The sequence below is a fragment of the Microbacterium testaceum StLB037 genome (assembly GCF_008763945.1).
GTDB classification, from domain to species: domain Bacteria; phylum Actinomycetota; class Actinomycetes; order Actinomycetales; family Microbacteriaceae; genus Microbacterium; species Microbacterium testaceum_G.
Window position 1 is genome coordinate 209441 of record NZ_VTQH01000001.1, and the last position, 55919, is coordinate 265359.

Genomic DNA, 55919 nt, shown 5'->3' on the forward strand with positions numbered 1-55919 from the left:
GACGGCCACACCGACGGCAAAACCGACGGACACACCGACGGCCACACCGACGGCAAAACCGACGGACACACCGACGGCCACACCGACGGCAAAACCGACGGACACACCGACGGCCACACGACGACCGACACGCCCCAGCCTGCTGTCGTCTCCGTGACGACCGCAACGGCACCGGCCGCACCGGCCGCGCCGGAGATGGGCTCGCAGCTCGCCGTGACGGGTTCCGACTCCGGTGCCAGCGCGGCTTCGTTCTCGCTGATCGCGGGTGCCCTCCTGCTCGCCGGGCTCGCGCTGATGTCGTTCCGACGTCGAGGCACCACCACCCCGGTGACCGAGACGGCCGCCGTATCGCCCGCCGATGCGCTCCCGATGACGCGTCGCGAGCGCGCTCAGGCCGCGGCCTTCGCCGGCTATGACTCGGCGCACGTTCGACGGGCGTTCGCGCCCGGCCGCAACACCGGACCCGACACGGGCTCCGAGCTGCGCAGATGACCGCACAGAAGAAAGGGGCCGGCCGCCGCACGCGGCCGGCCCCCGCGGTGCGTCCGACGCCGCGCGCCGGGCTCGCCCCGACCATCGCCGCGGTCGCCGCCGTCGCGGTGATCGGAGGCTACGTCTTCGTCAGCGCGACCTTCACCGGGCCTCCTTCTCCCGCCCGCGCTGCGGTGAGCGACGCCTTCGCACCGTACTTCTCGCAACGGTGGGACGTGTTCGCTCCTGACATCCTCCGCGTCAACCGGTCCCTGCAGATACAGGCCCAGTGGCGAGACGACAGCGAAGACCTCGTCAAAAGCGAATGGGTCGACGTGACCGGGACCGAACTCGATGCGGTCAGCGGCTCGCCCGCCCCGTCGCGGATCTCGAAGAACAGCCAGAACGCGCTCGGCGACTACCTCGACCGGTACTGGGATCTCACCGACGCCCAGCAGGAACGCGCTCGCGACACGTTCATCGAGCAGACCGACGACGGCTTCGCCGCGATTTCGGATGCCGACCTCCTCGCCGACTTCGACGGGCTCGGGGACGACTCCGACGCCGTGGTCCGCTTCGTGCGCTACGACTACATGCTGACGCGCTTCTCGACGGTCTACGCCGATGCGTTCTTCGGCGAACCGATCGAGCGCGTCCGCTGGCGGGTTCAGACGGATCGCCCGAACGATTTCGACCACCGTCTCGACGAGGCCCGTCAGTACGAGACGACGGAACTCACCTTCGGCTGGCGCCAGGCGGAACAGCCCGACGACGACAGCGTCCGCGGCATCTTCGCCGACGTGCAATCCCGCTACGACGCCCAGGAGTTGCCGTGACCGCTCCCGCCGCGCGACGCGCAGGATGGCCGGCGCGCGTCTCCCCCACCCGTTCGTGGATCTCCTTCCAGCAGTGGCTGACCTCCGCCGAGCACGCGACGATCGGCTTCTCGATGCTGCGCATCATCTTCGCCGTCGCGATGCTGCTCATTCTGCTGCCGAGCTACGCCGACCGTCACTACCTCTGGGGAGCAGGGTCCTGGTGGGTGGAGCCCGAGGCGCGTCGGGCAGGGTGGTGGGAGCCGTTCCGCCTGATCTTCTCGAAGACCGACCCTGTCCTCTTCGACGTGGCGTACTTCACTCTCATCGCCCTCGTCGTCCTCTTCCTCGTCGGCTACCGCACGCGTCTGGTCACGCCCGTCCTGCTGCTGTTCTGGGTGGGCCTGTCGACCAACAGCACGCTGCTGACCAACGGCGGCGATACGCTCATGCGCATCATCCTCGTCTTCGCGCTCTTCGCCGATCTCAGCCGCCACTTCTCGGTGGACGCCTGGCGCCGACGGCGTCGAGGTGATCGCGTCGGTCGGCTCGACGGCATCCGTCGCCGTATGCCCTCCTGGCTCTCGCCTCTCTTGCACAACACCGCGCTGATCCTCTGCTGCTACCAGATCCTGCTCGTGTATCTCGTGGCGTCGCTGCTGAAGCTCCAGGGCGAGGAGTGGTTGTCGGGCACCGCGCTCTACTACGCGCTCTCGCTGCGGGAGTTCCAGGTCCTGCCCGCGCTCAGCGAGGCGGCGTGGCAGTTCGCACCGTTCATCATGGCCGGCACGTGGTTCGCCGTGGTCGTGCAGCTCACCTTCCCCCTCGCGCTGCTGTGGAAGCCGTCCCGCTATGTCGCCGTCGCGGGGCTCGCCCTCACGCACGTCGGCATCGGGCTGCTCCTCGGGCTGTGGCCCTTCTCGCTCGCGATGATCGCGCTCGATCTGCTGCTCGTACGCGACGCCTCCTGGGCGCGGGTGGAGGCGTTCGCGCGCTCCGCCGTGGCGCGGGCCCGGGCTCGCGCCTCCGTCGTCCGGGCGCGCTTCGCCAAGCCCGCGGTGAAAACGCCGGAGCGCCGCGCGGCGTGAGCCGGGCGGCGCTCCAGGTCGTTCGCGAGGGTCAGTCGCGGATAGCCGCTCCGAATCGCTCGGCGGCCACGGCGACGCCGGCGAGCTTCGCCTCCGTCGCCTCGGCGGCCGTCAGCGTGCGGTCACCGGCGCGGAAGCGCAGCGCGAAGGTGAGGCTCTTCGTGCCCTCGGCCAGTCCCGGCCCCCGATAGTCGTCGACGAGACGCGCGCCCTCGAGCAGAGGAGCACCACCCTCGAGCAGCGCGGCGCGCACGGCGCCGGCGGCGACGCCGGCCGGGACCGTCAACGACACGTCCTGCGTCGCGGCGGGGAAGCCGGAGAGGGATGCCGCGACCACGCGCGCCTGCGCCAGCTCGATCATCGCGTCGAGGTCGAGCTCTGCGACGAGCACGCGCCCGGGCAGATCTGCGGCCGCGGCGACCGCGGGCAACAGCTCGCCGACGTAGCCGACGTCGGTCCCCGCGGCGAGCACGCGAGCGGTGCGGCCCGGGTGCAGAGCCGCCCGCTGCGCCTGGACGAGCTCGATGTCGAGACCCGCGGCGGCTGTGAGCACCCGCACGGCGTCGACGGCGTCGGCGAGGTCCGCGGCGATCGCGGGCTGGCCGGGCTGCTTCGCGACCGTGTTCCCGGTCAGGAGCACCGCGACGTGACGACGCTGCGGCGGGATCGACGCGTCGAGGGCCGTGAGGGTGGCGGCATCCGGACGCACGGCGAGCGGCGGCACCGACGGGGTGCCGTACTGCACGCCGGGCTTGGGAAGGAACACCGTGCCGGCCTCGAACAGGGCGAGATCGGTGATTCCGCGCGAGACGTTGCGGTGCGCCACCTGCAGCAGCGCCGGTACGAGCGAGCGGCGCAGGAACGGCGCAAGGCCGTCGAGCGGGTTCGCGAGCTTGACGCTCGGCAGCGGGTCGCCGGAGGGCGAACCGTGCAGGGCGTTCTGCTCTTCGGTGGTGAAGGGGAACGAAGGCGTTTCGACGAAGCCCGCCGAGGCGAGAGCGTTCGCGACGCGGCGGCGTCCCTGCTGAGCAGCGGTGAGGCCGCGACCCGAAGGAGGCGTCGGCAGGATCGACGGGATGCGGTCGTACCCGCCGATGCGGGCCACCTCTTCGGCGAGCGTCCACTTGTCGGTGAGGTCGGGGCGCCACGACGGAGGGATGACCACGCGGGCCTCTCCCTGCGTCTCGACACGGCATCCGATCGTCTCGAGCGAAGCCACGATCTCGTCGTCGGAGTAGTCGACACCGATCAGCCCGGGGATGAATCCGTCGGGCAGCTCGATCCCGTCGACGCCGTAGCCCGTCAGAAGCGCTCCGCCGACGGCGGTGTCGAGCTGGCCACCCGCGTACTCGACCATGAGGTCGGCGACGCGACGAGCCGCGACGAAGGGAATCGCCGGGTCGACCCCGCGCTCGAAGCGCCGTGAGGCTTCGGAGGGCAGCTTGTGACGACGGGCGGTGCGGGCGATCGACACGGTGTCGAAGATCGCCGCTTCGATGAGCACGTTGCGCGTGGCCCCGGTCATCTCGGTGGTGCCGCCGCCCATGACGCCGGCCAGACCGATCGGACCCGAGTCATCGGTGATGAGCAGGTCTTCGGGGTCGAGGGTGCGCACCTTGCCGTCGAGCGTCTCGAGCGTCTCCCCCGACCGCGCGCGGCGGACGGTGATCCCGCCCTGCAGGCGATCGAGGTCGTACCCGTGGATCGGCTCACCGAGCTCGAGCATCACGTAGTTGGTGATGTCGATGAGCACGCCGAGCGAACGGATGCCGGCGAGCGTGAGCCGCGCGATCATCCACGCCGGCGTGGGCTTGGTCGGATCGACGCCGCGCACGATGCGCGCGACGAACTCCGTCGCACCGACGCGTCCGCGGATGGGTGCCTGATCGTCGACGGCGACGGGGAACCCCTGCCCCGGCTCGACCTCGTCCCAGGCCCGCTCCGCGGGATCACGGAACGCCGCTCCGGTGGCGTGCGAGTACTCGCGCGCCACGCCGCGCATCGACAGCGCGTACCCGCGGTCGGGCGTGACGTTGATCTCGACGGCGACGTCGTCGAGGCCGAGCAGGGCGATCGCGTCGGTTCCCACCGGCGCGTCGAGCCCGAGTTCGACCAGGCGCAGGATGCCGTTGTGCTCGTCGCCGAGGCCCAGCTCCTGCGCCGAGGCGATCATGCCGTCCGACACGTGACCGTAGGTCTTGCGAGCCGCGATGGGGAAGGGGCCGGGCAACACCGCACCGGGGAGGGTCACCACGACCTTGTCGCCCTCGAAGAAGTTGCCCGCACCGCAGACGATGCCGCGCACTCCCCCGTTCTCGGCCCCGACGTCGACCTGGCACCACCGGATGGTCTTGCCGTTGGACTGGGGCTCGGGGGTGAACTCCTTCACCTCGCCGACCACGATGGGGCCGGACAGCTGGAAGCCGTGCACGTCCTCTTCTTCGAAGCCGACCGACACCAGCGCGGCGAGGACGTCTTCGGGCGTGGCCTCGGCGGGCACGTCGACGTACTCGCGCAACCAGGAGAGCGGGACGCGCATCAGACCACCATTCCGAACTGCTCGCTGAAGCGGACATCGCCCTCGGCCATGTCGCGCATGTCTTGCACGTCGCTGCGGAACATGAGCGTGCGCTCGATGCCCATGCCGAAGGCGAAGCCCGAGTACTCCTCGGGGTCGATGCCCGCGGCCCGCAGCACGTTGGGGTTCACCATTCCGCAGCCGCCCCACTCGATCCAGCGCGCCCCGCCCTTGAACGTGGGATGCCACAGGTCGAGCTCGGCGCTCGGCTCGGTGAAGGGGAAGAAGTTGGCGCGGAAGCGCGTCTTGGCCTCGGGCCCGAAGAGCACGCGCGCGGCGTGGTCGAGGGTGCCCTTGAGGTGGGCCATCGTGATGTTCTTGTCGATCACGAGACCTTCGAACTGCGTGAACACCGGCAGGTGCGTCGCATCGAACTCGTCGGTGCGGTAGACCCGGCCGGGGCAGAGCACGTAGATCGGCAGATCGCGCTCGAGCATCGACCGCACCTGAACCGGGCTGGTGTGCGTGCGCAGGACGAGGTGTCGGGCGACCGGGTCGACGAAGAAGGTGTCCTGCATCTGGCGCGCGGGGTGGTCGACGTCGAAGTTGAGCGCGTCGAAGTTGAACCACTCGTGCTCGAGCTCGGGGCCCTCCGCGATCTCCCAGCCCATGCCGACGAAGATGTCCGACACCTGCTCCTGGAGAAGGGAGATGGGATGCCGTGCCCCGATGCGCGCGCGCTGCGGCAGCGCCGTGACGTCGATGCGCTCGGCCTCGAGCTGCGCGGCGGTCTCGGCCTCGGCCAGCTCGCGCTCGCGGGCCGCGAGCGCCTGGTTCACCTGACCGCGGGCCTGCCCGACGAGCTTGCCGAAGGAGGCTTTGTGCTCGGGGGCGACGTGGCGCATCTGGGCGTTCAGCTGGGCGAGGGAGGACTGCTCCCCCGTGTGCGCGGAACGGGCGGACTTCAACTCGGCCGTGGTCGCGGCGGCGGCGATGGCGGCAAGAGCCTCATCGACCGCGGAGGCGACGGCCTCGGGGGTGATCTCGGGTGCGTCGGACACGAGATGAGAGTCTACCGACGGGCGGGGACACTGCCCCGCCCGTCGGTCGCTCACAGGCCGTGCGAGTCGTGCTTGCCGAGACCGCGCTGGGCGACGATGAGCTCGGTGTCGGTGCCCGTCTGGCCCGCGGGCTCCGCGGGAGCGACGGCTCCCGCCTTGGGCGACCTGCGCAGGCCCACCTCGACGCGATGAGCGGCGAACGACAGGGCGAGGCACATCGCGACGTAGATCACGCTGGCGATGAGCGCGGCGGGGACGAGCGGCGAGCCGTACTCGCCGTTCGATCCGAGCAGACGAGCGAAGTACAGCAGTTCGGGGTAGGTGATGATGAAGCCGAGCGCGGTGTCCTTCAGGGTCACCACGAGCTGGGCGATGATCACGGGGAGCATCGCGCGGATGGCCTGCGGGAGCAGGATCAGACGCATGACGCCCGACTTGCGCAGACCCACGGCGTAGCCCGCCTCGCTTTGACCGCGAGGAAGCGCCTCCACACCGGCGCGGATGACCTCGGACAGCACGGAGCCGTTGTAGAGCACGAGCGCGATCACGACGGCCCAGTACGACGACATCTTGATGTCGATGACCGGCAGGCCGTAGTACAGCAGCAGCATGAAGACGAGCACGGGAACGGCGCGGAGGATTTCGACGATCCATCCGACCGGGAGTCGCACCCACCGGTGATCCGACAGACGGCCGATCGCGAGCACGAACCCCAGCACGAGGGCGCCGACCGCGGCGACGGCGAAGGCCGCGAGCGTCGCGAGGGTCGCCTGACCGAAGCGCTCCCAGATGGCGGTGTAGGTGAAGACGTTCCACTTGGCGGCGGAGAACTGCCCGGTGTCGATGAAGCGCCAGATCACGAAGCCGATCACGGCGGCGACGAGCAGCAGGGTCGCGACGCCGATGATGCGGTTGCGCAGTTGCGCGCGCGGGCCCGGAACGTCGTACAGGACGGAGGAGCTCATCGGGCGACCTTCCACTTCTTCTCGGCGGCGTTCTGCAGGGCGGCCAGCAGCAGCACGAGGATGACGAACACGACCATCACGAGCAGGATCGTGACGAGCTGGTTCTCGCCGTTCTCGCTCATGGTCGCGCGGATGTTGCCGAGGTTGACCACCGAGAATCCAGCGGCCACCGTGGTGTTCTTGAGCAGGGCGATGAACACGCTCATCATCGGCGGGATGACCGAGCGGGTGGCCTGAGGCAGCACGATGAGCGACATCACCTGCCCGAAACCGAGTCCGAGCGCGCGAGCGGCTTCGGCCTGCCCGACCGGGACCGTGTTGATACCGGCGCGGATGGTCTCGGCAACGTAGGTCGCCGTGTAGACGCCGAGGCCGCACACGGCCAGAGCGAGGAAGCTGCCGCGCGGCACGTCGACCAGCAGCGGGACGCAGAACGCGAAGAAGAACAGCACCAGCGTGAGCGGGGTGTTGCGGATCCAGTTCACGTACACCGCGCCGACGCCTCGGGCGATGGGCACCGGCGACACGCGCATGGCCGCGACGATGAAGCCGAGCACGAGCGCGATCAGGCCGCCGCCCACGAAGAGCACGACCGTCCCCCAGAGGGCCTGCGCCCACAGATCGGGGTAGTCGAAGATCTGGTTCACCGTACGCTGTCCGTTCTTTCTCGTCGTACTCGTCGGGTGGGGCGGGCGGCGCGTGCGGCGCCACCCGCCCCGAGGGGTCAGCTGACGGGGTCGACCGCCGGCTGCTCGCCCTTGACGCCCGAGGCGCCGAGGTTCTTCTCGAAGATGGCCTCCCACGTGGAGCCGCCGTCGGTGAACATCGTGTTCACGAACTCCTGGAAGACGGTGTCGCCCTTGGCGATGCCGACGCCGTAGCGCTCCTCGCTGAAGGGCTCACCCGCGATCTTGAGGTTGTCGGGGTCCTGTGCGGCGTAACCGAGGAGGATGGCCTCGTCGGTCGTAACCGCGTCGACCTCGCCGTTCTTGAGCTTCTCGACGCACTGCGAGTAAGTGTCGAACTCCACGACCTGCGCGGGAGTCTGCTCGCGGATGCGCTGGATCGGGGTCGAGCCGGTCACCGAGCACACGGTGGTCTCGGCCGTGAGCGAGTCCTTGCCGGTGATGGTGTCGTTGTCGGCCGCGACGAGCAGGCCCTGACCGGTCAGGAAGTAGGGTCCGGCGAAGGAGATCTGGTCCTTGCGCTTGTCGGTGATCGAGTAGGTGCCGACGTAGTAGTCGATGTCACCGTTGATGAGGGCCTGCTCGCGGTTGGCCGACGCGATGGCCTTGTACTCGACCTTCGCGGTGTCGGCCGGGTCGTAGCCCAGCGACGCGGCGATCCAGCGCGCGACGTCGACATCGAAGCCCTTGCGCTCGCCCGTCACGGGGTCGAGGTAGCCGAGGCCGGGCTGGTCTTCCTTGACACCGACGACGATCTTGCCGGCCGAGGTGATCTTGTCGAAGGTGGGGCTGCCCTCGAGGGTGACGTCGGTCGCGACCGCGCCGTAGACGGGCTCGTCGCTCGCCGCGCCGCCGGCGCCGGGTTCGGTCGAACCGGGGGTGCCGCTGTTGCAGGCCGTCAGGGCGAGCAGGCCGGCGGCGAGGATGCTCGCGCCGGCGAGAAAACGAGGTTTACGCATGTGATGTCTCCTTGGTTACGTGTGCTGTGCGGGTAGGGGTCGGTGGTGACGGCGCGCGCGAGCGTCGCCGGGGGAAGGGCGATGCTGTCGTCTCGGCAAGGAACCTCCTCGTTCGTCGCCGTCAGGGTCGTGCGTCAGTGCGTGATGAGCTTCGAGAGGAAGTCCTTGGCGCGGTCGGATTCGGGCTGCGTGAAGAACTGCTCGGGCGTCGCCTGCTCGACGATCTGCCCGTCGGCCATGAAGACCACGCGGTTCGCGGCCTTGCGCGCGAAGCCCATCTCGTGGGTGACCACGATCATCGTCATGCCGTCCTTGGCGAGACCGACCATGACGTCGAGGACCTCGTTGATCATCTCGGGGTCGAGCGCCGAGGTCGGCTCGTCGAACAGCATGACCTTGGGCTTCATGGCGAGGGCGCGGGCGATGGCCACACGCTGCTGCTGCCCACCCGAGAGCTGTGCCGGGAGCTTGTCGGCCTGGTGCCCGACGCCCACGCGATCGAGGAGCGCGCGCGCCTCTTTCTCGGCATCCGCCTTCTTCATCTTCCGGACCTTGATGGGCCCGAGCGTGACGTTCTCGAGGATCGTCAGGTGCGCGAAGAGGTTGAACGACTGGAACACCATGCCGACGTCGGCACGCAGTTCGGCCAGGCCCTTCCCCTCTTTGGGAAGCTCCTTGCCGTCGATGGTGATGGACCCGCTCGTGATGGTCTCGAGACGGTTGATGGTGCGGCACAGCGTCGACTTGCCGGAACCCGACGGACCGATGACCACGACGACCTCGCCACGGTCGACGGTGAGGTCGATGTCTTTCAGAGCCTGGAACTGTCCATAGTGCTTCTGGACGTCGCTGACGACGACCAGGGGCTCGGTCTTCGGGGGAACGGATGCCATGTCCTCAACCCTATGAGGATGCTGGGCGCCCGACCACATTCCGGCGCACGCCTTAACCGATCTGTAACAGCCGGTGTCAGCGCGCGCGCTGGGCGAAAGCGGTTTCGTACAGGCAGACGCTCGCCGCCGTCGCGAGGTTGAGGGACTCCGCCCGACCGTAGATCGGCAGGCGCAACGCGAGATCGGCCTGACCGAGCGCGGCCTCGTCCAGCCCGCGGGCCTCGTTGCCGAACAGCCACGCCGTGGGCTCGGAGAGAAGATCGCGGGATGCCAGGAAGTCGGTGCCCTCGACATCGGCCGCAACGATGCGCAGCCCCGCCTCGTGCGCCCGGGCGACCACGTCGGGCAGCTCGAGATCGACGGCGACGGGGAGGTGGAACAGCGAACCGGTCGTGGAGCGGACGACCTTGGGATTGTAGGGGTCGACGGTGCGGCCGGTGAGGATCACCGCGTCGGCTCCCGCGGCATCCGCCGCTCGGATGATGGTGCCGAGGTTGCCGGGGTCGCGCACCTCCTCGCAGATCGCGATGAGGCGCGGCTCCCCCGCCAGGATGTCTTTGAGCGCCGTGGGTGCCTGTCGCGCGACCGCGACGATCCCCTGGGGCGTGACCGTGTCGGCCATGGCATCCAGAACCGCTTCGGTGGTGACCTGCAGATCGACGCCCGCGCGCTCCGCGGCGTCGCGCACGTCGGTGTGCTTCTCGAGCGCGGCCGCCGTCGCGTAGACCTCGAGAACGGTCTCCGGCGCCCACGCGAGCGCCTCTCGAGCGGCCTGCGGGCCCTCGAGCAGGAACAGGCCGGTCTCCTGGCGGGCAGCGCGCTTGCTGAGCTTCGCCACGGCGCGCACCCGCGGCGATCGGGGGTTCTCGAGCACGTCCTCAGTGTATGACGCGCAGGGAATGCTCCCCGGACGCCGCGCGACGACCCGCGGGAACAGTCCGCGGGAACGACGAAACGGGCGCCCTCCGGAGAGGACGCCCGTTTCGGGAAAGACGTGTCTTACGCGGTCTTCGCGGCGTTGACGTCGGTCGGCAGCGCAGCCTTCGCGGTCGCGACGAGCGACGCGAACACGGCGGGCTCGTTCACGGCGAGCTCGGCGAGCATGCGACGGTCGACCTGCACACCCGCGAGGCCGAGGCCCTGGATGAAGCGGTTGTAGGTCATGCCGTTCGCGCGCGACGCGGCGTTGATGCGCTGGATCCACAGACGACGGAAGTCGCCCTTGCGCTTGCGACGGTCACGGTACGCGTAGACCAGGGAGTGGGTGACCTGCTCCTTGGCCTTGCGGTACAGGCGCGAACGCTGACCGCGGTAACCGGAGGCGCGCTCCAGGATGACGCGACGCTTCTTGTGGGCGTTTACTGCCCGCTTGACTCTAGCCATTTCTCATTCTTCCTAACGTGCGTCGGCGCTCAGAGGCCGAGGAGCTTCTTGGCGACCTTGGAGTCACCCTTGGCCAGGACCTGCTCCTGGTTGAGGCGACGGGTGCGCTTGGAGGCCTTGCCCTCGAGGTTGTGGCGCATGCCGGCCTGCTGCTTCATGAGCTTGCCGCTACCGGTGAGCTTGAAGCGCTTCTTGGCGCCCGAGTGGGTCTTCTGCTTCGGCATCTGTCTTCCTTCGTTGGGGTTCCCGACGGAGCGGGAGTCGGGGAGCTTTACTCGGCGGGAGCCGAGGCAGCTTCGTCTTTGGGTGCCGAGTCGCCTCGAGCGGCACTGCGGGCGGCCTCGCGGTTCGCCGTGCGCTGCGCGTTCTGCTCGGTCTTGACCTCGGACTTGTTCTTGTGAGGGGCGACCACCATCACCATGTTGCGACCGTCGATCGTGGGGTTCGACTCGACGGTGCCGAACTCGGCGACGTCCTCGGCGAACTTGCGGAGCAGACGCACGCCCTGCTCGGGACGCGACTGCTCGCGACCGCGGAACAGGATCATGGCCTTCACCTTGTCGCCGGCCTGGAGGAAGCCCTCGGCGCGCTTGAGCTTGGTGATGTAATCGTGCGCCTCGATCTTCAGACGGAACCGGACCTCTTTGAGGACGGTGTTCGCCTGGTTACGACGCGTCTCTTTGGCCTTCTGCGCGGCCTCGTACTTGAACTTGCCGTAATCCATGATCTTGACCACGGGCGGCTTCGAGCTCGGCGCAACCTCGACCAGGTCGAGGTCCGCTTCCTGGGCCAGGCGCAGCGCAGCTTCGATTCGGACGATGCCGACCTGCTCGCCGTTGGGTCCGACGAGACGGACCTCCGGGACTCGGATGCGCTCGTTGGTGCGGGGATCGCTGATGCGGAACTCCTCTTTCGTACGGGTGGTGGCCGCCGCGATCCATCGGAATCGCGGGCGAAGAGGAGAGACACGCCACCCGGCACAGTGCTTTCGGCACCGGCTTCTGCACCCTGGCTACCCCGTGCGAAACGGAGCGGAGTGCGGGAACCCGGTAGCCTGGAGCGGCAAGCGCGGGTGGGATGTGATCCTCTTTCGTACGGAGCGAAACACTCCGAAGCCCGCCATAGTCTAGCAGAGAGATTCACGTGGACACGATCCCCTCCGACCAGCCCGCCGACGACCAGGCCGCGCACCGCCACGGAGCAGAAGACGAGCGTCTCGCGCGCTGGGAGGAACAGGAGCGCGCCGCGTCCTCCGCCACCCGCGACATCGCCGACGTGCCCGCCGTCGAGGTCATCACCACGGCCGCCGTGCACCTCATGAGCGCGGCCGCCGTCAAGACCGGACTCGCCGACGACCCGGGCCAGCAGCTCGACCTCGACGAAGCGCGCAAGCTCATCAACGCCCTCGCCGGTCTCATCACCGCCGGAGCCCCCGAGATCAGCGACATGCACGCGCGGTCGCTGCGCGACGGCCTGCGCTCGCTCCAGCTCGCGTTCCGGGAGGCGTCGACCATCCAGGATCCGATTGGGAAGGGGCCTGGGGAGAAGTGGACGGGTCCCGTCACGTAAGTCGGCGTGGCTGGGGTACCGGACTACGGGGTGCCCCTTTCCGAGTCGAGAGCGGGGCCCCTACCCCGATCGACTCGGAAAGGGGCACCCCTTCGTCCTGTGCCGCAGGCCGCCTCTTCGGTGACACCCGCGGGGTATGGAGCGGGGCCCCTACCCGTCTTGAGAACAGGGGACGGCACGAGAACAGGCCTCGGGCGGGCGGAATGGCCTGTTCTCGACGCGCCGTCCTGTTCTGGTGACGGCGACGGGGTCAGGCCTCGGAGCTGCGGTGGAGCTTGACCGTCAGCGAGTCGACGAGGACGGCGATGCGGTCGTCCGCCGACCAGCGGCGGGCCAGGCGCGCCAGCGTGGCATCCAGCTCCTCCTGCTCGAGGCCCGACATGAGCTGCAGGTGCACCACGAGCTCGGGGCCGCGCAGACGCCCGGTGGGATCGCCCGACTCGACGGCGAGGTCCAGCACGGCGAGTTCACCCGAGATGCTCTCCTGCAGGCCGGTGAAGATCGCGGGAGACGTGTGCGCGGGCTCCCACGGCTCGCCCTGGGCGATCGCCCACACGGCCGGCCGGCGCAGCACGAACTCCGTCTCGGAGGCGGGGTCGATGACGATGAGCTCGGTGTCCTCCGACGCCGCCGCCAGCGCCGTGCGGCGCCCGTCGGCGGGGACCGGGCGGGCCGTGGCATCCCACGTCTGAAGGGCCGTCACCGAGGTGAAGACCGGCAGCACCTTGCGGCCGTCGGGAGCGGCGACCGTCACGATCGAGAGCTCCTGGGTCTTGTCGACCTCGAGGCCGTGCGCTCCGACGCCGTGGTCACCCTTCTCGGCGACGAGCGGGATCAGCAGCCGGGCCTCGCGGTACGCGTCGACGACGGCGCGGGCATCGCCCTCGCCGGCACGGAACGCCAGGAGGGCGGCCAGCAGCGCGGGATCGGCCGAACCGTCGTCACCCGAGTGCGGGTTCGCCTGGAAGCTGCGGCCCTCCCACGGAACGCCCGCGGAATCCGCGTGCGCCCCGTGAGCGTGGTCGTGAGATCCGTCAGTGTCCGGCGACATCCAGTGCCTCGGCCAGGGTGAACTGGCCCGCGTAGAGCGCCTTGCCGACGATGGCTCCCTCGACGCCGAGGGGCACGAGGTCGCGCAGAGCCGCGATGTCGTCGAGGCTCGACACGCCGCCCGAGGCGACGATCGGCTTGGGGGTGCGCTGCGTCATCTCGCGCAGCAGCTCGATGTTGGGGCCGCGGAGCGTGCCGTCCTTGGTGACGTCGGTGACGACGTAGCGGCTGCAGCCGGCGTCCTCGAGGCGCTCGAGGACGGTCCAGAGGTCACCGCCGTCGCGCGTCCACCCACGGGCGGCGAGGGTCGTTCCGCGCACGTCGAGACCGACCGCGATCGCCTCGCCGTAGCGGTTGATGACGTCGGCGGCCCACTCGGGGTTCTCGAGCGCCGCGGTGCCGAGGTTGATGCGGCTCGCGCCGCTCTCGAGGGCCGCCTCGAGCGAGCGGTCGTCGCGGATGCCGCCCGACAGCTCGACCTGCACACCCTTGACCTGCTTGATGACCTTGCGCATCACGTTCGCGTTGCTACCGCGCCCGAAGGCGGCGTCGAGGTCCACGAGGTGGATCCACTGCGCGCCCTGACGGGCGAAGTCCGCCGCGGCGTCGACCGGGTCGCCGTAGCTGGTCTCGGTACCGGCCTCACCCTGGGTCAGACGGACGGCCTTGCCGTCGGCGACGTCGACCGCGGGAAGCAGCACAAGTTCGGGCGTGGACGCGAAATCGTTCATGGCTCCTCGCACCCTTCGGCGCATCTCGCCGAGCCGGGGCACGAGGTCACACAGTAGTCGTGCGCAGCCCGTCGATCCAATTGGACAGCAAGCGGATGCCGGCTTCGCCCGACTTCTCGGGGTGGAACTGGGTGGCCGCGAGGGGCCCGTTCTCGACCGCGGCGATGAAGGGCGCCCCGTAGGTGCACCACGTCACGGACGGCTGCGGGAACGGAGGCGTGACCTCGAGCGACCAGTCCTGTGCCCCGTAGGAGTGGACGAAGTAGAACCGCTCGTTCTCGATGCCGTCGAAGAGGCGGGAGTTCTCCCCCACCGTGACGGTGTTCCAGCCCATGTGCGGGAGCACCGGTGCCTGGAGCTCGGCGACGGTTCCGGGCCACTCCCCCAGACCCGGGGTGTCGGCACCGCGCTCGATGCCGCGCTCGAACATGACCTGCATGCCCACGCAGATGCCCAGCACCGGTCGACCGCCCGCCAGACGACGGTCGATGATCTCGCCGCCGCGGCTGTCGTTCAGAGAGCCCATCACCGCACCGAACGCCCCCACGCCGGGGACGAGCAGGCCGTCGGCCTCGAGCAGAAGCGAACGGTCCGCCGTGAGCCGCGCATCGGCACCCGCCTCGATCAGCGCCTTGACGGCCGAGTGGACGTTGCCGGAGCCGTAGTCGAAGACGGCGACGACGGGTTTGTTCGTCACAGCGCGCCCTTGGTGCTCGGGATGCCGTCCACGAGGGGATCGAGAGCCTTCGCCTGGCGGAAGGCGCGCGCCAGAGCCTTGTACTCGGCCTCGGCGATGTGGTGCGGGTCGCGCCCGCCCAGGACGCGGACGTGCACCGTCAGCCCGGCGTGGATCGAGATCGCCTCGAACGAGTGACGCACGAGAGAGCCGGTGAAGTGTCCGCCGATGAGGTGGTGCTCGAAGCCGACCGGCTCGCCGGTGTGCACGAGGTACGGGCGGCCGCTGATGTCGATCACGGCCTGGGCGAGCGCCTCGTCGAGCGGCACCAGGGCGTCGCCGTAGCGGGCGATGCCGGACTTGTCGCCGAGCGCCTGGCGGATGGCCTGGCCGAGGACGATCGAGGTGTCCTCGACCGTGTGGTGGGCGTCGATGTGGGTGTCGCCCGTGGAGCGCACACGCAGGTCGGTCAGCGAGTGCTTGGCGAACGCGGTGAGCATGTGGTCGAAGAACGGCACGCTCGTGGAGATGTCGCTGGCACCGCGACCGTCGAGGTCGAGTTCGAGCTCGACGCGGGACTCGCTCGTCTCGCGCGTGATCGAAGCGGTGCGGGGCGAGGCGGGGCCGGTCATGATCGCGATCCTACCGAGGCGAGGGCGTCGAGGAAGGCGGTGGTCTCGTCGGCCGTCCCCGCCGTCACGCGGAGGTGGTGGGCGATGCCGACGTCGCGGATGAGCACGCCCCGGTCGTACAGCGCCTTCCAGGTGGCGGCCGGGTCGTCGACGCCCCCGAAGAGGACGAAGTTCGTCCACGACTCGTGGGCGGTGTAGCCGAGCGCCGACACGGTGGCGGAGATCCGGTCGCGCTGCGCGACGATCTCGTCGACCATCGAGAGCATGGTCTCGGCGTGGCCCAGAGCGGCCGTCGCGGCAGCCTGGGTGAGGGCGCTCAGGTGGTACGGCAGGCGCACCAGGCGGAGCGCGTCGACGAGCGCGGGGTCCGCGGCGAGGTAGCCGACGCGCGCTCCGGCGAAAGCGAAAGCCTTGCTCATGGTTCGCGAGACGACCAGACGCGGGCGGTCGGGCAGGAGCGAGACCGCGGACGGCTCGTCGCGCGGGGCGAATTCCTCGTACGCCTCGTCGACGATCACGATGCCGTCGGTCGCGTCGTAGACGGCTTCGACGACGTCGAGACGCAGCGGCGTCCCCGTCGGGTTGTTCGGCGCGCAGAGGAAGACGATGTCGGGGCGCTGCTCGCGCACCTGCGCGGCGGCGGACTCGGGGGTCAGGGTGAAGTCGTGCTCGCGCTCCCCCGCAATCCAGCGGGCGCCCGTGGCGCGCGTGAGGATCGGGTACATCGAATACGTGGGGGCGAAGCCCATCGCCGTGCGACCGGGCCCGCCGAACGCCTGGAGGATGTGCTGGAGCACCTCGTTCGAGCCGTTCGCCGCCCAGATCTGCTCCGGGTTCAGGCCGTGCCCGAGATACCCGGCGAAGGCCTCGCGCAGACCCGTGAACTCGCGGTCGGGGTAACGGTTGACATCGCGCAGCGCTCGGGCCACGGCATCCAGGATGTCGTCCGCCACCTCAGACGGCACGGGATGCGTGTTCTCGTTCACGTTGAGCGCCACGGGCAGGGCGGCCTGCGGGGCTCCGTACGGGGTCATACCCCGCAGATCGTCGCGAAGAGGAAGGTCGTCGAGGCGTACGGTCACCTCACCCATCGTAGGCGTCGAGGGACGGCGGGTCGCGCGCGCGACTCAGGCCGCGGGGGCGTACTCCGCCGGGATCGCGATGCGTTGCCCGGCCGACACGGAGCCACCCGGCAGGGAGTTCAGACGCGTGATCTCGGCGACCACGTCGCGCGGGTCGGCGGAGGGGGCCACGTCTTCGGCGATCGACCACAGGGTCTCGCCGCTCATGACGGTGATCTCGGTGAACGAACCGGCGGGTGCCCCGGCATCGCTGGAGGCGAGGGCGGACCCGCCGCCGACGATCGCGGCGGCGAGCACGGCGACGATCGGGAGGGAGACGAGGAACGCCACGACGCGACGACCGCGCGCGGTGATGCGCAGGCGGGTGGACGGGGCGGTGGGGGCGATGCTGCTCATGGTGTGCTCCTTGGTGGGGAGAGATTCGCACCCCGCCCTCGGCCGGGAGGACGGTGGTGCGAATCTGTATTCCGAATCTATCTTCGAACCTGTGGGGGTGTCAATACCCGATGTATCGGAGACGAATCGAACGCGACACGCGTGAGACTCCGTGTCATTCGGGTCGTCAACCGGATACGGTTTCGACACGGAGACCTCATCACCAACCTCCGACATTCGAATATCCGCCGTGGTTTCCGCGGCGCGAGGGGAGCACAGATGACCGACGCGACGACCGCCGCCGGCCGCGAGCGGCCGCAGACCCGGCGGCGGAAGAACCTCAGCGACAAGCAGCTGGCGATCCTCGAGGTGATCCAGCGGTCGATCGCGCGGCACGGGTATCCGCCGAGCATGCGCGAGATCGGCGACGCGGTCGGACTCAAGTCGCTCTCGAGCGTCACCCACCAGCTCAACCAGCTCGAGCTCAGCGGCTACCTGCGCCGCGACCCCGGCAAGACGCGCGCGATGGAGGTGCTCATCGACCTGCCCGGCGCCGCCGCCGAGAACCCCGCCGATGCCGCCCCCGCCCTGGGCGATGCCGCCCTCGTCCCCCTCGTCGGTCGCATCGCCGCGGGTGTGCCGATCACCGCCGATCAGCAGGTCGAGGAGATCTTCCCCCTCCCGCGTCAGCTGGTCGGCAAGGGCGAGCTGTTCATGCTCAAGGTCTCGGGCGACTCGATGATCGACGCGGCCATCTGCGACGGCGACTGGGTCGTCATCCGCTCTCAGGCCACGGCGGAGAACGGAGAGATCGTCGCCGCCATGCTCGACGGAGAGGCGACCGTCAAGACATTCCGTCGGCGCGACGGCCACACCTGGCTGCTCCCCCGCAACAGCGCGTTCGAACCGATCCTCGGCGACGAAGCCACGGTCCTCGGTCGTGTCGTCGCGGTGCTGCGCACCGTCTGATCCCGACCCCTCGAGGCCGGATGCCGCCGACGGGTGGCATCCGGCCTCTCCCCTGCCCGGGCGGATGTCGGAGGCCCTGCCTAGGCTGGTGTCATGGCTGACACCCTCCCCTACGGTTCCTGGCCCTCGCCCATCACACCCGAGTCCGTCGCGCAGGCGTCACCACGCGTCGACGGGGCTCGACTCGTGGGCGACGAGGTCTGGTGGGGCGAGTCCGTTCCGCACGAGGCGGGTCGCGTCGCCGTCAGGCGCCGTCTGATCGACGGATCGGTCGAAACGGTGCTCCCCGCTCCCGCCAACGCCCGCTCCTCCGTGCACGAATACGGCGGCGGCGCCTGGACGGCGTCCGACGACGGCGAGCTGTACTACGTCGAGAAGACCGACCAGCGCGTGTACGCCCTCCGCCCGGGCGGGACGGCGCGGCCCCTCACCCCCGCCGACGAGGCCGTCCGCCACGGTGGTCTGCGCTGGGAGCACGGCGTCCTCCTCGCCGTCCGCGAGACCCACGGCGCGTCTCGCGTCCCGCTGCGCGCGATCGTGAAGATCCCTCTCGAGGGCACCGTCGAGGTGCTGGCCGAGGGCAGCGACTTCCTCGCCCAGCCCGCCCTCTCCCCCGATGGCCGCAGCCTGGCCTGGGTCGCCTGGAACCACCCCGACATGCCGTGGGACGCCACCGTCCTGCGCGTGGCCGACCTCGAGACGGGGTCCGTCCGCGACATCGCCGGGGGCGAGCGCCGCGCACCGCTGCAGCCCGTCTGGATCGCCGACGACGAGCTGCTCTACGCCGACGACCCCGACGGTCGGTGGAACCTGTTCCGTCGCCTCCTCGACGCGGACGCCCAGGCCCTCGCCCCCGCCGACGCCGACACGGGCGGCGGTCTGTGGGTGCTCGGTACACGGTGGTTCGGGGCCGCCGACGACGGCCGCGTCATCGCGGTCCGCACGAACGGTGCCGACGAGATCGTCGAGATCGCGCCCAGCGGCGTGCGTCCGGTCGACGTCCCCGTGGTCGCGGGCGCCGCGATCGACGACGTTCGAGGCCCGCGCGTGCTCGTGTCCGGGTCCGACGCGGGCGGACGCTCGGGCCTGTGGCTCGTCGACCTCGATTCCGGCGCGGTCGAACTCGTCACCGGGGGCGCCGGCTCGTGGGGAGACGAATGGATGCCGACGGCCCACGCCCTGTCGACCGAGGGCCCGCACGGCCCGGTGCACGCTTTCGCCTACGCCCCGACCAACCCCGACGTCGAACCGCGCGCCGGCGAGCGCCCGCCCTACGTGGTCCTGGTCCACGGTGGGCCCACCTCGCACGTCGGCCCCGCCCCCTCCGCCAAGACGGCGTTCTTCACCAGCCGCGGTATCGGGGTCCTCGACGTCAACTACGGCGGTTCCACGGGGTACGGACGCGACTACCGCGACCGGTTGAAGGGACAGTGGGGAGTGGTCGACGTCGACGACGTCGCCGCCGCGGCATCCGCCCTCGCCGAAGCCGGACTCGCCGATTCCGAGCGCCTCGCCATCGCGGGCGGATCGGCCGGCGGCTGGACGGTGCTGGCGGCCGTCACCCGCACCGACGTGTTCTCGGCCGGAATCTCGCGCTACGGGGTCGGCGACGCCCGGGCTCTGGCGGAGGACACCCACGACTTCGAAGCCCGCTACCTCGACGGGCTCATCGGCCCCCTGCCCGAGGCGGAAGAGACGTACGTCGAGCGTTCGCCGCTCGGGCGCCCGGAGCTCTTCCGCGTCCCCCTGCTCATCCTGCAGGGCTCGGAGGACCGCGTCGTCCCGCCGTCGCAAGCCCAGGCGATCCGCGACGCCCTGGCCGCTCACGGCGTGCCCCACGCGTACGTCCTGTACGAGGGCGAGGGGCACGGGTTTCGCCGGTCCGAGACGGTCATCGACTCCCTCGAACGCGAGCTCGGCTTCCTCGGCGCGGTCTTCGGCTTCGAGACTCCGGGGATCCCCGCGCTCGAGCTCGACTGAGCACACGCCGTCCGCCGATCCGACCGCCGCAAGGCATGTCGACCCCCTCGAAACGACGACGGGTCCCCTCACCGAAGCGAGGGGGCCCGTCGTACGGGGGTCGGTCAAGCCGAGAAGGCCTCGAGCTCCGCCGCGAGACGCGCACCCACGTGCGCGTGCAGGAAGGTTCCGCTCTCGCGGTGCTCCTGGGCCACGATGAGACCGCTCTCGTGCACGGCCGAGACGAGGTCGCCGCGGTCGTACGGCACGACCGCCTGCACCTCGACCGCCGGCAGCGGAAGGGCGTCCTCGATCGCCGCGCGCAGCTCGTCGATCCCCTCGCCCGTCCGCGACGAGACGAACTTCGCGTTCGGCGCGAGGCCCCGCAGAACGAGGCGATCGTCTTCGCCGACGAGATCGGCCTTATTGAAGACGACGATCTCCTGACCGAAGTTCGCATCGACGTCGCCCATCACGTCGCGCACCGTCATCAGCTGCGCGGCCGGGTCGGGGTGCGACGCGTCGACGACGTGCAGGATGACGTCGGCATCGCCGACCTCCTCGAGCGTGGAGCGGAACGCCTCCACCAGCTGGTGCGGGAGGTTTCGCACGAACCCGACCGTGTCGGTCAGCGTGTAGACGCGGCCGTCACTGGTCTCGGAGCGGCGGACCGTGGCATCCAGGGTCGCGAACAACGCGTTCTCGACGAGCACACCGGCGCTCGTGAGGCGGTTGAGCAGACTCGACTTACCGGCGTTGGTGTATCCGGCGATGGCCACCGAGGGGATCGTGTGCCGCTTGCGCTCGGCGCGCTTCGCCTCGCGAGCGGGAGCGAAGTCGCGCAGCTGCTTGCGCAGCAACGCCATCTTCGTGCGGATGCGGCGGCGGTCGAGCTCGATCTTCGTCTCACCCGGTCCGCGCGAGCCCATACCCGCGCCGCCCGCGCCGACCTGTCCACCGGCCTGGCGCGACATCGAGTCACCCCATCCGCGTAGGCGCGGGAGGAGGTACTCGAGCTGGGCGAGCTCGACCTGCGCCTTGCCCTCGCGGCTCTTGGCGTGCTGGCTGAAGATGTCGAGGATCACCGTGGTCCGGTCGATCACCTTGACCTTGACGACATCTTCGAGGGCGCGCCGCTGGCTGGGAGCCAGCTCGGTGTCGGCGATCACGGTGTCGGCGCCGACGGCGGCGACGATGTCGCGCAGCTCCGCCGCCTTGCCCCGACCGACGTAGGTCGCGGGGTCGGGGTGGGGCCGCCGCTGCAGCACGCCGTCGAGGACGACGGCACCGGCCGTCTCGGCCAGGGCCGACAGCTCGCGCAGGGAGTTCTCGGCATCCACCTGTTCTCCCTGCGGGTGCACGCCGACGAGAACGACGTTCTCGAGGCGCAACTGGCGGTACTCGACCTCGGTGACGTCCTCGAGCTCGGTCGAGAGCCCGGCGACGCGGCGCAGCGCCGCGCGTTCCTCACGGTCCCACTGATCGCCGTCGGCGTCGCCGCCGTACGCCGTCGTGGCGTCCTGAAGAGCCTGGGCAGCACCGAAGACCCGGACCCCGCGGTGCGCTTCGGCGCGCGAGAGCACGCGGTCCACCGGATCCACCGGAGACGCGTCGGTGCTCGGGGGTGTGGTCTGTTCGGTCATGGGTTCCTTTCGTCCGCGGTGTTCCCGCGTGTTCTGGCACTTTATCCGTCCCGACGCCGGAGGGGCCGGTCCGATATCCTGGCGTGATGGGGAGCGAGCACTACTTCAGCGCGTCGCCGTCGAGTCCCGAGCAGCTCCGCCGCCTTCGCGTGACGCTGGCCGGTCGTGAACTCGAGGTGGTCACGGCGGGCGGCGTCTTCAGTCCCGACCACGTGGATGCCGGTACCTCGGTGCTTCTCGCGAACACCCCGCCCCCTCCCGCCGGTGGGCACTTCCTCGACCTGGGGTGCGGGTGGGGTCCGATCTCGCTGTCGCTGGCGCTCGCCTCACCGCACGCGACCATCTGGGCGGTCGACGTCAACGAGCGTGCTCTCGATCTCGTGAGGCGGAACGCGGAGTCCCTCGGCCTCACCAACATCAACGCCGTGCGCCCCGAGGATGTTCCCGACGACGTCTCGTTCCGCACGATCCGATCGAACCCGCCCATCCGGGTAGGCAAGTCCGAACTGCACAACATGCTGCAGCACTGGATCCCCCGCCTGTCCGAGCGCAGCGACGGCTGGTTCGTCGTGCAGCGCAACCTCGGTTCCGACTCCCTGCAGCGCTGGCTCGCCGCGACCTTCACCGACGGCTACGGTGTGCAGCGGGCCGCCACGGGTCGCGGGTTCCGCGTGCTACGGGTGCGCAAGCACGGCTCTCCCCCGAGCGAATTCATCGACGTCGTCGCCTGATCGGCGCGCGTGCGGGCTCGTACGAGACCCCCGACCGGATGCCGAGACCACACGCCGCGGACGTGGTCACCCGATCCGAGCGGCCGGTTCCCCGTGACTTCGCGCGGATCGTGCGACCTCGGGGAAGCGAAGTCGCGTGGCCGAAGCCTCAGGCGAGTGCGACCTCACCCGTGAACACCAGCGACGCCGGGCCCGACAGGTAGACCCGACCGTCGGCGACGCGCACGCCCAGCGTTCCGCCGGGGGTGTCGACGACCCACGAGTCGGGGGCAGCGGGTCCGGCCCAGTGGCGCACCGCCAGCGCCGCGGCCGCGACGCCCGTACCGCAGCTGAGCGTCTCGCCCACTCCGCGCTCGAAGACGCGCAGGCGGATCGCGCCGACCCCGTCGCGCACGAGCGGGTCGGCCGGCACGACGAACTCGACGTTCGCCCCGTGCCGTGGCGCGGGCTCCAGCACCGGTTGGTATGCCAGGTCGAGGCCTTCGAGTTCGCCATCCGACGACAGGGCGACCACGACGTGCGGGTTGCCCACATCGATCCCGACGCCCGGGCGAGCAACCGGCAGCCCCTTCGCGCGCACGAGCGTCTCGGCGCCCTCGATCGCGAATTCCCCCAGGTCGACCTCGAAGCCGCGGTCACTGCGCGTCAGCGTCTTCACCCCTGCGCGGGTGCCGATGCGCAGGCCGCCGTCGAGTGAGGCGAGACCGGTGTCGCTGAGGTACCGGGCGAACACGCGCGTGCCGTTGCCGCACATCTCGGCCTTCGACCCGTCGGCGTTGCGGTAGTCCATGAACCACTCGGCACCGGATGCCGCGGCCCCGGCCCCCTCAGCCAGGGCGGCGGACCGGACGACACGCAGCAGCCCGTCCGCGCCGATGCCGAAGTGCCGGTCGCACAGCACGGCGATCTGCTCGTCGGAGAGGTCGAGCTCCCCGTCGGGATCGGCCACCACCACGAAGTCGTTGCCGGTGCCGTGGCCCTTGGTGAACGCGAGAGTCGCCATGCGCCCAGTCTACGGAGCGGTCGTCATCCGCTCGTCGCTCGGGCCGGCGGCGGCGGACCGCCGGGACCGTCGACGACGAGCCGCTTCCCGGTCGCCCACGTGTCGAAGGGCTCGTACCCGAGCGCGTCGTAGAAGCCGCGCGCACCGGTGTTGTCGGGCCGCACCATGAGCTGCACCTTGGGGCACCCCATGGCCTCGAGCAGGCGCTCCGCCTCGGCGACGAGGCGGCCCCCGATGCCCTGACCGCGGTGCGAGGCCGCGGCGGCGAGGTAGTAGAGCCAACCGCGGTGGCCGTCGTACCCGGCCATCACGCTGCCCACCACCCGACCGCCATCGACGGCCACGAGGAACAGCTCCGGCTGCACACTGAGCTTGCGGCGGATGTCGGCCCGCGGGTCGTTCCACGGCCGGGTGAGGCCGGCCTCTTCCCAGAGGGCGACCACGGCGTCCTCGTCGGACGGGGCGAATGCCCGGATGTCGATCGTCACGAGACCTCCCCCGTTCGGGTTGCCAGGGTGCCGGCATCCACTGTCCGCGCATCCACCCACCGGGCCCCGGCATACCGCCGGAACCACGACACCTGCCGACGCGCGTACCGCCGCGTGAGCGCCTGCGTCTCGGCGATGGCTTCGTCGCGGGTCAGCTCGCCGCGCAGCTGCCCGAGGGCCTGCGCGTAGCCGATCGCCCGCCCGGCGGTCACCCCGCGTTCGAGGCCCTCCGCACGCAACGCCTCGACCTCGTCGAGGAGTCCCTCCGCCCACATGCGCTCCACGCGCGCGTCCAGCAGCGGAACGAGCTCTTCGCGCGCGATCGCGGTGGCGAGGATCGTCGTGTCCGGATGCCAGAACACCGGCGCCTCGGGAAGAGCACCCCCGTGGGTCTCGACGCCCTGCGCCAGCACTTCGAGGGCGCGCACGATGCGGCGCCCGTTCCGCGGGTCGATGCGCTGCGCAGCGGTGGGATCGGCCTCGCGCAGCCGCGCGAAGAGCACGCCCGCGCCGTGCGCCTCGAGCTCGGCCTCGAGCTCCGCGCGCAGCCTCTCATCGCGCGGGGGGAAGCGGAAGTCCCACAGCACGCTCGAGACGTACAACCCCGAGCCGCCGACGAGGATCGTATCCGCGCCCCGGCCGTGGATCTCGTGGATCGCCGTGCGGGCGGCATCCTGATACCAGGCCACCGCGGCCTCGTCGGTCACCGCGAGGGCATCGAAAAGATGGTGCGGGATGCCACGACGCTGCGCCGCGGGGAGCTTGGCGGTGCCGATGTCCATGCCGCGGTAGAGCTGCATCGCGTCGGCGTTGACGATCTCGGCCGGGCGTCCGCGCTGCGCGAGAGCTTCGGCGAGGTCGAGCGAGAGCCCGGTCTTCCCCGTTCCCGTCGCGCCGACGACGGCCCAGAGGACCGGCGCGGTCACACGCCGACGCGGAGGGTGGGAAGGCCCAGCGACACCGCGCGCGGTGCGCCGCTCTCGCCCGCGGGCGCGGGGACTCCGCACGACTCCGCCTGCGAGCGGTCCCAGGCGTCGCCGGCCCGCGTGCGGCGGATGCGCAGCGGTGCGCCGTCGGGAGCATCGGCGAGCAGGTGGAAGGGCGCCGCATGGGTCACCGTCACCGAGACGACGTCGCCAGGGCGCGGCACGGGCGAACCCGCGGGCAGCTCGAAGTGCACGAGGCGGTTGTCTTCGGCGCGGCCGGTGAGGCGGTGGGTCTCTGCGTCCTTCTTGCCCTCGCCCGTCGACACGAGCACCTCGAGCGTGCGGCCGAGCTGCTTCTGGTTCTCCTCGGCGGCGATGCGGTCCTGCAGCGCGATGAGACGCTCGTAGCGCTCCTGCACGACGGCCTTGGGCACCTGGTCGGCCATGGTGGCGGCAGGAGTGCCTTCGCGGATGGAGTACTGAAAGGTGAAGGCGCTCGAGAAGCGCGCGGCCTCGACGACGCGCAGCGTCTCTTGGAAGTCCTCCTCGGTCTCGCCGGGGAAGCCGACGATGATGTCGGTCGTGATCGCGGCGTTCGGAATGCGCTCGCGCACGCGGTCCAGGATGCCGAGGAATCTCTCGCTGCGGTACGAGCGGCGCATCGCCTTGAGGATGCGGTCCGACCCCGACTGCAGGGGCATGTGCAGCTGCGGCATGACGGCGGGCGTCTCGGCCATCGCGGCGATCACGTCGTCGGTGAAGGCCGCCGGGTGCGGGCTCGTGAAGCGGATGCGCTCCAGCCCCTCGATCTCGCCCGCGGCGCGCAGCAGCTTGCCGAACGCCAGGCGGTCGCCGAACTCGACGCCGTAGGAGTTGACGTTCTGCCCCAGCAGCGTGACCTCGATGGCCCCGTCGTCGACGAGCAGGCGGATCTCGTTCAGGATGTCGCCGGGGCGGCGGTCCTTCTCTTTGCCGCGCAGGCTCGGCACGATGCAGAACGTGCAGGTGTTGTTGCAGCCGACCGAGATCGACACCCACCCACTGTGGACCGAGTCGCGCTTGGTCGGGAGGGTGGACGGGAAGATCTCGAGCGACTCGAGGATCTCGAGCTCGGCTTCGCCGTTGTGACGCGCGCGCTCGAGCATTCCGGGCAGCGACCCCATGTTGTGGGTGCCGAAGACGACGTCGACCCACGGCGCCTTCTGCTGCACCGCATCCTTGTCCATCTGGGCGAGGCATCCACCCACGGCGATCTGCATCCCCGCGTGCGCGTCCTTACGCGACTTCAGGTGTCCGAGCGTCCCGTAGAGCTTGCCCGCGGCGTTGTCACGCACCGCACACGTGTTGATCACCACGACATCCGCCTCGGTGCCGGCATCCGCCCGGACGTAACCGGCGCTCTCGAGCGAGCCGGACAGCCGTTCCGAATCGTGCACATTCATCTGGCACCCGAAGGTACGCACTTCGTACGTCCGGGGCCCGTCGAGACCGTGGGCGGCGGCGGACGGGGCGATCAGCGTCGGGGTCGAAACGGGGGTGGTCATGATGTGTGTCAGTCTAAACGCCGCGGTTGTGCGCCCCGGGTGATCGTGTGCCGTCCTCATTCCCACAGTGCGGGCAGCTTTTGACGCTTAGCGGGTCGAAGGGTGCGCGATCTGGACGAGTCGATGCGTCCCCTGTCGGTATCTTGGGGACACGTCATCGTCCGCGAGGTCTGCGGACGGTCTCCGGGGGGAGAAGTTCATGGGGGAAGACCGTTCGGCGAGATTGTCGAAAGGACTGATCGGGTCGGATCGGGATGCCGGGACCCTGGCGGAACGCGCACGCGGCGGTGCGTCACTCGTCATCGCGGGCCCGCGCGGAAGCGGACGAAGCTACCTGTTGCGCACGATCGCCGCGGAGCTGGACCGGCACGGGGCCCTCGCCGGGGAGATCCGGACCTCGTCGACGCTCTCGGACGTCCCGTTCGGCGGCCTGGACGCCGCGGGACTCTCGAGCCTGAGGGGTCCGGCCGGCGCGGACGAGGTCAACGGGGTCATCGTGGTCGATGACGTCGACGTCCTCGACGTGAAGTCTATGAGGGCCCTCTCGCGAGGAATCGCCGCAGGTCGGGTGCGCGCGGTCATCGGCCTGCGCACAGCGCGCCCCCGCTCCATCGATCGCCCGGACGACATGGCGATCGTCCGCCGGGCCATCCTCGACCTCTGGCTGGACGGGTTCGCGGAGCGGATCGACCTGTCCGAGCTCAACGGGGACGACGCCCTCGCGATGATGGACCTGTTCCCCGACGCAGAGCTGCTGGACAGCGCCACGCGCGCGGGTCTCGTGTGGCGCGCCGACGGGTCACGAGCGCTCCTGCGGCACCTCGTCCTCAGCGCGACGAGCTCCGCCCGTAGCGGTCTCGATCCCCTTGCCGCGGTCCGCACCGTCGCTCCGCACAGCGGACTCGCCGTGGCACTGGAGCGTCACGTCTCGGACTTCCCCCGCGAGGACCTGGAGTGTCTCGCCGGTATCCGGCGCCTCCCGCACCTGGAAACCGCCGTGGCCACCCGACTATTCGACGGCGACAGCGTCCAAGCCCTTCTCGCGACGGGGCTTCTGCACGCCGATGCGTCCGCCGAGCGGCTGCTCACCGCCAACGACCTCGTCGGGTACGAGGCGCAACGGCGCCTGGGTCCGGACGTCGTCGACGCGCTCGTCGAAGCGGCCGGTTCGCGCATGCTCGCCGAAGCCGACGAGTGGTGGAGCGCGACGATCGCCGTGACGATCTCGGAACGGTGGCACCGACTCGGTGTGGACGCCTCGGGTGAGTCCGCCTACTCCCCCGCTCTGCGAGGGCGCGTCGCCCTCGATGCCGCCCGCGAGGCGAACGACCGAGGCGACAGCGGTCACGCCGCGGCGCACGCCGCGCGCGGGCTTCGAGCCGTCGACGACCCGGCTCTGCGCGCCGAAGCCCGGATCGCCGGCGGAGAAGACGCGCTTCTCCTCGGTCTCGACGTGGACACGACGGATGCCGCCGCCCGGCGACGGCTCGCCCGCTCACACGCGGATGCCCAGGCCGGATGCGTGACGGACGGCGCGCCCCCGACTGCCCAGGTCGACGCTCGTATCGACCATCTTCTGGCCGCCTCCGCCCGAGCGGGGGGCGCCATGGACTGGGCCGAAGCCGCCGACATCGCCGTGGAGGCGGTCGCGGAGACCTCGGCGTCGCCCGCGATGCACCTGCGCGCCCTCGTCGCGGCCGGCGTCGCCGAGACCTTCCGCGGCGGATGGAGCCGCGGAAGACACCATTTCCAGGCCGTCGAGCGCGTGCTCGATGCACGGCAACGCCCCGAAGGCATCGGGGTCCGCGAGCGCATCGCGGCCATCATGTCGATGCTCGCCGGCTATCAAATCGCGGGCGCGGACGGGCAAGCGGTGCGCCGCCGGTTGGAGTGCGAATTGAGTACCACCGCACGCGAGGGCGGGGCCGCGGCGCTCACCATCGCCGGTGCGGCCGCGTCGATCGCCTATGCAGGTGCGGGCCGCCCGGCGGAGTCGCGCCGCGAACTGGCCACCGCCCTGCTTCGTGAGCCCTCCGCGGTCACGGGGATGGACGCTTCGATGATCGAGCTGGGGGTGGCGGAGGAGCTGGCCATGGCCGGCTCGACCGCGGAGGCCCGCGAGATCCTCCGACGTTTCGACTCGGACGTCGTGCCCCTCGTGGCCAGGAGCAAGCTCTACGTCGAGACGACGGTCCTCGCGGCCGAGGGGCGGCTCGACGAGGCACGGCAGACGGCGCGCCTGACCGCGCAGCTCTCGGCGGGCACGACCGCCGTCGCGCTGCGCATCCGAGACCTCTTCCGCCTCGTCACCCTCGGTGAAGCGTGCGCGCGCGAGATCGACGAGCTGATCCAGCTCGCGGCGACCTCGGACCTGCCCCTCGCCGCGGTGGCGGTGCGACGAGCCGCGGGACAGTCACTCGAGGAGCAGGACGTGCCGGTCGACGAACTGCGCTTGCACGCCCTGTGGTCGAGCGCGGAGGACGCGGAGCCGGGCGCGGGCACCCCGCGGGCGGTAGCCGCCCCGCCCTCTCCCGAGGGCGTGTCGGAAGACCTCACACCCCGCGAACGCGAGATCGCTCTGCTCGCGAACGAGGGCCTCACCAATCGGGAGATCGCGGCCCGTCTCTATCTGTCCATCCGCACGGTGGAGTCGCACGTGTATCAAGCACGCATGAAGACGGGCACCGCTTCGCGTAAAGAGCTCGCACGGCTCGTGGCGGCGCAAGGACCCCGCGCCCTCACCGTCAGTCGGCGGGCGTGACCGATGACGCGGCGCGGCGCGGCTCGCCGCGTCGGCTCACTCGTCGGGCGTGAACCGTACTCCCGATGACGGGCGCCCGAACGATCGGCTTCGGCCGATCCCGGCCTCGCTGAGCGCCGTGCGCGCGGCGGTGAGAGCCACCGACGAGGGGTAGCCGCGCCGCGAGAGCTGGCCCGCCAGTCGGCGCAGGGCCGCATCGTGGTCTTCGCCTTCGACCCCGCGCACCTTCGACCGCGCGAAGTCCAGCGCTCGCTCGGCATCGTCGTCGGGCAGCTCGGCGAGAGTCGCCTCGACGATATCCCGCGGGATGCCACGCTTGCGCAGCGTCTCGGCGACGGCGCGTCGCCCCTCGCCCTTACGCTCGACGGCGGACATCGCGAGTTGCTCCGCGAAGGCGGCGTCGTCGAGGTACCCGAGATCGACGAAGTGGTCGACGAGCTCGTCGGCCATCGCATCGTCGGCGCCGTCGACCCCCCGCACAGCGGTACGCGCCTCGGAGAGGGACAGCGAGCGAGAGCGGAGCTTGCGCAAGAGGACGGCCTCGGCCCGGTCGCGGATCTCGACCCGATCGGGAAGAGCGTCACCGCCGTCGAGGTTGCTCCCGTCGAGGTCGCCCCCGGCGTGGTCGCCCCCGTTGTCGCCGACCACGGTGAGGCGCGGCCGCGCCCCCGCCCGCGGCGTCTTCTCCCGGGCCGGGACGACCGGCCCGACGTCGCCGTCCGAGGCATCCATCGCGACCTCACCTCTGCGCGACGGGTGCTGCCTGCCAGAGCGGGGCACCGCCCCGAAGAGCGGGATCACCGGAGCGAGATCGACATCGTCGACGACGCGAAGTCCGCTGCGGCTCTCCGGGGTCTCGTCGAGACCACCCCAGTCGTTCGGACGGAGCGTGTCGTCTCGTCGACGGACGTCGTCACCGTGACCCCGGCTGCCGCCCTCTCCCACCGAGGGGCGACGACCGGGGTCCCACGTGTCGTCGGTCATCAGGCCGGGCGACGCGCGGCCAGTTCGTCATCCGCCGGGGCAGCGGCCGCGGGAGCTCCGCCGATCCCCAGCTTGGACTTGATCTTCGACTCGATCTCGGCCGCGATGTCGGGGTTCTTGATGAGGAAGTTACGCGCGTTCTCTTTACCCTGGCCGAGCTGCTCGCCCTCGTAGGTGTACCAGGCACCCGACTTCTTGACGATGGCGTGCTCGACCCCGAAGTCGATGAGGCTTCCCTCGCGTGAGATGCCGACACCGTAGAGGATGTCGAACTCCGCCTGCTTGAAGGGCGGCGCCATCTTGTTCTTGACGACCTTGACGCGCGTGCGGTTGCCCACGGCCTCGGTCCCGTCTTTCAGTGTCTCGATACGGCGGATGTCGAGTCGCACCGACGCGTAGAACTTCAGCGCCTTTCCACCGGCCGTGGTCTCGGGCGAACCGAAGAACACACCGATCTTCTCGCGCAACTGGTTGATGAAGATCGCCGTGGTCTTCGTGGTGTTGAGACCACCGGTGAGCTTGCGCAGCGCCTGCGACATCAGGCGTGCCTGCAGGCCGACGTGCGAATCACCCATCTCGCCCTTGATCTCCGCCTCGGGGACCAGGGCGGCGACGGAGTCGATGACCACGAGGTCGATCGCGCCGGAACGGATCAGCATGTCGGCGATCTCGAGCGCCTGCTCACCCGTGTCGGGCTGCGAGACGAGGAGGGCGTCGATGTCGACGCCGAGCTTCTTGGCGTACTCGGGGTCGAGGGCGTGCTCGGCGTCGATGAACGCGGCGATACCGCCGGCGCGCTGCGCATTGGCGATCGCGTGCAGCGTCAGCGTGGTCTTACCTGACGACTCCGGACCGTAGATCTCGATGATGCGGCCGCGAGGAAGACCACCGATACCGAGAGCGACGTCGAGGGCGACGGAACCGGTGGGAATGGTCTCGATGGGAGCCCGGTCGTCGCTGCCCAGTCGCATGACCGAGCCCTTTCCGAACTGCCGATCGATCTGAGCCAGCGCGGACTCGAGGGCCTTTTCGCGCTCTGCGGGTGAGGGCATGACGTCTTCTTTCTTCTCGCGTTCCGGTCGCCTATAGGCTGTCGCGCCTCCCACCGACGGTGGGTTTACCCGACAAGGCGTTCAGAGTGTCGTTCGACGCTTCCCACGTTAGGGAGGGCCTCCGACATTGGTGTCGGAGAACGTCCCCATTGGGGATGAGCGAGGAGAACACCCTGCTGTGCAGGAGCCTACGCCCGTTTCGAACGTAGATTCGATGACACGCCGAACAGGGTTCCGAAAGAACCGAAACTCCCGCGGACGAGGATTCTCGACCGGCGCACCCGGTCAGGAGCGGCGCGGCTCCAAGCGACCCACGCCGTAGCGACGGTTCTCCGGCACATCGGTCTCTTCGCACAGCGCGAGCCAGACGTCACGCGGATCGACCCCGGCGGCGAGAGCATCGACGCTGGTGCGTCCGCCCACCGCGGACAGCACCAGGTCGGTCAGCAAAGACCCGCCTCGCGCGCCGAACTCGTCGCTGACGGCGCGATCGAATTCGCTACGACGCACGGAGAGCGGTGGTCAGCGGAGCGAGAGCTCGGGCTCGACGGAAGCGACGAGCTCGTCGGGCACGACATCGGGGAAGGTCTGCAGGCCCTCGAGCACGGAGAGGCGGTCGCCGACCTCGCGCATGATGGTCGAGATGGGGACGTCGAGGGCTTCGGCGACCGACGCGAGGATCTCGCTCGACGCTTCTTTCTGCCCGCGCTCGACCTCACTGAGGTAACCGAGGGCGACACTCGCACGGCTGGCGACCTGGCGGAGGGTGCGACCCTTTTGCTGGCGGAGGTCACGCAGGACTTCGCCGATCTCTTGACGAACCAGGATCATGTTGGGGCCCTCCTCACTGCTGATTCCGTCGTCGCCCTCCGTGGACGACTGTGAAACACCTTCTGTGGTCACCCTAATGCCGCGCGCTGTGCACCGGATGGGAATCGCTACACGAAACCGGGATATGCGATGATTTGTTCCCACTTTTTCTCGAGCGGTGCTCGCGGGGTCGTCAGAGCGCCGCCAGCGCGCGCCGCAACGCCAGATGCATCGTCTCTCGGCGAATGCGTTCACGGTCCCCGGCGATGACGAGCGAGTCGACCCGCGTGCCCAGGGGTGTCGACACGGCGATGTGCACGGTCCCCACCGGTTGACCGTCCTGCGGCTCGGGACCGGCGACGCCGGTCGTGGCGATTCCCACGTCCGTGGGGATGCCGTCGCGGCCGAGGACGTCGCGCACGCCCCGAGCCATCTGTCGGGCCACGCGCGGGTGGACAGCGCCGTGAGCCTCGAGAAGGGTCTGGTCGACGCCGAGCAGGCCGTGCTTCAGATCGGTCGCGTACGCCACCACTCCCCCGCGGACGACGCGCGAGGCGCCCGGGATGTCGACGAGCGACGACACCACGAGTCCGCCGGTGAGCGACTCGGCCACACCGATGGTCCACCCGAGTTCGGCCAAGCGCTCGAGGAGGAGCACCGCGCTCTCGCGGGGTGTGCGGACGACGGTCTCGTCGAGGTCTTCGGGGATGCCGTCGATCACCGAGCGCCCCTCGTCTTGCGCGCCGCGCGGATCTCGGTGACGACGTAGTCGATACCGGACGCGATGGTCAGCACCACCGCGATGGTCATCGTCACCACCGAAGCCCACCAGACGGCGGACTGCCAGCCCGCGGCGTCGGAAAGGCCCGCGAAGGGGATGAGGGCGATCGACAGGGCGATCGCCTGGAACACGGTCTTGAGCTTGCCCATCCAGGCTGCCGCCAGCACGTGGTCGCTCACGACGACGAAGCGGTAGACGGTGATGCCGATCTCGCGCACGAGAACGACGATGGTGATCCACCACGGCAGTTCGCCCAGGATCGACAGACCGACGAAAGCGAGCCCGGTGAGGGCCTTGTCGGCGATGGGATCGAGGAGCTTGCCCAGATCGCTGACGATGTCGTACGTGCGAGCGATGTGGCCGTCGACGCCGTCCGTGGCGATCGCCACGATGAACAGCACCGCTGCGGCCCACCGCAGACCGCCGTCAGCGCCCGCGTCGGCGAGGAGCAACCAGAGGAAGACAGGGGCGCAGACGATGCGCGCGATCGTGATCGCGTTGGGCAGCTGCGGGTGCACGGCCATCAGTCGCGCCCCGTCAGTTGCCAGGCGTCCTCGGAGCCCTCGTCGTCGTCGGCGTTCACGACGGGGAGTCCCTCGAACTGCGCCTCGATCGGATCCGAGCCGTAGCGGTCGTCCGGATCGGCCGCGGCGGTCGGCGGAGCGTCATCGCCGCGCAGTCGCGCGAGCACCGCGGGGAGCTGCTCGTTCGTCACCATGACGTCACGTGCCTTCGACCCCTCGGACGGCCCGACGATCTCGCGCGACTCCAGGAGGTCCATGAGCCGACCTGCCTTGGCGAAGCCCACGCGGAGCTTGCGCTGCAGCATCGACGTCGAGCCGAACTGCGTCGACACGACGAGCTCTGCGGCGGCGAGCAGCAGTTCGAGGTCGTCACCGATGTCGGCGTCGATCTCCTTCTTCTCGGCCGCTGCCTGCACGTCGGAGCGGTACTCGGGCCGCGCCTGCTGCGTGACGTGCGCGACGACCTTCTCGATCTCTTGCTCGCTCACCCACGCGCCCTGCACGCGCAGGGACTTCGAGGCGCCCATCGGCAGGAAGAGCCCGTCGCCCTGCCCGATGAGGCGGTCGGCGCCGGGCTGGTCGAGGATGACCCGGGAATCGGTGACGCTCGTCACCGCGAATGCGAGACGCGACGGCACGTTCGCCTTGATGAGACCGGTCACCACGTCGACCGACGGGCGCTGCGTGGCGAGCACGAGGTGGATGCCGCTGGCTCGGGCGAGCTGGGTGATGCGCACGATCGAGTCCTCGACGTCGCGCGGGGCGACCATCATGAGGTCGGCGAGCTCGTCGACGACGACGAGGAGGTAAGGGTAGGGCTTGAGCACCCGCTCACTACCCGCGGGCAGCTGGAGCTCGCCCGCGACCACGGCCTTGTTGAAGTCGTCGATGTGGCGGAACCCGAACGACGCGAGGTCGTCGTACCGCATGTCCATCTCTTTGACGACCCACTGCAGCGCTTCGGCCGCCTTCTTCGGGTTCGTGATGATGGGGGTGATCAGGTGCGGCACGCCCGCGTAGGAGGTGAGTTCGACGCGCTTCGGGTCGATCAGCACCATGCGCACGTCCGAGGGCTTCGCCCGCATGAGCAGGCTCGTGATCATCGAGTTAACGAAGCTCGACTTACCCGAACCCGTGGAGCCGGCCACCAGCAGGTGGGGCATCTTCGCGAGGTTGGCGACGACGAAACCGCCGCCGACGTCCTTGCCCACGCCGATGGTCATCGGGTGGGTGGACGACGTCGCGGCATCCGAGCGGAGGATGTCGCCCAGGGTCACGATCTCGCGATCGGCGTTGGGGATCTCGACACCGATCGCGCTCTTGCCCGGGATAGGCGCGAGGATGCGGACCTCGTTCGAGGCGACGGCGTACGCGATGTTGTTGGTCAGCGCGGTGATGCGCTCGACCTTGACGCCCGGACCGACCTCGATCTCGTACTGCGTCACTGTCGGACCGCGCGAGAAACCGGTCACGCGGGCGTCGACCTTGAACTGCTCCATGACGCTCTCGATGGCCTTGACCACCGCGTCGTTGGCCGCGGAGCGCGCCTTGGGCGGTGTTCCGGCAGCGAGGGCGGTGACCGCGGGCAGACGGTAGTTCGCCGCGGGCGGCGCACCGGCGTGGTCTCCGCCGAGGCCCGAGATGCCGGGCAGGTCGTCGTCGACGACGGCGTCGAGGGGCGAGTCGTCGTGCAGACCGCGACCCGCGGCGGCTCCCGCGAGAGCCGTGGCGTCGAACACCTCGGTCAGCGCATCGGGCGCGGGCGGCAGGGGCGGCGGCGTCGGACGGGTCACCGGCTCGGGCTCGACCATCGCCGACTCGAAACCGCCCTGCGTCGTTCCGGGCGAGAGCAGCTCTGTCAGGTCGTTCGACCCGAGGGACCCGTCGGTCTCTTCTTCGCGACCCGTCTTGTTGCGACGCCACCACGGCAACGACTTCTCCGCCGGCTCGTCGTCGGCGTCGTCGGTCGGGAGCACCTGCGTCGCCGCCGTCTCGTCGCGCTCGACGCGCTCGGCCCCGAACATCCAGGCGTAGAGATCGCCCAGACGGCGGCCGATGCGATTCGGCGGCGTCTTGGTGAGGATGAGAATGCTCAGCACCGCGAGCACGGAGAGGGCGATGTACGCCCCGATGTTCGTGAGGACGAGGGCGAGCGGCTCGCCGACGATCCAGCCTGCGATGCCGCCCGCGGGGCTGAGGACGGGCGGGCCCCCGTCACTGGGCGCTGGACGCCCGCCGGCAACGTGGCAGAAACCGGACAGAACGATGACGAACAGGCCGAAACCGATGCCCACCCGGCCGTTGTCGTGCACCGACGCGGGGTGACGGAACAACCAGCCGGCGAGCAGGAGGAGCAGCACGGGCAGCACGAACGCGACCCGCCCGAAGAGCATGCCGAAGCTGTATGCGCTGATGAGCGCAGCGGCATCCGTCCCGATGAAGAACCACTCGACCACCGCGCCGAGGGCGGCGAGCACGACGAGGAAGAACGGGAAGCCGTCGCGACGCTGTTCGCGCTCGAGATTCTCGGGGCCGAAAGCGCGGAACATGCCACCCACACCGTGGGCGACGGCCATCCAGGCGCGGACGGCGACGGCCGGCTTCTCGGGCTCGTCGACGTAGCGCTTGGGCGCCGGAGCGGAGCGCTTCGACGCGGGTGCCGCGGCCTTCGCGCGCGACGATCCCTTGGCGGGAGCGCGTCCGCCGGACGGTGACGAGGTACGAGGCATTCCTCCACGGTAGGCGCGACCCCCGACATTCGCCCGTACCGACGCGGACTTCAGCCCAGGCGCTTGACCATGACGTCGCGTCCCAGGCCTTTCCGCACGACGGCGAACCCCTCCGAGCGGTAGAGCGATACCGCATAGTTATCGCGCTCGACGCTCAGACTGATGCGCGCGTAGCCCTGGGCTCGAGCGTGGTCGACGAGGCGCTGCAGCAGTGCGCGCCCGGTGCCGTGTGCGCGCCAGACCGGGCGCACGCCGATGATCAGCTCGGGCACCCCGGTACCGACCCACCCGAAGCCGGGCTCGTCGCGAGGCAGCATGCGGTACCACGCCGCCCCGACCGGCTCGCCGCTCGGCGACTCGGCGACGAATCCCGCATCCCCCGGGCGCATCCACCCGGCGATGTAGCGACGGTAGTCGGGGCTGCTCACGATCTCGTGACGCGGTCGCGAGATTCCGGCGCGCCAGGTCGCGGCCTCGACCGTCATATCGGCGAGGAAGGCGCCGTCGGAGGCGAGCGCCGCACGGATCGGGAGGCCGGGCATGCCCGCATGATAGCGAGCGTCGGCCCCGCGCGGGAGCGGGAACGACGGAGGGTCAGGCCTCGATGACCATCGGCACGATCATGGGCCGGCGACGCAGCGACTGATTGACCCAGCGGCCGATGGTGCGACGGACCACCTGCGAGAGGGCGTGGTTGTCGCGCACGCCCGACTTCGCCGCCTCGGTGAGGGCGGCCGCGATCTTCGGCTTGACGCTGTCGAAGACCTTGTCGTCCTCGGCGACGCCGCGCGCGTGGATATCGGGCCCGGACACGATCCTGCCGGTCGCCGAATCGACGACGACGATGACGGAGATGAACCCCTCTTCCCCGAGGATCCGGCGGTCCTTGAGGTCGGCATCCGTGATCTCGCCCACCGACGACCCGTCGACGTAGACGAAGCCGATGTCCACCTGACCGACGACCTTCGCGACACCGTCGCGCAGATCGACGACCGTGCCGTTCTCCCCGAGGATCGTGTTCTCCTCGGCGATGCCGGTCTCCCGCGCGAGCTTGGCGTTGGCCATGAGGTGACGGTATTCGCCGTGCACGGGGAGGACGTTCTTCGGCTTCAGGATGTTGTAGCAGTACAGCAGCTCGCCGGCGGCGGCGTGACCCGAGACGTGCACCTTCGCGTTGCCCTTGTGCACGACGGTCGCACCGAGCTTGGTGAGTCCGTCGATGACGCGATAGATCGCGTTCTCGTTCCCGGGGATCTGGCTGGATGCCAGGATGATCGTGTCGCCCTCGCCCGGCTCGATCGCGTGGTCGAGGTTGGCCATGCGGCTGAGCACCGCCATCGGCTCGCCCTGCGAACCGGTCGACATGTAGACGATCTGGTCGTCGGGGAGATCGCGCGCCTTCTTGTAGTCGATGAGCACGCCGTCGGGGACGTTGAGGTAGCCGAGGTCGGCGGCGATGCCCATGTTGCGCACCATGCTGCGGCCGAGCAGCGCCACGCGGCGACCGTTGGCGTGGGCCGCGTCGAGCACCTGCTGGACGCGGTGCACGTGGCTCGAGAAGCTCGCGACGACCACACGACGCGGCGCCTTGGCGATGACCTGGTCGAGCACGGGACCGATGCCCCGCTCGGTGGGGGTGAACCCCGGGACGTCGGCGTTGGTGGAGTCGACGAGGAACAGGTCGACGCCCTCCTCGCCCAGGCGGGCGAAGGAGCGGAGGTCGGTGATGCGGCCGTCGAGCGGCAGCTGGTCCATCTTGAAGTCGCCGGTGGCGAGCACCAGACCCGCGGGGGTGCGGATAGCGACGGCGAGGGCGTCGGGGATCGAGTGGTTGACCGCGATGAACTCGAGGTCGAACGGCCCGACCTTCTCGTGCTGGCCTTCCTTCACCGTCAGCGTGTAGGGCCGGATGCGGTGCTCTTTGAGCTTCGCCTCGATGAGCGCGAGGGTCAGGCCCGACCCGATGAGGGGGATGTCGCTCTGCAGCTTCAGCAGGTAGGGGACGGCGCCGATGTGGTCTTCGTGCCCGTGGGTCAGCACGACGCCGACGATGTCGTCGAGGCGATGCTTGATGGGCTCGAAGTCGGGCAGGATCAGGTCGACGCCGGGCTGGTGCTCCTCGGGGAAGAGCACCCCGCAGTCGACGACGAGCAGCTTGCCGTCGTACTCGAAGACGGTCATGTTGCGACCGACCTCGCCGAGACCGCCGAGCGGGATGACGCGGAGTGTGCCGGCGGCGAGCGCGGGCGGGTCGAACGGGGTAGTGGGCATATGAGCCTCCTCGGACGCCGCGAGGCGGCATCCCTTCGTTTTTGGATGCCGTCACCCGGCATCCGTTTTGTCGCGTCCCTGGCCGCGGTTCGGCGGACGCCGATGCTTATCTCGTGGTGCCGTGTACCTTCGGCAGCGCACCGCCGGCGGCCGCGTTGCGGTCGGGGCGGAAGTTGGAGAAGTCGGCGCCGGCCACGTCCTTCACGAGGGCCAGCTCGTCTTCGATGACCGCGGCTTCCCACTCCTCCGGCCCGACGAGGGGCAGGCGGACGCGGGGGCTGCCGATGCGGCCGAGGCCGTGCAGGATGTACTTCGCCGCGACCGTGCCGGGCACGTGGGTCATCACGGCGCGCACGAGCGGCTCCAGGCTCTTGTGCGCGGCGGTGGCCGAGGCCAGGTCGCCCGCGTTCACGGCATCCACGATCGTCCGGTACGGCGTGGCGGTGATGTTCGCCGTCACGCCGATGAGGCCGCTCGCACCGATCGAGAGGTGCGGCAGCACGTTGGCGTCGTCGCCGGAGAAGTAGAGCAGGTCGGTCTGGTTGAGAACGCGGCTGACTTCGCTGAAGTCACCCTTGGCGTCTTTGATGGCGAGGATGTTGGGGTGCTTCGCCAGGCGCAGGATCGTCTCGTACTTGATCGGCACGCCGGTTCGGCCCGGGATGTCGTAGAGGATCACCGGCAGGTCGGTCGCGTCGGCGACCAGACGGAAATGCGTCAGGATGCCAGCCTGCGTGGGCTTGTTGTAGTACGGCGTGACGATCATGATGCCGTCGGCGCCGGCCTTCTCGCTCGCCTTGTAGAGCTCGATCGCGTGCGCGGTCTCGTTCGAGCCACCGCCCGTGATGATCTTGGCGCGGCCGGCGGAGACGCTCTTGCCGACCTCGACGAGACGCAGTTTCTCGGGGTCGGTGAGGGTCGAGGTCTCGCCCGTGGTGCCCGTGACGACGATGCCATCGGCACCGGCGGTGATGACGTCGTCGATGTGCTTCTCGGTGGCGGGCCAATCGACTTCGCCGTCGGCGGTCATCGGGGTGATGAGCGCGACGAGCACCTGACCGAAGGGATTGCCGGAGTGCGTCATGCCCCCAGGATATCGGTACGCGGCGCGCCGACCTCGGCGCGGTCCCGCGCCCGGGTGAACACTGCGTGACCACGGCCGCGTCCTAGGGTGGGCGTCATGGCCTGGACCACCCGCTCATCGCGCACCGTCTACGAGAACCGTTGGATCCACGTGCGCGAGGACGAGGTGACCGGCCCTCACGGCGACGGTATCTACGGCGTCGTGCGGATGCAGCACCCCGCGGTGTTCGTCGTGGCCCTCGACGACGAGGAACGGATCTGCTTCGTCGAGCTCGAGCGCTACACGACGGGCCGTTCGCTCGAGGTCCCCGCGGGCGGTTCCGACGGGGAGGATCCGCTGGAGGCCGCCAAGCGCGAGCTGTTCGAGGAGACCGGCGTCACGGCATCCGAGTGGATCCCGCTCGGCCGGATGAACGCGCTCAACGGCATCGCCGACGCTCCCGAGTACGTGTTCCTCGCGCGGGGCCTGACGACGACGGATGCCGCGGCCTCGCAGCACGAGGAGGGCATCGACGCCGTGCGGTGGATCCCGTTCGCCGAGGCGCTCGAACTCGTCGCGAGCGGAGCGGTCTCGGACGGCGAGACCATCGGCGCGCTGGCTCTCGCGGGCATCCGGCTCGGGCGATTCCGCTGACCTTCCCGGGGTTCTCCGGACGACCGCCGCGGGCGTTCAGCGGCCGCGCATGGCCGCGCGCACGACCGCGGTGTCGGAGAGGAGCCGTGAGGCGGCGACGAGCGCCTTGTACCGCCACGAGGGGATGGACACCGACCGGCCGCTCGCCGCGTCGCGCAGTCCCTCGCGGACGACCCTCTCGGCGTCGAGCCACATGCCGGGCGGGACCCCCTCTTTTCCCGGCGGCAGACCGAGGCGCTCGTGGAAGTTCGTGTGCACGAAGCCGGGGCACACCGCGGTGACGGTGACCCCGCGGGGGCGGTAGACGACATTCGCCCAGCGGCTGAACGAGATGAGCCACCCCTTCACCGCTCCGTAGGTGCCACGCGGGACGAAACCCGCGACCGAGGCGACGTTCACGATCCGCCCGCTCCCCCGCTCGAGCATCGCGGGCAGGGCGGCATGGGTCAGCCTCATCGCGGCCTCGACGTGGAGGCGGAGATGGCGGACCTCGAGGTCGATCGCATTCTTCTCGAAGGCGAGATCGAGCCCGAACCCCGCGTTGTTGACGAGCACGTCGACGCCCCGGGAGAGACGCTCCTCGACCGCGGCGAGCGCCCCGCCGTCGAGAAGATCGGCGGGAAGCACCTCGACGGAGACCCCCGATCGCGCCCGGATGTCGTCGGCGACAGCGTCGAGAGCGGACCGGTCGCGCGCGACGAGCACGAGATCGGCGCCGCGGGCGGCGAGCTGACGGGCGAACTCAGCGCCCAGGCCCGAGCTCGCCCCCGTGATCAGCGCGACGGCCACGTCAGTCCCCCGTTCGCCGGTAGGTCTCGAAGCGGTAGCGGATGCCGCTGCTCGAGGTGTTCCAGCCCTCCGTCGGGTCGGCGGTCTCGAGCGTCCATCCGTCGATCGACGGAGCGAAGGTGTCACCGTCGACCTCGACGTCGAGGCGCGTGAGCTCGACGACGTCGGCACGGTGGATCGCCTCGGCGTAGAGCCGGCCTCCCCCGATCACCCAGACCTCGCCGCCTCGAGCCCGGGCCAGAGCGTCGTCGAGTGAGGCCGCCCGCTCGGCGCCGTCGTCCGCCCACGCCTCCGAGCGCGTCACGACGATGTTGCGGCGTCCGGGCAGGGGCCGGAAGCGCGGCGGGAGCGACTCCCACGTGCGCCGGCCCATGATCACGTCGCGCGACCCGGTCACCGCGCGGAAGTGAGCGAGATCCTCGGGCACATGCCATGGCATCCCGCCGTCGGCGCCGATGACGCCGCCGTGCGCCTGCGCCCAGACGAGGCCGACCCTGGTCATACCGCGACGGCTCCGCGGATGGCCGGGTGGTGCTGGTAGCCCTCGACCACGATGTCGTCGTAGGTGTAGTCGAAGATCGAGTCCGGCGTGCGCGCGAAGCGCAGCGTGGGCGACGGGTAGGGGTCGCGCGAGAGCTGCTCCTGCACCTGGTCGCGGTGGTTGTCGTAGATGTGGCAGTCACCGCCCGTCCAGACGAACTCCCCCGGCTCCAAGCCCGTCTGCTGCGCGACCATGAGAGTCAGCAGCGCGTAGGAGGCGATGTTGAAGGGGACACCGAGGAACATGTCCGCGCTGCGCTGGTAGAGCTGGCACGACAGCTTGCCGCCGGCGACGTAGAACTGGAAAAGGGCGTGGCACGGGGCGAGCGCCATGTCGGGGATGTCGGCGGGGTTCCAGGCCGACACGATCAGGCGGCGCGAGTCGGGGTCGCGGTGGATCTGCTCGACGACCTGCGCGATCTGGTCGATCGTCCCGCCGTCGGCGGTGGGCCACGAGCGCCACTGCACGCCGTAGACGGGTCCGAGCTCGCCGTCGGCATCCGCCCACTCGTCCCAGATGGTGACCCCGTTGTCCTTCAGCCACGACACGTTCGACTCTCCGCGCAGGAACCACAGGAGCTCATACACGATCGACTTCAGGTGCACGCGCTTGGTCGTGATGAGCGGGAACCCCTCCGCGAGGTCGAACCGGATCTGGCGGCCGAACACGCTCGTCGTTCCCGTTCCGGTGCGATCGGACTTGTGCGTTCCCGTCTCGAGAACGTCGCGGAGCAGATCTTCGTAGGGCGTCGGGATGTCGGCGGTCACGGCCCTCACGATACCCGCGAAGCGTCCGCGTCCGGGTGTCGACGGTCCACTCGGTGGACAGCGCGACGATGCCGTCGCCTGGGGAGGAACGCCGGCGTCACGCAGTGACTCATCGGCCCCTCGCGCCTCACCGCGCATTAGCGTTATGCGTCGTGGACGTGACCTTCGCTCTCCTGGCCGTCGCGGCGCTGGTCGTGCTGACGACGGTCGCCGGCCTCGTGCTCCGTCACCGCCAGGGGCGCGCACGCACCGTCGACTCGGCGGAGGTGGTGGATCCTCGCCTCCTCGGCACCGACCGTCTCGGCACCGAGGCCACCCTGGTCCAGTTCAGCACCGAGATCTGCTCGCGCTGCCCGGGGGTCCGCCGCATCCTGACGCAGGTCGCCGACAGCCGCGAGGGCGTCGACTACGTCGACGTCGACCTGACCCACCGCCCCGATCTCGCTCAGCGCTTCCGCGTCCTGCAGACCCCGACCACCCTCGTTCTCGACCGACGAGGGATCATCCGCACCCGCTTCGGCGGGACGCTCGAGCGCACCGCGGTCGAGAGCGAGCTGACCCGCCTGCAGAAGGAGCCCTCCCGTGCCTGACCCCACCCGCATCGACGCCCGCGGCCCGCGCTTCGCGGCATCCCTCACCGCTGTCCTCCTCCTCGTGGCGACCGCGCTCAGCCTCCTCGGCATCTCGACGCGGCGAGGCGCCTTCGGGTGGTTCGCCTATCAGCCCCTCGCCGACGCGACTTTCCGCCCCGAGGCCTGGGCCGTGCAACAGGCGTCGCTGCTCGGTCGGGCCGCCGATCCCGGCTTCCTGCTGGTGCTCGTGGTCGCGCTGCTGTTCGTCTGGGGCGTCGCGTGGCCGCGCACCGCGCCCTGGGGCGTCCTGTACCGCCGGCTCGTGCAGCCCCGCCTCGCGCCCCCGACCGAGTTCGAAGATCCGCGCCCGCCGCGCTTCGCCCAGGGCGTGGGGCTCTTCGTCACCGCCGCGGGACTGCTCCTGCACCTCGCCGGGGTGCCGTGGGCCCTGCCGATCGCCGCGGCGATGGCGTTCGTGGCCGCGTTCCTCAACGCCGTCTTCGGACTGTGCCTCGGATGCCAGCTCTACCTCGTGCTGCAACGTGCGGGGCTCATCGGGCGACGCGGTCCCGCCGCCGCCTGAGCGTTCCCGCGCAGACCGCTGTCAAGACCCGCGCGGTGTCGGACGCCCTCACTAGGCTGGCCGCGTCGCGGTCGCTCCTGACCGCGCGGACACGTATGGAGGTTCCCCATGGCCGTCACGAGCGAAGCCACCACCGCCTGGAAGGGCAGCCTGTTCGAGGGATCGGGTGAGGTCACTTTCACCTCGTCGGGTATCGGCACGTTCGACGTCAACTGGAAGGCGCGCAGCGAGGGGTCGAGCTCGGTCACGACGCCCGAAGAACTGCTCGCCGGCGCTCACTCGTCGTGCTTCAGCATGGCTCTCTCGAACGCCCTGGCCGACAACGGCACCCCTCCCGAGTCGGTCGACGCCACAGCGTCGGTCACCTTCAAGCCCGGCACCGGGATCACCGGCAGCCACCTCAACGTCAACGCCGTCGTCCCCGGGCTCGATGACGAGACGTTCCAGAAGATCGCCGCCGACGCGAAGGCCAACTGCCCCGTGTCGCAGGCACTCACGGGTATCGAGATCACCCTCGAGGCCACGCTTGCCTGAGACTCCGGCCCGACGCGTCGTCCTTGCCGGCGCGTCGGGCCTCATCGGCTCAGCCCTCATCGACTCGCTCCGCGGCGACGGCGTCGAGGTCACCTCGCTCGTGCGTCGCGAGCCGACCGGCCCCCACGAGGTGCACTGGATGCAGGACGCCAGCCCGCTCGACCCCGATGTGATCGCCGGTGCCGACGCGGTGGTGTGCCTCAACGGCGCATCCATCGGACACTTCCCCTGGACCCCCTCGTACAAGAGCACACTGCTGTGGTCGCGCATCACCCCGACCCGCACCCTCGCGACGGCCGTGCGCGCTCTCGGCGACGACGCCCCGGCCCTCGTCAACGCCAGCGCGACCGGCTTCTACGGATCCCAGCCCGGGGCCGTGCTGACCGAGACGTCGAAACGTGGATCCGGGCTGCTCGCCGACATCTGCGTCGACTGGGAAGACGCCGCTCGCGCCGCCGGGGACGCGGCCCGCGTGGCTCTGCTGCGCACCGCGCCGGTGGTGCACGAGCAGGGCGTGCTCAAGCCGCTACTGCTGCTGACCAAGCTCGGCATCTCCGGCCCGATCGGGCGCGGCACCCAGGTATGGCCCTGGATCTCGCTCGACGACGAGGTGCGCGCCATCCGCCACGTCATCGACTCCGACCTGTCGGGACCCGTCAACCTCACCGGTCCCGAGCGCGCGACAGCCAACGACCTCGGATTCGCCCTGGCTCGTCGCATGAACCGCCCCTACCTCGTGCGCGCACCGATCTGGGGGGTCAAGCTCGCGCTCGGCTCCGACGCCACCGACGCCCTTCTCACCTCGGATGCCGACGTTCGCCCCACCGTTCTGGAGGACAGCGGATTCGCGTTCACGCACCGCACGGTCGAGGAGGCCGTGGCCGCGGCCGTCCCCGCGCACGACGCGGCCTGAGCACGACGGGGATTGAGCCCAGCGCCGCCTGGACGCGGTGGGGCCCGAGCCCAGCGCGGATCGATCCCGACGCGGCCTGAGCGCGGCAGGGGCTGGGCACGACGCGGCCTGAGCGCGGCGGGGGCGGGGCCGACGCGGTCTGAGCCCAGCGGGTGCCAAACCGGGCAGGCTCGGACGCACCGCGTCTCACCGGCGCAGGCCCCGCCGCCCGGCCGTCCGCTTTCAGGCCGCGCGACGCTCCGCCGTCTCGAGGCGTATCGCGGTCCGGATGGCGTCGCGCGCCCGGCGACGATCGCCCGCCGCGTCGTAGGCGAGGCCGAGCCGATACCGCGCGCGCCAATCACCGGGGTGCTCCTCGACGTCGGCGCGATACTTCGGGAACAACGCATCGCCGTCGGCGCGCTCGATGCGTCCGCTCGGACGCACCGGAAGGTCTTCGTCGGGCAGTCCGCCCTCGGCATCCAACCGCTCCCCCAGCTGCTGGGCGCGCACGCCGAACCACAGCTCGCGGCCGATGGCCCAGATGGCCAGGGCCGGAAGTACCAGCAGCGCGATGCCCATCACGACGCCGACGGTCTCGCCGCTCGACAGCAGCACGATGGCCCGCTGACCTGCCAGCACGACGTACATCAACAGCAGCACCGTCATGACGGCGACCGCGACGCGCACTCTCATGCGCTGGTGACGCCCGCCACCTGGCCCGACACGTCGCCATCGGCGATCGGCGCCTCCGCCGGAAGGGGACGGGTGCGCACCCCGATGTCGATGAAGCTGTCGAGACCCACGTGCACTCCGCGCGCCTCGCGCGCCGCGGCGAGGGCGATGCGGATGCCGGGAGCGTAGGCCTTCGCCGGTTCGATCGTGTCGTGCACGATCGTGAGCGACTCCCCCGCGCCGGAGAGGACCGTCTCCTGCCGCGCGACGACGCCCGGCCGACGGAGGGAGTGGATGGGAACCGACGCGACGCGTTGCCCGCGTGCGCGCTGGTCGACGTGGGGCGACTCGACCGGGCCGACCTCGGCCCGCGCGGCCGCGATCAGCTCGGCCGTGCGCACGGCCGTGCCGCTCGGCGAGTCGATCTTCGACTCGTGGTGCGCCTCGACGATCTCGATCGAGGGGAAGAACGGTGCCGCCGCCGCGGCGAGAGCGCTGCCGATCACCGATCCGAGGGAGAAGTTGGGGATGAAGACAGCCCCCGTGCCGCTGTCGTCGACGAGGGAGCGGACGAGGGCGATGCGCTCGTTCGACCACCCCGAGGTGCCGACCAGCACGTTGATGCCGCGTTCGACCGCCGCGCGGACGACGTCGATCGAGACGGCGGGCGTGGTCGCGTCGATGACGAGGTCGGCGCCCTCGATGTCGCTGAGCGGCGATGCCGAGGTCAGGACCGCGACCACCTCGTAGCCCTCTTCGGCCTCGACGACCGCGCGGATCACCCCGCCGAGCTTTCCGGATCCGCCCACGATGGCCACACGCGTCGTCATGCGTCCAGCCTAGGTGCGACCACGCGGCGTCGCGGCGTTATCCACAGACACGCCGCGACGAGCTCAAACGGGGAGCGGATCGATCAGCCCGGTGCGCAGCTCGACCGGCAGATGGGCGAGGTCGTTGTGCGAGAGGAGCGTCCAGGGTCGGCCCTTCTTCTGCGCGATGACGGTCAGTCCGCAATAGGCCTGGTTGATCGTCATCCACCGCCAATCGGGCGCCTGCAGCACCTCGCGGACGAACCACGAGATGACGAAGTTGTGCGTGATGACCAGCTCGTGGACCTCGCCGGTCTTCCGGGCGAGGAACTCGGCGGTGGCATCGGCCATCTGCGCCCGACCGGCGTCGATCTCGGCCTCGGTCACCGAGCCGAAGAAGGGCTCGAACGCCGAGGGCGTCTCGGGCGTCATGCCGGTCGGGATGCAGTCGAACAGCAGCGCCGAGGATTCGGGGGTGACCGCGGGAAGGCGGTCGGCGACGGCCCGGGCCGTCTGCGCCGCGCGCTCGAGCGGGGAATGCCACACCGCGTCGAGAGGGAGTCCCGAAAGGCGGTCGGCCAGCAGAGCGGCCTGACGCTGGCCTCGCGGTGACAGCGGTCCGTCGGACAGGCCGTGCTCGGCATCCTGGTGCTCGCCATGGCGCACCAGGTAGATGTAGTGCGTCACGTCAGCTCACTTCTTCGTCGATCTGCCGTCCCCCGGCCCTCATCGACAAGCCTACGTCACGCCCCCGGCGGGAGTCCGTCACTCGGCGGCGCGCGCGATATCCGCCAGCTGCGAACGACTCAGACGCACCCCGACGGCGCGCATGCACTCGACGACGTGGCGCGGGGCAAGGGCGTTGACGATCGGCGCCGTCACGATCTTCTGCGCGAGCAACCACGCCACCGCGACAGCGGCATCCGGGAGTCCGAGTTCGTTGCCCACCGCGTCGAGAGCGCGCAGCACGCGCGAGCCACGACGGTTCAGGTGCGCCGCGACCTGCGTGGCCCGGACCGACTGCGACGACCGACCCCGGGTGCGGGTCTCGCCGGCGAGGAAGCCGTGGGCCAGCGGGTGCGACGGGGTGACGGCCATGTTCTGGGCCGAGGCGATGAGACGCACGTCGCCCTCGAACTCGGAGCGACGCAGCACGTTGTAGGGGACGTCGAGAACCGTGATGCGCGGGTACCCGGCGGACGAGAGGATCCTCGCCTCGACGAGCTGGGCCGCGGTGTAGCCGTGCGCACCGATCGCGCGCACCTTGCCCGCGTCGACGAGCCACTCGCTGGTGGCCAGGGTGTCCTCGAGAAGCGCTTTGTCTCCTCGGGCGGCGTCGAGGGAGAGCACGTCGATGCGATCGGTGCCGAGACGCGTGAGCGAGGCCTCGACGGCGCGGACGAGGTTGACCGAGTCCAGTCCCGGGTTGTCGGGGTGACCCCCGACCCGCACGGTCAGGACGGTGTCGTCGCGCATGCGGCGGGTGCGCAACCATTCGCCGATGATGAACTCGCTGCGGCCGGCCGCGTAGCTGTCGGCCGTGTGGACGGCGTTGCCGCCGAGTTCCACATAGGCGTCGAGGATCTCGTGGCTCGCACGGGCGTCGACGTTCCACCCGAACTCTCCGCCGCCGAGGAAGAGCGGGAACACGTCGAACCCGGTCTCACCGAGCGGCACGCGCACGTGTGAACCGAGACCGGGGCCCTGCAGGGTGATCGGCGACGACGGGTGCGGCGCGCGATCCCGGCGCAGGCGCGGCGAGGCCGTCTCGTCGACGCCCGAGCCGCTCATGGTGAGGTCCTCTCCCCGAGATGCCGGGTGGCGATACGGAAACAGACGTATCAGCACGCCCCCCGACGTACTACGAGGCTATGCCCTCCGCGGGGGAGGTCCGTTCATTGCCCCGACGTGGCGATAAACATTGCGTAACGCTTGCGCGTGTTCTGTCACGCGCGTCACTTCCGTCACACGGCGGATGCCCGCCCCGCGCGCGGCGGGACGGGCATCCGGTGACGAGAGGATCAGCCCTCGGCGGGAGCCTCGGGGCCCTCGCTCGCCGCGGCCGAGCTCTGCGTGTCGGCAGGCTCGGGCGTGGTGGCGTCCTCGTCGAGCACGGGCTCGAGCGACAGCTTGCCGCGGTCGTCGATCTTCGTGATGCGCACGAGGATCTTGCGGCCGACCGAGAGCACGTCTTCGACGTTCTCGACGCGCTTGCCACCGGCGAGCTTGCGGACCTCGCTGACGTGCAGCAGGCCGTCCTTGCCGGGAAGCAGCGAGACGAACGCACCGAAGGTCGCGATCTTTACGACGGTTCCGAGGAACTGCTCGCCCACCTCGGGGTTGGTCGGGTTGGCGATCGCGTTCACCTGAGCGCGGGCGGCCTCGGCCGAGGGGCCGTCGGTCGCGCCGATGTACACGGTGCCGTCGTCCTCGATCGAGATCTGGGCGCCGGTCTCGTCCTGGATGGAGTTGATCGTCTTGCCCTTGGGCCCGATGAGCTCACCGATCTTGTCGACCGGGATCTGCACGCTGATGACGCGGGGCGCGGTGGGCGCCATCTCGTCGGGAGCGTCGATCGCGGCATTCAGGACGTTGAGGATCGTGAGGCGAGCCTCCTTGGCCTGGGTGAGGGCTGCGGCCAGCACCGACGACGGGATGCCGTCGAGCTTGGTGTCGAGCTGGATCGCGGTGATGAACTCCGAGGTACCGGCGACCTTGAAGTCCATGTCGCCCAGCGCGTCCTCGGCGCCCAGGATGTCGGTCAGGGCGGCGTAGCGCGTCTGGCCGTCGACCTCGTCGGTGACGAGGCCCATCGCGATACCGGCGACGGGGGCGCGAAGAGGCACACCCGCGTTCAGCAGCGACAGGGTCGAGGCGCAGACCGAGCCCATCGACGTCGAGCCGTTGGAGCCGAGGGCCTCGGACACCTGACGGATCGCGTAGGGGAACTCCTCGCGGCTGGGCAGCACCGGAACGAGCGCGCGCTCGGCCAGGAAGCCGTGACCGATCTCGCGACGCTTCGGCGAACCCACGCGACCGGTCTCACCGGTCGAGTACGGCGGGAAGTTGTAGTGGTGCAGGTAGCGCTTGCTCGTGATGGGCGAGAGCGAGTCGATCTGCTGCTCCATTTTGAGCATGTTCAGCGTGGTGACGCCCAGGATCTGGGTCTCGCCGCGCTGGAAGATCGCCGAGCCGTGCACGCGCGGGATGACCTGCACCTCGGCGTCGAGCGGACGGATGTCGGCGACGCCGCGGCCGTCCATGCGGACACCCTCGCTGAGGATGCGACCGCGCACGATCGTCTTCGTGACCGACTTGTATGCGGCGTTGAACTCCAGCGTCGCGACGGCGGGCAGCTCACCCGACTCGACGGCGGCGAGCAGCTGCTCCTTGACCGAGGTCTTGACCTCGTCGTCGGCGTTCTGGCGCTCCTGCTTGTCGGCGATCTGGTACACCGGCACCAGACGGTCGTAGGCGCGACCGGCGACGAAGTCGTAGGTCTCCTGGCTGTAGGCCGGGAAGACCGGGAACGACTGGATCTCCTTCGAGGCGGTGCGAGCGACCTCGTTCTGCGCGTCGACGAGCTGACGCAGGAAGGGCTTGGCGGCCTCGAGGCCCTCGGCGACGACCTGCTCGTTGGGCTTGGTCGCGCCGCCCTTGATCATGTTCCAGCTGCCCTCGGTGGCCTCGGCCTCCACCATCATGATCGCGACGTCGCCGTCGTCGAGCACTCGGCCCGCGACGATCAGGTCGAAGACGGCGTCCTCGAGCTGGGTGACGGTCGGGAACGCGACCCACTGGTCGGCGTGCTCGCCCTGGCCGGGGATGAGCGCGAGGCGCACACCGGCGATGGGACCCGAGAAGGGCAGACCCGAGATCTGGGTCGACATCGAGGCCGCGTTGATCGCGAGCGCGTCGTAGAACTCGCCCGGAGCGATCGAGAGCACGGTGACGACGATCTGGACCTCGTTGCGGAGGCCGTCGACGAACGACGGGCGCAGCGGGCGGTCGATGAGGCGGCACACGAGGATGGCCTCGGTCGAGGGGCGACCCTCGCGGCGGAAGAACGAGCCGGGGATCTTGCCGGCGGCGTACGAGCGCTCCTCGACGTCGACGGTCAGCGGGAAGAAGTCGAATCCTTCACGCGGGTGCTTGCCGGCGCTGGTGGCCGACAGGAGCATGGTCTCCTCGTCGAGGTAGGCGGCGACAGCGCCCTGAGCCTGCTGAGCGAGGCGTCCGGTCTCGAACCGGACGGTACGGGTGCCGAAACGGCCGTTGTCGAGAACGGCTTCAGCGGCGGTGATTTCTGGACCTTCCAAGAGGTCCCTCCTTCTTTGTTTAGGCTCGCCGCCCCGTGTGAGCGGCGAGCTGACATGCGAAGGAGCAGGAACAGACAGAAAGGGCGCGCCGACGAGTCGGCCCGGAAATCCCGGCGACTGGCCACCAGTAGACGACCACCCGGCGATCCGACGGGGAGTCCACCACAGGGGACCAGCGTCTGCCGGCCTGCTCCGTGAGCTCATATGCAATTGAGCGGATGCCAAGACGGCATTCCCCTTCACCCTATCAGCGACCACCCTCCAGGGGTGGGCGACTCGGGGTCTCGTGCTCTACCGTGACCTCATGGGTCCCATCCGTCGCATCCGTCACACGCTTCTCGCGTGCGTCGTGGTCGGCGCGGCCCTCGCCCCCGTCCCCGCCGCGGCGACCCCCCTCTCCACCGGGTCGGCGCACCCTCTCGCGGCCGTGGACCAGAACGCCGTCGACCGGGTGAAACAGGAATTGGATGCCGCGGAGAGCACCGCCGCGCAGGCCTCGCGTCGTGCGCTCGAGGCGTCGGCCGTCGCCGAGCGGACCCGCCTGCAGGCCGAGACCACGGCTCAGCGCGCGGCCGAGCTCGAGGCGCAGAGCGCCGCGGCCGACGCTGCCGAGACCTCGACCACGGCGGCCGCGGGCCTGAGCGCGGCACGGCTGTACCGCACGGTCGGAGAGGGCCCGCTCGTCGCGCAAGTGCTCACGGACGCCGATCCCGACTCCCTGCTCGAGCGGCTCGGCATCCTGGATCGCGTGTCCGAGGTCGCCGCGCGCACCGCGGGCCGGGCCCGCAGCGCCGCCGGCGTCGCCTCGTCGCTGCGGGATCAGGCCGAGCGGGCTCGGGAGGAGGCGTCGCGTCTCGCCGCTGACGCGCAGACCACGGCCGCCACCGCCCAGAGCGACGCCGACGCCGAGGCGGTGACCGTGCGCGAGGCCCAGGCGCGACTCGACGACCTCTACGCCCAGCTCGCGGCTCTGCGCGAGACCACCGCCGCCCAGGAGCGGGCGGCGCGCGAGCAGGAGAAGATCCAGCGCGATGCCGCGCAGGCGGGCGGGTCGGCGGGGGCCGCGGCCGGAAGCGGCGCGGCGTCCGGCGGCGGTGCGTCGGGCGGCACGGGCGGCTCCGGCGCGAACGGCAGCGGTTCGAACGGCGGCGGCTCGACCGGCGGCAGCTCGAACAGCGGCGGCTCCGGCGGCGGTTCGAACGGCGGCTCAGCGAGCGGCGGCGGGAGCAGCTCCGGAAGCAGCGGCGGAAACAGCGGCGGAAACAACGACGGCTCGGGTGCGGGCTCCACCGCCCCGGCGGGGCCCATCATGAGCCCGAGCGAGGCGCGCTCCGCAGCCCGCGGCGCGATCGGCCGCTACGGCTGGGGCGAGGACCAGTTCTCGTGCCTCGTCTCCCTCTGGAATCGCGAATCGGGCTGGCGCGCCGACGCCTATAACGCGGGCAGCGGTGCCTACGGCATCCCTCAGGCGCTCCCCGGAGACAAGATGGCATCCGCGGGGCTCGACTGGCGCACGAACGCCGTCACCCAGATCTCGTGGGGGCTGTCGTACATCAGCTCGCGGTACGGCTCGCCGTGCGGGGCGTGGGATCACTCCCAGCGCACCGGCTGGTACTGAACCCCGGCCGAGATCACACGTCCCGCACGAGAGCACGCGGACCTGCGGCGCGCGATCGTGCGCGCTCGTGCGAATCGTGCGATCTCGCGCACCGAGACCGGGCGTCGAGCCTCACACCGCGTCCGCGCGCTCACGGTCGCCTCTGGTCGGCAGCTCGACGTAGCCGGCGTGCTTGGCGACGATCCCGTCGCCGGCGGTGCGCCCGCGCACGCGCCGCCACACCCACGGCAGGGCGTCGCGCGTAAGCCAGGTTCCGCGCGGCCGATCGCCGTCGTCGGCGTGCAGGGCTTCGTCGAGCCCGAGCAGCGCCCGCGCGTCCGGCACGCCCAGCGCCTCCGCCGCGCGATACGCGACGAGGCGGTGGCCGGCGGAGCTCAGGTGCACGAGGTCGTCGGCCCACATCGGCGCGTCTCCGATCTCGCCCACGGCCTCGAGATCGAGAAGGATCGCCCCCTGCTCCGCCGCGATCCGGCGCAGGTGCACGTTGTACGCCGCGAAGCGCCGCGCGAACACGCGCGCAGCGGGACGACGCGGCAGGAACGTCGTCACCAGCACGACGTCGGCACCCGTCCGGCGCACCGCCCGCACCGCCGACTCGACCTCGGCCACCAGCGCCGCGAGCACCGGGGCGGGGCCGACGAGGTCGTTCGCCCCGATGAGGATCGACACGAGATCGGGCTCGAGGGCGAGAGCGGCCGGGATCTGCTCGTCGATCAGGTGGCGCACACGGCGGCTGCGCACGGCGAAGTTGGCGTAGCGGAACGGCCCCTGGTCGGTCGTGCCCGCGAGCAGCTCGGCCAGCCGATCGGCCCACCCGCGGAACTGTCCCGACGGCATGCGCGACGCGTCGCACAGCCCCTCGGTGAGCGAGTCCCCGAGCGCCACGAAGCGCGTCCATCCCCCTCGACTCCGGGATGCCACGGTGCCCGACGGTCGCGGACCCCCGCGCCGCAGCAGGCTGTCGTCGACGCGGCGGAGGGCGATGGCATCCCGATAGTGCTCGACGAGAGCCCCGGTCAGGGCCGCCCACGTCCCCCCCTCCACCGAACCGCGGGCCGCGCGGCCGAAGGCGCGGCGCTTCGCCTCGTCGCCGACGAGGTCCGCGACGCGGGCCCGCAGGTCGTCGAGGTCGCCGGGCTTGTACAACCAGCCGTCGACGCTCGATCGCACGAGATCCAGCGGCCCGCCGACGCCCGTGGCCACCACCGGCACGCCGCTCGCGAGGGCCTCCTGGATCGTCTGACCGAAGGTCTCGCTCTCCCCCGGGTGCACGAAGACGTCGAAGCCCGCGAGGGTCGACGCGAGCTCTGCACCTCCCAGGTGGCCGGTGAACACGGCATCCGGGATCGCTTTCTCCAACGCCGGACGCGACGGCCCGTCGCCCACGATCACCAAGCGGGTGTCGGGCAGATCGGCGAGAGCGCGCAGGTCGTCGACCTGCTTCTCGGGCGCGAGGCGGCCGACGTACCCGACGATGCGTTCGCCGTTCGGGGCGATTCGCGCCCGCCACGCCTCGTCGCGGTGCCCGGGGGCGAAGCGCACGGCATCCACTCCCCTCCCCCATCGGCGGATGCGGTCCACGCCCAGCCTCTCGAGCTGGCGAGTCGAGGCCGACGAGGGTGCGAGCGTGAGGGTCGCGCGGCGGTGCAGGCGAGCGACGTGTCCGGCGACGAGGGCCGTGGCCTGCGGGAGACCGTACTTCTGCGCATACGCGACGACGTCGGTCTGGTAGACCGCGACCGAGGGGATCTTGAGGGCGTCGGCGGCGGCGAGCCCCTGCCAGCCGAGGACGAAGGGGGATGCCAGATGCACGACGTCCGGATCGAACTCGCGCAGCAGCGCGCCCAGGCGGGCCGCGCGGGCGAACACCACCCGCACCTCGGGGTACGAGGGCAGGGGCACCGATCGCAGCAGTTCGGTGCGGGCTCCGTGCAGGTCGGCGGTGACGTCGCCGGATCGAGGGGCGATCACGAGCGTCTCGTGGCCCGCCTCCGCCAGATGGCGCAGGACATGGAGAACGGAACCGGTGACCCCGTTCATGTGCGGGAGGAAGGATTCGGCCAGCAGCGCGACTCTCACGTGACCAGGGTGGGGTGCGCGACGGGCTCGCGGGCGCCGACGTTCGCGATGTTCACCGGATGCTCCGTCGGGCGTCACTCCCGCGTCGGCGGGGCGTCTCGATCGGCGGCGGAGAGTGACGGGATGGACGGAGTCGACGCCTGGCTGCAGGCGATCGCGGCGAGCCCCTGGGCCCTGCTCGGCATGGCAGTGCTGGTCTTCGCCGACGCGTTCCTCGTGGTGATCCCGGGCGAGGCGGCGGTCACCGCGTTCGGAGCCCTGGCCGTGTCGCACGGGACGCCGCCGCTGGCCGGAGTGATCCTCGTCGCGGGGGCTGCGGCGTTCGCGGGTGACGCGTGCTGCTACCTGGTCGGACGCCTCGTGGGCGTCGAGCGATGGGCATGGATGCGCGGACCGCGCGTCTCGGCCGCCCTGGACTGGGCGCGGGCGCGGCTCGAACGCAACGCCGCCGTCGTGCTCTTCACGGCGCGCTTCGTGCCGTTCGCCCGTCTCGCGGTGAACCTCGCCGCGGGCGCTGCCCGGGTGAATCCGGTGCGCTACCTCGGAGTCGCGGCGGTCGCGGCGCTGGCCTGGGCGGCGTATCAGGCCGTGATCGGCGCGGTCGTGGCGGCGCTGGTGCCCGGCGGACCCGTGGTGGCGGTGGCGGTGTCGATCGCGCTGGCGGTGGGGATCGGCGTGGGGATCGACCTCGTGCTCGCGCGGCGGGCGGCGGCGCGGGGGGCGTGAGTTCGCAGAATGTCGAGAATCTCGCACCCCTGCCGCGGGAAACTGCGAGATTTGCGCATTTCTCCGAGATCCCGGATGCCGGCACCCCGGCGCTCAGGCCAGTGCGAGCGTCTGCTCCGCGGCGTCGACCAGCGCCCGGCCGTACGAGGGACCGTGGCCCGCGGCGTGCACCGCCAGGGGGTGCAGCTGATGCAGGGGCACGCGCTCGCGCCACCCGTCGCGCAGCGGGTGCGCGCGGTCGTACGCGGCGAGGATCTGCTCGAGGAACGGGCACCCGAACAGCGCGAGCATCGCGAGGTCGGTCTCGCGGTGGCCGCCGTGCGCCGCCGGGTCTATGAGCACGACGCCCTCGCCCGACCACAGCACGTTCCCGGCCCACAGGTCGCCGTGCAGGCGCGCGGGCGGTTCGTCGTCGTCGAAGGCGCCGTCCGCGATCAGGGCGCAGGCTCGAGCGACGACCTCGGCCCCGGATGCCGACAGGTTGCCGACCGCGACGGCGATCGGAACGAAGGGCTCGACGCGCTGAGCGGCGTAGAACGCTCCCCAGCTCGGGGTCGGGTCGGCGGGCTGCGGGCGTCGTCCGATGTAGATCCCGCCCTCCCACCCGGGCGGCGGCGACCCGAAGGCCTCGGCCCCGGCGGCATGCGTGGCGGCGAGCGCCGCACCGAAGGCCGCGGCGGAGGTCGACGTGGGGGCGGTCTCGGCGACGCGCTCGAGGGCGATGCGGTCATCGCCGACGTCGACGACCCGCACCGTGCGGGCGCCTCCGGCGTCGGAAAGCCACCGCAGACCTGCCGCCTCCGCGGCGAAGAAGCCGGCGGGGGCGTCGTCGCGGGTCTTCACGAGCTGTTCCATCGCCCCAGTCTGTCGCGATGTCGGAGGTCCGCGGCACGATGAGTGCATGAGCGACGGTTACGACCCCGACTTCCTCGGCATCCGCCTGCCCCTCCCCTCCCCCGACCGCGCGACGACGCGTCTCGATTACCCGCGCTTCTCGGTGCTGCTCGACCAGGAGCGCCGGTTCGCGGCCGTCACCGGCGTGGTGATCGACGGTGCCTCCTTGCGCGAGCAGCCGCGCACCGGCGAATGGCGGCTCGATCCGCGGGTTCCGGCCTCGGCGCAGGCGGGCCCCGAGATCTACAGCCGCAACGACCTCGACCGCGGTCATC

57 protein-coding genes (1 of these 57 cut by a window edge) are annotated in these 55919 nt (G+C 70.5%); 16 read left to right on the plus strand and 41 right to left on the minus strand.

The window, feature by feature from the left end; all coding sequences use genetic code 11:
• From F9B98_RS15805 to F9B98_RS01065, 3 genes are all read left to right on the plus strand, one after another.
• Positions 1–492 (plus strand): hypothetical protein (locus tag F9B98_RS15805; RefSeq protein ID WP_225310181.1); only part of this gene is annotated, 492 nt, incomplete at its 5' end.
• Positions 489–1307: a DUF5819 family protein gene (locus F9B98_RS15810; RefSeq protein WP_191966612.1), complete on the plus strand. Its 819-nt coding sequence runs from the start codon at positions 489–491 to the stop codon at positions 1305–1307. The genes F9B98_RS15805 and F9B98_RS15810, both read left to right, overlap by 4 nt.
• Positions 1304–2374 (plus strand): HTTM domain-containing protein, encoded by a 1071-nt coding sequence (locus tag F9B98_RS01065; RefSeq protein ID WP_191966613.1) that lies wholly within the window; start codon positions 1304–1306, stop codon positions 2372–2374. The genes F9B98_RS15810 and F9B98_RS01065 overlap by 4 nt, the downstream gene beginning before the upstream one ends.
• A gap of 31 nt (positions 2375–2405) precedes the next feature.
• Here the strand turns inward: F9B98_RS01065 and pheT are convergent, their stop codons facing one another.
• The 10 genes from pheT to infC all read right to left on the minus strand — a co-directional run bounded on the left by pheT (position 2406) and on the right by infC (position 11737).
• Positions 2406–4913: a phenylalanine--tRNA ligase subunit beta gene (gene pheT, locus F9B98_RS01070; protein WP_150951677.1), complete on the minus strand. Its 2508-nt coding sequence runs from the start codon at positions 4911–4913 to the stop codon at positions 2406–2408.
• The gene (pheS, locus tag F9B98_RS01075; protein WP_150951679.1) at positions 4913–5953 is read right to left on the minus strand and encodes a phenylalanine--tRNA ligase subunit alpha; all 1041 of its coding nucleotides are present in this window, start codon (positions 5951–5953) and stop codon (positions 4913–4915) included. Before pheS ends, pheT begins: the two co-directional genes overlap by 1 nt.
• 50 nt (positions 5954–6003) lie before the next feature.
• Positions 6004–6918 carry an amino acid ABC transporter permease gene (locus F9B98_RS01080; protein ID WP_150951681.1) on the minus strand — a complete coding sequence of 305 codons (915 nt, stop codon included), beginning with the start codon at positions 6916–6918 and terminating at the stop codon, positions 6004–6006.
• On the minus strand, positions 6915–7565 hold the full coding sequence (locus F9B98_RS01085) for an amino acid ABC transporter permease (RefSeq protein ID WP_150951683.1): 651 nt from the start codon (positions 7563–7565) through the stop codon (positions 6915–6917). The genes F9B98_RS01080 and F9B98_RS01085 overlap by 4 nt, the downstream gene beginning before the upstream one ends.
• Before the next feature lie 77 nt (positions 7566–7642).
• Complete coding sequence (locus F9B98_RS01090) at positions 7643–8563, minus strand: glutamate ABC transporter substrate-binding protein (RefSeq protein ID WP_150951685.1); 921 nt, start codon at positions 8561–8563, stop codon at positions 7643–7645.
• 134 nt (positions 8564–8697) lie between these two features.
• A complete protein-coding gene (locus F9B98_RS01095) occupies positions 8698–9456 on the minus strand; it encodes an amino acid ABC transporter ATP-binding protein (protein WP_150951687.1) in 759 nt (252 codons plus the stop codon).
• A gap of 76 nt (positions 9457–9532) precedes the next feature.
• Positions 9533–10330, minus strand: coding sequence for a TrmH family RNA methyltransferase (locus F9B98_RS01100; protein WP_150951689.1), 798 nt, complete (start codon positions 10328–10330; stop codon positions 9533–9535).
• 125 nt (positions 10331–10455) lie between these two features.
• Entirely contained in the window at positions 10456–10839 is a 384-nt protein-coding gene (gene rplT / locus F9B98_RS01105; protein WP_056227445.1) for a 50S ribosomal protein L20, read from the minus strand.
• Between the two features lie 29 nt (positions 10840–10868).
• Positions 10869–11063, minus strand: a complete 195-nt coding sequence (gene rpmI / locus F9B98_RS01110; RefSeq protein ID WP_013583375.1) for a 50S ribosomal protein L35 — start codon at positions 11061–11063, stop codon at positions 10869–10871.
• A gap of 47 nt (positions 11064–11110) precedes the next feature.
• A complete protein-coding gene (infC, locus tag F9B98_RS01115) occupies positions 11111–11737 on the minus strand; it encodes a translation initiation factor IF-3 (protein ID WP_412177032.1) in 627 nt (208 codons plus the stop codon).
• 245 nt (positions 11738–11982) lie between these two features.
• Here infC and F9B98_RS01120 point away from each other — a divergent pair, with 245 nt between their 5' ends.
• On the plus strand, positions 11983–12408 hold the full coding sequence (locus F9B98_RS01120) for a DUF1844 domain-containing protein (RefSeq protein WP_371861588.1): 426 nt from the start codon (positions 11983–11985) through the stop codon (positions 12406–12408).
• A 250-nt stretch (positions 12409–12658) separates the two neighbouring features.
• On the opposite strand, the gene F9B98_RS01125 is transcribed toward F9B98_RS01120, so the two are convergent.
• From F9B98_RS01125 to F9B98_RS01150, 6 genes are read right to left on the minus strand one after another with little or no spacing between them, the layout of a single operon-like run.
• The gene (locus F9B98_RS01125; protein WP_150951693.1) at positions 12659–13459 is read right to left on the minus strand and encodes an SseB family protein; all 801 of its coding nucleotides are present in this window, start codon (positions 13457–13459) and stop codon (positions 12659–12661) included.
• Positions 13443–14189: a bifunctional 1-(5-phosphoribosyl)-5-((5-phosphoribosylamino)methylideneamino)imidazole-4-carboxamide isomerase/phosphoribosylanthranilate isomerase PriA gene (priA, locus tag F9B98_RS01130; RefSeq protein WP_150951695.1), complete on the minus strand. Its 747-nt coding sequence runs from the start codon at positions 14187–14189 to the stop codon at positions 13443–13445. Before priA ends, F9B98_RS01125 begins: the two co-directional genes overlap by 17 nt.
• 46 nt (positions 14190–14235) lie before the next feature.
• Positions 14236–14886 (minus strand): imidazole glycerol phosphate synthase subunit HisH, encoded by a 651-nt coding sequence (gene hisH / locus F9B98_RS01135; RefSeq protein ID WP_150951697.1) that lies wholly within the window; start codon positions 14884–14886, stop codon positions 14236–14238.
• A complete protein-coding gene (gene hisB / locus F9B98_RS01140; RefSeq protein WP_150951699.1) occupies positions 14883–15497 on the minus strand; it encodes an imidazoleglycerol-phosphate dehydratase HisB in 615 nt (204 codons plus the stop codon). The genes hisH and hisB overlap by 4 nt, the downstream gene beginning before the upstream one ends.
• Complete coding sequence (locus F9B98_RS01145) at positions 15494–16588, minus strand: histidinol-phosphate transaminase (protein ID WP_150951701.1); 1095 nt, start codon at positions 16586–16588, stop codon at positions 15494–15496. Before F9B98_RS01145 ends, hisB begins: the two co-directional genes overlap by 4 nt.
• A 36-nt stretch (positions 16589–16624) precedes the next feature.
• Complete coding sequence (locus F9B98_RS01150; RefSeq protein WP_150951703.1) at positions 16625–16975, minus strand: LysM peptidoglycan-binding domain-containing protein; 351 nt, start codon at positions 16973–16975, stop codon at positions 16625–16627.
• Positions 16976–17233: 258 nt separating this feature from the next.
• Between F9B98_RS01150 and lexA the strand changes: the two genes are divergently transcribed.
• Both lexA and F9B98_RS01160 read left to right on the plus strand, forming a co-directional pair.
• Positions 17234–17923, plus strand: a complete 690-nt coding sequence (gene lexA, locus F9B98_RS01155; protein ID WP_150951705.1) for a transcriptional repressor LexA — start codon at positions 17234–17236, stop codon at positions 17921–17923.
• 93 nt (positions 17924–18016) lie between these two features.
• Positions 18017–19903 (plus strand): prolyl oligopeptidase family serine peptidase, encoded by a 1887-nt coding sequence (locus tag F9B98_RS01160; protein WP_150951708.1) that lies wholly within the window; start codon positions 18017–18019, stop codon positions 19901–19903.
• Between the two features lie 104 nt (positions 19904–20007).
• Here the strand turns inward: F9B98_RS01160 and hflX are convergent, their stop codons facing one another.
• On the minus strand, positions 20008–21525 hold the full coding sequence (gene hflX / locus F9B98_RS01165; RefSeq protein ID WP_150951711.1) for a GTPase HflX: 1518 nt from the start codon (positions 21523–21525) through the stop codon (positions 20008–20010).
• 86 nt (positions 21526–21611) lie between these two features.
• Here hflX and F9B98_RS01170 point away from each other — a divergent pair, with 86 nt between their 5' ends.
• Positions 21612–22256: a class I SAM-dependent methyltransferase gene (locus tag F9B98_RS01170; protein WP_150951714.1), complete on the plus strand. Its 645-nt coding sequence runs from the start codon at positions 21612–21614 to the stop codon at positions 22254–22256.
• Between the two features lie 148 nt (positions 22257–22404).
• Here the strand turns inward: F9B98_RS01170 and dapF are convergent, their stop codons facing one another.
• The 4 genes from dapF to miaB are packed head-to-tail and all read right to left on the minus strand — an operon-like array spanning position 22405 to position 26217.
• A complete protein-coding gene (gene dapF / locus F9B98_RS01175) occupies positions 22405–23259 on the minus strand; it encodes a diaminopimelate epimerase (protein WP_150951718.1) in 855 nt (284 codons plus the stop codon).
• A gap of 23 nt (positions 23260–23282) precedes the next feature.
• Positions 23283–23747 carry a GNAT family acetyltransferase gene (locus F9B98_RS01180; RefSeq protein ID WP_150951721.1) on the minus strand — a complete coding sequence of 155 codons (465 nt, stop codon included), beginning with the start codon at positions 23745–23747 and terminating at the stop codon, positions 23283–23285.
• Positions 23744–24673, minus strand: a complete 930-nt coding sequence (miaA, locus tag F9B98_RS01185; RefSeq protein WP_150951724.1) for a tRNA (adenosine(37)-N6)-dimethylallyltransferase MiaA — start codon at positions 24671–24673, stop codon at positions 23744–23746. Before miaA ends, F9B98_RS01180 begins: the two co-directional genes overlap by 4 nt.
• Positions 24670–26217, minus strand: a complete 1548-nt coding sequence (miaB, locus tag F9B98_RS01190; protein ID WP_150951727.1) for a tRNA (N6-isopentenyl adenosine(37)-C2)-methylthiotransferase MiaB — start codon at positions 26215–26217, stop codon at positions 24670–24672. Before miaB ends, miaA begins: the two co-directional genes overlap by 4 nt.
• Before the next feature lie 223 nt (positions 26218–26440).
• Between miaB and F9B98_RS01195 the strand changes: the two genes are divergently transcribed.
• A complete protein-coding gene (locus tag F9B98_RS01195) occupies positions 26441–28978 on the plus strand; it encodes a helix-turn-helix transcriptional regulator (protein ID WP_191966614.1) in 2538 nt (845 codons plus the stop codon).
• A 36-nt stretch (positions 28979–29014) separates the two neighbouring features.
• Here F9B98_RS01195 and F9B98_RS01200 read toward each other — a convergent pair whose 3' ends face one another.
• The 10 genes from F9B98_RS01200 to dapA form a co-directional block, all read right to left on the minus strand.
• Entirely contained in the window at positions 29015–29962 is a 948-nt protein-coding gene (locus F9B98_RS01200) for a regulatory protein RecX (protein ID WP_225310182.1), read from the minus strand.
• Positions 29962–31014, minus strand: coding sequence for a recombinase RecA (recA, locus tag F9B98_RS01205; RefSeq protein WP_150951733.1), 1053 nt, complete (start codon positions 31012–31014; stop codon positions 29962–29964). Before recA ends, F9B98_RS01200 begins: the two co-directional genes overlap by 1 nt.
• A 285-nt stretch (positions 31015–31299) precedes the next feature.
• Positions 31300–31524: a DUF3046 domain-containing protein gene (locus F9B98_RS01210; protein ID WP_150951735.1), complete on the minus strand. Its 225-nt coding sequence runs from the start codon at positions 31522–31524 to the stop codon at positions 31300–31302.
• 12 nt (positions 31525–31536) lie between these two features.
• Positions 31537–31845, minus strand: coding sequence for a helix-turn-helix domain-containing protein (locus F9B98_RS01215; RefSeq protein ID WP_055835145.1), 309 nt, complete (start codon positions 31843–31845; stop codon positions 31537–31539).
• A 172-nt stretch (positions 31846–32017) separates the two neighbouring features.
• Complete coding sequence (locus F9B98_RS01220; RefSeq protein ID WP_150951738.1) at positions 32018–32545, minus strand: CinA family protein; 528 nt, start codon at positions 32543–32545, stop codon at positions 32018–32020.
• Positions 32542–33129, minus strand: coding sequence for a CDP-diacylglycerol--glycerol-3-phosphate 3-phosphatidyltransferase (gene pgsA / locus F9B98_RS01225; RefSeq protein ID WP_150951742.1), 588 nt, complete (start codon positions 33127–33129; stop codon positions 32542–32544). The genes F9B98_RS01220 and pgsA overlap by 4 nt, the downstream gene beginning before the upstream one ends.
• Positions 33129–35858, minus strand: a complete 2730-nt coding sequence (locus F9B98_RS01230; RefSeq protein WP_150951745.1) for an FtsK/SpoIIIE family DNA translocase — start codon at positions 35856–35858, stop codon at positions 33129–33131. The genes pgsA and F9B98_RS01230 overlap by 1 nt, the downstream gene beginning before the upstream one ends.
• A gap of 50 nt (positions 35859–35908) precedes the next feature.
• A complete protein-coding gene (locus tag F9B98_RS01235; protein ID WP_150951749.1) occupies positions 35909–36400 on the minus strand; it encodes a GNAT family N-acetyltransferase in 492 nt (163 codons plus the stop codon).
• A gap of 52 nt (positions 36401–36452) precedes the next feature.
• A complete protein-coding gene (locus F9B98_RS01240) occupies positions 36453–38129 on the minus strand; it encodes a ribonuclease J (RefSeq protein ID WP_150951751.1) in 1677 nt (558 codons plus the stop codon).
• Between the two features lie 106 nt (positions 38130–38235).
• Positions 38236–39213 carry a 4-hydroxy-tetrahydrodipicolinate synthase gene (gene dapA / locus F9B98_RS01245; RefSeq protein ID WP_150951754.1) on the minus strand — a complete coding sequence of 326 codons (978 nt, stop codon included), beginning with the start codon at positions 39211–39213 and terminating at the stop codon, positions 38236–38238.
• A 96-nt stretch (positions 39214–39309) separates the two neighbouring features.
• Here dapA and F9B98_RS01250 point away from each other — a divergent pair, with 96 nt between their 5' ends.
• Entirely contained in the window at positions 39310–39846 is a 537-nt protein-coding gene (locus F9B98_RS01250) for an NUDIX domain-containing protein (RefSeq protein WP_150951757.1), read from the plus strand.
• A gap of 36 nt (positions 39847–39882) precedes the next feature.
• On the opposite strand, the gene F9B98_RS01255 is transcribed toward F9B98_RS01250, so the two are convergent.
• Genes F9B98_RS01255 through F9B98_RS01265 form a run of 3 tightly spaced genes read right to left on the minus strand, consistent with a single transcriptional unit; the run spans position 39883 to position 41943 of the window.
• Positions 39883–40635, minus strand: coding sequence for an SDR family NAD(P)-dependent oxidoreductase (locus F9B98_RS01255; protein ID WP_150951760.1), 753 nt, complete (start codon positions 40633–40635; stop codon positions 39883–39885).
• Position 40636: 1 nt separating this feature from the next.
• Entirely contained in the window at positions 40637–41137 is a 501-nt protein-coding gene (locus F9B98_RS01260; RefSeq protein ID WP_150951763.1) for a dihydrofolate reductase, read from the minus strand.
• Positions 41134–41943 (minus strand): thymidylate synthase, encoded by an 810-nt coding sequence (locus F9B98_RS01265; protein ID WP_150951767.1) that lies wholly within the window; start codon positions 41941–41943, stop codon positions 41134–41136. The genes F9B98_RS01260 and F9B98_RS01265 overlap by 4 nt, the downstream gene beginning before the upstream one ends.
• 152 nt (positions 41944–42095) lie before the next feature.
• Here F9B98_RS01265 and F9B98_RS01270 point away from each other — a divergent pair, with 152 nt between their 5' ends.
• From F9B98_RS01270 to F9B98_RS01285, 4 genes are all read left to right on the plus strand, one after another.
• On the plus strand, positions 42096–42533 hold the full coding sequence (locus tag F9B98_RS01270) for a TlpA family protein disulfide reductase (RefSeq protein ID WP_150951770.1): 438 nt from the start codon (positions 42096–42098) through the stop codon (positions 42531–42533).
• Positions 42526–43098, plus strand: a complete 573-nt coding sequence (locus tag F9B98_RS01275; RefSeq protein WP_150951773.1) for a DUF4395 domain-containing protein — start codon at positions 42526–42528, stop codon at positions 43096–43098. Before F9B98_RS01270 ends, F9B98_RS01275 begins: the two co-directional genes overlap by 8 nt.
• A gap of 108 nt (positions 43099–43206) precedes the next feature.
• Complete coding sequence (locus F9B98_RS01280) at positions 43207–43632, plus strand: OsmC family peroxiredoxin (protein ID WP_144828335.1); 426 nt, start codon at positions 43207–43209, stop codon at positions 43630–43632.
• The gene (locus tag F9B98_RS01285) at positions 43625–44545 is read left to right on the plus strand and encodes a TIGR01777 family oxidoreductase (RefSeq protein ID WP_150951776.1); all 921 of its coding nucleotides are present in this window, start codon (positions 43625–43627) and stop codon (positions 44543–44545) included. The genes F9B98_RS01280 and F9B98_RS01285 overlap by 8 nt, the downstream gene beginning before the upstream one ends.
• Positions 44546–44767: 222 nt before the next feature.
• Here F9B98_RS01285 and F9B98_RS01290 read toward each other — a convergent pair whose 3' ends face one another.
• The 5 genes from F9B98_RS01290 to F9B98_RS01310 form a co-directional block, all read right to left on the minus strand.
• On the minus strand, positions 44768–45220 hold the full coding sequence (locus tag F9B98_RS01290; protein WP_150951779.1) for a hypothetical protein: 453 nt from the start codon (positions 45218–45220) through the stop codon (positions 44768–44770).
• Positions 45217–46029 carry a 4-hydroxy-tetrahydrodipicolinate reductase gene (gene dapB, locus F9B98_RS01295; RefSeq protein ID WP_150951781.1) on the minus strand — a complete coding sequence of 271 codons (813 nt, stop codon included), beginning with the start codon at positions 46027–46029 and terminating at the stop codon, positions 45217–45219. Before dapB ends, F9B98_RS01290 begins: the two co-directional genes overlap by 4 nt.
• A 63-nt stretch (positions 46030–46092) precedes the next feature.
• The gene (locus F9B98_RS01300) at positions 46093–46695 is read right to left on the minus strand and encodes a histidine phosphatase family protein (protein ID WP_150951784.1); all 603 of its coding nucleotides are present in this window, start codon (positions 46693–46695) and stop codon (positions 46093–46095) included.
• A gap of 78 nt (positions 46696–46773) precedes the next feature.
• Complete coding sequence (locus F9B98_RS01305; protein WP_150951788.1) at positions 46774–47799, minus strand: aldo/keto reductase; 1026 nt, start codon at positions 47797–47799, stop codon at positions 46774–46776.
• 230 nt (positions 47800–48029) lie between these two features.
• Positions 48030–50327 carry a polyribonucleotide nucleotidyltransferase gene (locus F9B98_RS01310; RefSeq protein ID WP_150951791.1) on the minus strand — a complete coding sequence of 766 codons (2298 nt, stop codon included), beginning with the start codon at positions 50325–50327 and terminating at the stop codon, positions 48030–48032.
• A 304-nt stretch (positions 50328–50631) separates the two neighbouring features.
• On the opposite strand from F9B98_RS01310, the gene F9B98_RS01315 reads away from it, so the two are divergent.
• Positions 50632–51945 carry a coiled-coil domain-containing protein gene (locus tag F9B98_RS01315; protein WP_150951794.1) on the plus strand — a complete coding sequence of 438 codons (1314 nt, stop codon included), beginning with the start codon at positions 50632–50634 and terminating at the stop codon, positions 51943–51945.
• A 111-nt stretch (positions 51946–52056) separates the two neighbouring features.
• Here the strand turns inward: F9B98_RS01315 and F9B98_RS01320 are convergent, their stop codons facing one another.
• The gene (locus F9B98_RS01320) at positions 52057–54024 is read right to left on the minus strand and encodes a GDSL-type esterase/lipase family protein (RefSeq protein ID WP_150951797.1); all 1968 of its coding nucleotides are present in this window, start codon (positions 54022–54024) and stop codon (positions 52057–52059) included.
• A 123-nt stretch (positions 54025–54147) separates the two neighbouring features.
• Between F9B98_RS01320 and F9B98_RS01325 the strand changes: the two genes are divergently transcribed.
• On the plus strand, positions 54148–54750 hold the full coding sequence (locus tag F9B98_RS01325) for a DedA family protein (protein WP_150951800.1): 603 nt from the start codon (positions 54148–54150) through the stop codon (positions 54748–54750).
• A gap of 93 nt (positions 54751–54843) precedes the next feature.
• On the opposite strand, the gene F9B98_RS01330 is transcribed toward F9B98_RS01325, so the two are convergent.
• Positions 54844–55605: a fructosamine kinase family protein gene (locus F9B98_RS01330; protein WP_150951803.1), complete on the minus strand. Its 762-nt coding sequence runs from the start codon at positions 55603–55605 to the stop codon at positions 54844–54846.
• Between the two features lie 46 nt (positions 55606–55651).
• Here F9B98_RS01330 and F9B98_RS01335 point away from each other — a divergent pair, with 46 nt between their 5' ends.
• A protein-coding gene (locus F9B98_RS01335) for a DNA/RNA non-specific endonuclease (RefSeq protein WP_191966616.1) crosses the window boundary here: on the plus strand, positions 55652–55919 show its start. 515 nt of this gene lie beyond the right edge of the window; 268 of the gene's 783 nt are visible here — the first part of the coding sequence; its start codon is at positions 55652–55654; its stop codon lies beyond the right edge, outside the window.

Excerpts from the sequence above, each read along its gene's own strand:
- hisB (WP_150951699.1), bottom strand. The coding sequence starts at position 15,497 with ATGACCGGCCCCGCCTCGCCCCGCACCGCTTCGATCACGCGCGAGACG.
- F9B98_RS01080 (WP_150951681.1), bottom strand. The coding sequence starts at position 6,918 with ATGAGCTCCTCCGTCCTGTACGACGTTCCGGGCCCGCGCGCGCAACTG.
- F9B98_RS01200 (WP_225310182.1), bottom strand. The coding sequence starts at position 29,962 with ATGACCGACGACACGTGGGACCCCGGTCGTCGCCCCTCGGTGGGAGAG.
- F9B98_RS01280 (WP_144828335.1), top strand. The coding sequence starts at position 43,207 with ATGGCCGTCACGAGCGAAGCCACCACCGCCTGGAAGGGCAGCCTGTTC.
- F9B98_RS01145 (WP_150951701.1), bottom strand. The coding sequence starts at position 16,588 with ATGGGTGAGGTGACCGTACGCCTCGACGACCTTCCTCTTCGCGACGAT.
- recA (WP_150951733.1), bottom strand. The coding sequence starts at position 31,014 with ATGCCCTCACCCGCAGAGCGCGAAAAGGCCCTCGAGTCCGCGCTGGCT.
- F9B98_RS01305 (WP_150951788.1), bottom strand. The coding sequence starts at position 47,799 with ATGAGCGGCTCGGGCGTCGACGAGACGGCCTCGCCGCGCCTGCGCCGG.
- F9B98_RS15810 (WP_191966612.1), top strand. The coding sequence starts at position 489 with ATGACCGCACAGAAGAAAGGGGCCGGCCGCCGCACGCGGCCGGCCCCC.
- F9B98_RS01125 (WP_150951693.1), bottom strand. The coding sequence starts at position 13,459 with ATGTCGCCGGACACTGACGGATCTCACGACCACGCTCACGGGGCGCAC.
- hflX (WP_150951711.1), bottom strand. The coding sequence starts at position 21,525 with ATGACCGAACAGACCACACCCCCGAGCACCGACGCGTCTCCGGTGGAT.
- pheT (WP_150951677.1), bottom strand. The coding sequence starts at position 4,913 with ATGCGCGTCCCGCTCTCCTGGTTGCGCGAGTACGTCGACGTGCCCGCC.
- F9B98_RS01095 (WP_150951687.1), bottom strand. The coding sequence starts at position 9,456 with ATGGCATCCGTTCCCCCGAAGACCGAGCCCCTGGTCGTCGTCAGCGAC.
- F9B98_RS01090 (WP_150951685.1), bottom strand. The coding sequence starts at position 8,563 with ATGCGTAAACCTCGTTTTCTCGCCGGCGCGAGCATCCTCGCCGCCGGC.
- dapA (WP_150951754.1), bottom strand. The coding sequence starts at position 39,213 with ATGACGCACTCCGGCAATCCCTTCGGTCAGGTGCTCGTCGCGCTCATC.
- F9B98_RS01315 (WP_150951794.1), top strand. The coding sequence starts at position 50,632 with ATGGGTCCCATCCGTCGCATCCGTCACACGCTTCTCGCGTGCGTCGTG.
- F9B98_RS01290 (WP_150951779.1), bottom strand. The coding sequence starts at position 45,220 with ATGAGAGTGCGCGTCGCGGTCGCCGTCATGACGGTGCTGCTGTTGATG.
- F9B98_RS01215 (WP_055835145.1), bottom strand. The coding sequence starts at position 31,845 with ATGATCCTGGTTCGTCAAGAGATCGGCGAAGTCCTGCGTGACCTCCGC.
- miaB (WP_150951727.1), bottom strand. The coding sequence starts at position 26,217 with ATGACCACCCCCGTTTCGACCCCGACGCTGATCGCCCCGTCCGCCGCC.
- F9B98_RS01170 (WP_150951714.1), top strand. The coding sequence starts at position 21,612 with ATGGGGAGCGAGCACTACTTCAGCGCGTCGCCGTCGAGTCCCGAGCAG.
- lexA (WP_150951705.1), top strand. The coding sequence starts at position 17,234 with ATGACCGACGCGACGACCGCCGCCGGCCGCGAGCGGCCGCAGACCCGG.
- F9B98_RS01330 (WP_150951803.1), bottom strand. The coding sequence starts at position 55,605 with ATGGAACAGCTCGTGAAGACCCGCGACGACGCCCCCGCCGGCTTCTTC.
- F9B98_RS01250 (WP_150951757.1), top strand. The coding sequence starts at position 39,310 with ATGGCCTGGACCACCCGCTCATCGCGCACCGTCTACGAGAACCGTTGG.
- dapB (WP_150951781.1), bottom strand. The coding sequence starts at position 46,029 with ATGACGACGCGTGTGGCCATCGTGGGCGGATCCGGAAAGCTCGGCGGG.
- rpmI (WP_013583375.1), bottom strand. The coding sequence starts at position 11,063 with ATGCCGAAGCAGAAGACCCACTCGGGCGCCAAGAAGCGCTTCAAGCTC.
- F9B98_RS01260 (WP_150951763.1), bottom strand. The coding sequence starts at position 41,137 with ATGACCAGGGTCGGCCTCGTCTGGGCGCAGGCGCACGGCGGCGTCATC.
- F9B98_RS01325 (WP_150951800.1), top strand. The coding sequence starts at position 54,148 with ATGGACGGAGTCGACGCCTGGCTGCAGGCGATCGCGGCGAGCCCCTGG.
- pgsA (WP_150951742.1), bottom strand. The coding sequence starts at position 33,129 with ATGGCCGTGCACCCGCAGCTGCCCAACGCGATCACGATCGCGCGCATC.
- F9B98_RS01150 (WP_150951703.1), bottom strand. The coding sequence starts at position 16,975 with ATGAGCAGCATCGCCCCCACCGCCCCGTCCACCCGCCTGCGCATCACC.
- F9B98_RS01235 (WP_150951749.1), bottom strand. The coding sequence starts at position 36,400 with ATGCCCGGCCTCCCGATCCGTGCGGCGCTCGCCTCCGACGGCGCCTTC.
- rplT (WP_056227445.1), bottom strand. The coding sequence starts at position 10,839 with ATGGCTAGAGTCAAGCGGGCAGTAAACGCCCACAAGAAGCGTCGCGTC.
- F9B98_RS01160 (WP_150951708.1), top strand. The coding sequence starts at position 18,017 with ATGGCTGACACCCTCCCCTACGGTTCCTGGCCCTCGCCCATCACACCC.
- dapF (WP_150951718.1), bottom strand. The coding sequence starts at position 23,259 with ATGGCGACTCTCGCGTTCACCAAGGGCCACGGCACCGGCAACGACTTC.
- F9B98_RS01240 (WP_150951751.1), bottom strand. The coding sequence starts at position 38,129 with ATGCCCACTACCCCGTTCGACCCGCCCGCGCTCGCCGCCGGCACACTC.
- priA (WP_150951695.1), bottom strand. The coding sequence starts at position 14,189 with ATGAACGATTTCGCGTCCACGCCCGAACTTGTGCTGCTTCCCGCGGTC.
- F9B98_RS01230 (WP_150951745.1), bottom strand. The coding sequence starts at position 35,858 with ATGCCTCGTACCTCGTCACCGTCCGGCGGACGCGCTCCCGCCAAGGGA.